Here is a 57,671-nt window from a genome sequence, read left to right as displayed (position 1 = left end):
TTAGCGGCGATGGTCCATGACACGTCTGCTCTACGCCATGATGTCTTGACGCTCAAAGAGGGCATCGTCGAGGTCATCGCCCGATCCGTGACAACCTGTCGGGTCGGGGGAACGACGAGACGAGCCGCTCGAACGTATCTCGCCTAGACGGAGCCGAGGCGCCGGACGTCGTCGATCGTGTCCGCCTCGGCGGCGCTCTTGTCGTCGCGGTAGCGCAGGACGCGGGCGAACCGCAGCGCGACCCCGCCCGGGTAGCGGGACGACCGCTGCACCCCGTCGAAGGCGATCTCGACGACCTGCTCCGGCCGCACCTTGACGACGTACCCGTCCGTGGGCCCGTCGGCGAGCTCGAGGAACCGTTCGGTCTGCCACGTCAGCATCGCATCCGTCATGCCCTTGAAGGTCTTGCCGAGCATGACGAACCCACCGTCCGGGGCGCGCGCCCCGAGGTGGATGTTCGAGAGCCAGCCCGCGCGTCGTCCTGACCCGCGCTCGACGGCCAGCACCACCAGGTCGAGCGTGTGCCGCGGCTTGACCTTGACCCATCCGGCGCCGCGCCGACCCGCCGCGTAGGGGGCGTCGAGCGACTTCACGACGACGCCCTCCTGCCCGGCCGCGACGGCGTCGGCGAAGAAGGTCGCGGCAGCGTCGGCGTCGGTGGTCACCAGCCTGCGGACGGACACCGGGCTGTCGTCCGGGACGATCCCGCGCAGCGCGGCGAGCCGGTCGCGCAGCGGCTCGTCGAGCAGGTCGCGGCCGTCGAGGTGCAGCACGTCGAAGAAGAACGGGGTGACCGAGGCGTCGGCGCCGACGACGGCCGTGGTGTCCGCCCCCGCGTCCGACGGGTGGGTCGCGGAGCGCGCCGCCGTCTCCTGGAACGGGCGTGGCATCCCGTCCGGCCCGACGACGAGCGCCTCCCCGTCGAGCACGAACGACCGCGCGGGCAGGGCGAGCGCCGCGGCGACGACGCCGGGGACGCGGGGCGTCACGTCGTCGAGCGACCGCGAGAACACGCGGACGGTGTCGCCCGCGCGGTGCACCTGGATGCGGATGCCGTCGAGCTTGGTGTCGACCGCGACCTCGCCGGGCGGCGCGCCGACCTTCGTGAGCGCGTCGGCCACGTCGGAGGCGGACTGCGCGAGCATCGGCCGCACCGGACGTCCGACCTGGAGGCCGACGCGGGCGAGCGCGTCGGCGGCGGCCACGGGATCGGCGGCGGTGAGCGCGAGCAGGGCGACGGCCCCGGTGTCCCCGGTGAGCATGACGGCCCGGCGGGCCGCGTCGGCGGGCACGCCGGCAGCCGCGGCGACCGCGTCGACGACGACGGAGTCGAGCGCGCCCTGCCGCAGCTCGCCCGCGACGAGTCCCCGCAGGAGGTGCTGCTCGCGCTCGGTGGCGGCGCCGAAGAGCGACTCGGCGAGCGTGCCGCGCGCGGTGTCGGAGCCCGGGCCGACCAGGGCGGCCATCTCGTCGAACGTCGCGTCGACGTCCTCGACGGTGAGCGTCGCGGTCGCCGCGGGCGGCGGCAGACGACGCAGACCCGCCCACCCCAGCCCGGTGCGTCGCTGCCGGAGCTCCCCGGCGGCGTACGACGCGACGACGGGGAGGTCGGAGGGTGACGTGTCCGCGGTGCGGCGGAGCAGCTCGGCGAGCGTCGCGCGCTTGGTGAGGCGGGACCGCGTCGACGCGACGGCCTCGGAGGCGGCGGCGACGTCGTCGAGGAGCACGCCCCATCGTCACCCGGACGCGCGGTCCCCGCCGGACGGGTGTGTCCGACCCGCTGAGGTCGACGCTGTCGAACAGGCGGCTACCCCGCGCCGAGCAGGCGACTGTCCACTCGAGATGACATGAAAAGGTGGACAACAGCCTGCTCGGCGCGGGGGTCAGGCGGTGGCCGAGGCGCCGTCCGACGACACCGCCGCCCGGCCCGCCTCGAGGCGTGCGATCGGCACGCGGAACGGCGAGCACGACACGTAGTCGAGCCCCACCTCGTGGAAGAAGTGGATCGACTCGGGGTCGCCGCCGTGCTCGCCGCACACCCCGAGGCCGAGCGACGGCTTGGTGCGCCGCCCCTCCTCGGCGCCGATGCGCACGAGCCGACCCACACCGTCGGCGTCGATCGTCTCGAACGGGGAGATGGTGAACACGCCGTTCTCGAGGTACTTGATGAACAGGGACCGTTCGACGTCGTCGCGCGAGAATCCCCACGTCGTCTGGGTGAGGTCGTTGGTGCCGAACGAGAAGAAGTCGGCGGCCTCGGCGATGCGGTGCGCGGTGAGCGCGGCGCGGGGGAGCTCGATCATCGTGCCGATCGGGACGTCCAGCGTGACGCCCGCGGCAGCGGTCAGGTCGGCGACGATGCGCTCGGCCTCGTCGCGCACCAGGTGGAGCTCCTGCACGGACCCGACGAGCGGCACCATGATCTCCAGGTGCGGGTCCTTGCCGTCCTGGAGCTGCGCGATCGCGGCCTCTGTCGCCGCCCGGACCTGGAGCGCGAACAGCCCGGGCACGAGCAGCCCGAGTCGCACCCCGCGCAGGCCCAGCATCGGGTTGGTCTCGTGGAGGCGCTCCACGGCTGCGAGCCGCTTGAGGTCGGCCGGGTCCGGCTCGTCGTCGCCCACGTCGGCGAGCGCGACCTTGACGGACAGCTCCGTGAGGTCGGGCAGGAACTCGTGCAGGGGAGGGTCGAGCAGCCGGATCGTCACGGGCAGCCCGTCCATGACGTCGAGCAGCCCGCGGAAGTCCTCGCGCTGCAGCGGGACGAGCTCGTCCATCGAGGCCGAGCGCTCGTCCGGGCCGTCGGCGAGGATCACGCGCTCGATGAGGGCGCGGCGCTCGCCGAGGAACATGTGCTCGGTGCGGCACAGACCGATGCCCTCCGCGCCGAGGCTGCGCGCGCGGGCGGCGTCGTCCGGGGTGTCGGCATTCGCCTCGACCCGCAGACGCCGGCGCGCGTCGGCGTGCCGCAGCAGGCGGTCGACGGCGCGCAGCAGGTCGGCGGTGTCGTCGTCGACGCCCTGCTCCCCGGACTGCTCCTCGGCCCGCCCGTCGTCGCCGCCGAGCGCGGCGTCGAGTCCCTCCTCGATGTAGCGCTGCGCGGCCGACGGGACGACCGGCACCCGTCCGAGGAACACCTCGCCCGTCGTGCCGTCGATGCTCAGGGAGTCGCCTTCGTGCACCACGACGTCGCCGCACGTGATCGTCCGGGCGACCGGGTCGACCTCGAGCGCCTCCGCGCCGACGACGCACGTCTTGCCCATGCCGCGCGCCACGACGGCGGCATGGCTCGTCTTCCCCCCGCGGGCCGTGAGCACGCCGACCGCGGCGATCATGCCGCCGAGGTCGTCCGGGTTGGTCTCGCGCCGGACGAGCACGACGTCCTCCCCGCGCGCGGCGGCCGCCTGCGCCTCCGCGGAGTCGAACGCGACCGTGCCGACGGCGGCGCCGGGCGACGCGGCCATGGCCCGTGTCAGCAGCGTGCGCTCGGACGACCGGTCGAGCTGCGGGAACATCAGGTGCGCGAGCTGGGCGCCGGTGACGCGCTCGAGGGCCTCGTCCTCGGTGATGAGCCGTTCGTCGACGAGGTGCGACGCGATGCGGAACGCAGCCCCCGCGGTGCGCTTGCCGACACGCGTCTGGAGCATCCACAGGTGCCCGCGCTCGACCGTGAACTCGATGTCGCACAGGTCCCGGTAGTGGGTCTCGAGGCGCCGCATCGCCTTCATGAGCTGCTTGTGGGACAGCGGGTCGAGGTGCTTGAGGTCGTCCAGGCTGAGCGTGTTGCGGATCCCGGAGACGACGTCCTCGCCCTGCGCGTTGGGGAGGTAGTCGCCGTACGCGCCGGGCTTGCCGGTCGCGGGGTCGCGCGTGAACGCGACCCCCGTGCCCGACGTGTCGCCGAGGTTCCCGAACACCATGGTGACGACGTTGACGGCCGTCCCGAGGTCCTGCGGGATGCGCTCGCGGCGGCGGTACAGCCGGGCGCGGTCGGTGTTCCAGGAGTCGAAGACGGCGCGGATCGCGAGGTCGAGCTGCTCGCGCGGGTGCTGGGGGAACTCCGCTCCTGTACGTTCGAGGACGATCGACTTGTACGTGGCGACGAGGGTGCGCAGGTCGTCGGTGGTGAGGTCGACGTCGGTCGCACGCCTCGCGGCCTTCTTGGCGTCGTCGAGCGCCGTCGCGAACTCGGCGGCGGGCACGTCCAGGACCGTCGCGCCGAACATCTGGATCAGGCGCCGGTACGAGTCCCACGCGAAGCGCTCGTCGCCCGACTCCTCCGCCAGGCCCTTGACGCTCGCGTCGTTGAGGCCGACGTTGAGGACCGTCTCCATCATCCCGGGCATCGAGAACTTCGCGCCCGAGCGGACGGACACCAGCAGCGGGTCGTGCCGGTCGCCGAGCTGGCGTCCGACAGCGTCCTCGAGGTGCCGCAGCGCCATCGTGACCTGGACCCGCAGCTCACCGGGCTCGGTGCCGAGGGAGAGGTACTCGCGGCACGCCTCGGTGGTGATGGTGAAGCCCGGCGGGACCGGGAGCCCGAGCCGCGTCATCTCGGCCAGGTTCGCGCCCTTGCCGCCGAGCAGGTCCTTCATGTCCATGTCGCCCTGCGAGAAGTCGTACACGTACTGCACCATCAGGACCTCCAGCGTCGTCGCCGGCGACGCGGAGAACGCCGCTCAGGTCGTGTGCGATCCCTGGTCGCGGTCGCCCGCGCAGTGACCTGGACACCATTCTCCGGTCACGATCCGGAACCGTCCTGCGGAGGTCGCCCGACCGTGGTCACAAGGTCACGCGGGCGCACCCGCGCCGCGGTCACGCCGTCCGGTCGTGCACCGCCCACGCCGTCCCAGCCGCGACGGCCGTGACCGTGAACACCGACGGCCACGCCCCGAGCTTCTTCGCCAGCGGGTGCGACCCGCCGAACGCCACGAGGTACACCCCGGTCAGCACTGCGGTCGTGGGCGCGCCCGAGTCGCGCAGCCAGCGTCGTCCGGCGGCGAACCCCGCCGCGGCGAGCACGACGCCCCCGAGCGCCCGGACCTTCGTGGCGCGGGCGGCGGCGAACCCGCCGACGAGACCCGCGGCGACGAGGGCAGCCGTCGGGACGGTGTCGGGGACCTGGGGGACACGGGAGAGGGTGTCGGTCGTCATGGCTCGACGGTACCCGGGGCGCGTGGAACCGCCACGAGCACTTGACGCCATGGAAAGTCGGGGCAACACTTTCCGACATGGAAAACGGAACCGACCCGTCCGGTCACCACGAGCCCACCGACGCGCCCCATCGGTCGGCCGCGGCCTCCGCGCTCGCCGAGGTCGCCGCCGGGCGCGCGACGCTCGCCCAGCAGATGCGTCGCACCCCACCCTGGTACGACGCCGTGTACGGGCTGGGATGCGGTCTCTACGTCGCAGCGTTCGCCCTCCCGTTCCCGTGGATGGCCGCCGGGATGGTCGTCGCGGTCGTCGTGTTCTCGGCGCTGATCGGCGTGTTCCGCGCCCGGACCGGCATCGTGCTCACCCTCTCCGTGCACGAGCGCGCGCTCGTCGCCCTGCTCGTCGCGGTCGGCGCCGTCCTCGTGCTCGCCGCCGTGGCGTCGTTCGTCGGGGGACGCCACGGCGCGTGGTGGCTCGTCGTCCTGGCTGCGGTCGTCGCCGGCGCGGCCGCGGCGACGCTCTCGCGCCGCTACACGCGCGTCGCGATCGCGTTGCTCGGGTCCGAGGCCGCGTGAGCGTCGAGCCCCGGTTCGACGAGCTGGTGCACGCGCCCCAGCGGCTGCGGATCGTCGCGATGCTCGACCCCGTCGGCGGCCTCGACTTCGGGGTGCTCCGCGACGCGCTCGACGTGTCCGACTCCGTCCTGAGCAAGCACCTCAAGGTGCTCCAGGACGCCGGGTACGCGACCGTCGCGAAGGTCCGTCGGGCGGGGCACGTGTGGACGACCGTCGCGCTCACCCGCGACGGCCGGCGCGCGTACGCCGGGCACGTCGCGGCGCTGCGCGAGATCGTCGCGACCCCCGACCCGGAGCCCCCGGACGCCTAGCCCCCCGACCCCAGCCCGCCGAACGGGTGGTCGTGCACCTGGGATCGCGGTCTCGGGTGGACAGGAGCCCGCTCGACCGGGGACGACCACCCGGTCGCGATGAGTCCGCGGACCGGCGAAGGTCGACACCGACGAGGTCGCACGGCGCGGCCCGGCCAAGGAGGACCGTCATGGGCAAGGCAGCAGGCAAGGCAGCACTCGGACTCTGGTACGACACCCAGGCGCTGGAGGCGGCGGAGCTGTACGTGTCGCTCTTCCCGAACTCGAAGATCCTCGACGTCACCCGGCACGACAGCGCGGTCCCGGTCAACGGGCCGGACTCGCCGGCCGAGCTCGGCACCCCCTTCCTCGTCGACTTCGAGATCGACGGGCTGCGCGTCCAGGCCATCAACGCCGGGCCGATCTTCCAGTTCAACGAGGCGGCGTCGATCATCATCGACTGCGAGGACCAGGACGAGGTCGACCGCTACTGGGACGCGCTCACCGCCGACGGCGGCCAGCCGTCGCAGTGCGGATGGCTGAAGGACCGGTTCGGGCTGAGCTGGCAGATCGTGCCGAAGCAGCTCGGGGAGCTCATGTCGAGCCCGGACCGTGACGCCGCCGGCCGCGTGTTCGCGGCGATGATGCAGATGACCAAGCTGGACGTCGCCGGCCTGGAGGCCGCGGCCCGCGGCTGACGACCAGGCGCCTGTTCGGCGGTCGGTGGTGGTGGCAGGCGACGGAGCGGGGAGACAGGCGTCAGCGGGACGTCGAGCGGCGGTACTGCGCGTTGGCGAGCGGCACGAACACGGCCAGGATCACCACCGACCACGCGAGCGTGTAGAGCGCGGCGTGCTGGAGCGGCCACGACGTCGGGTCGGGCGTCCCCGCAGGGATGTTGCCGAACAGCTCGCGCGACGCCTGCGCCGCGGACGACACCGGGTTCCACTCGGCGATGGTCTGCAGGGGACCCGGCAGCGTGTCGAGCGGCACGAACGTCACGGCGATGAACGTCAGCGGGAAGATGATGACGAAGCTCGCGTTGTTCACCACCTCGGGCGACGGGACGAGCATCCCGACCCACGCCATGATCCACGAGATCGCGTACGCGAACACGAGCAGCAGGGCGTAGGCGCCCAGGGCCTCCAGCACGGACGACCGGATGCGCCACCCGACGAGCAGCCCCGTGAGCGACATGACCACGAGCACGATGACGTTGTTCGCGACGTCCGCGACGGTGCGCCCGGTGAGCACCGCCGACGGGGCCATCGGGAGCGAGCGGAACCGGTCGATGACGCCCTTCTTGAGGTCCTCGGCGAGCGCGGCGCCCGTGATGGTCGCCCCGAAGATGACGGTCTGCGTGAAGATCCCCGCCATGAGGAACTCGCGGTACTCCTGCGCGTTCCCGCCCTGCCCGATCGCGCCGCCGAACACGTAGGCGAACAGCAGCACGAACATGATGGGCGACAGCGTGGTGAAGACCAGCAGGTCGGGCACCCGCTTGATCTTGACGATGTTGCGCCACGCGACGACGTACGCGTCGCTCACGGCGGTCCGGGTGCTCATCGTGCGTCCTCCTTCTCGGTGGCCTTCTCGGCCGCGTGCCCGGTGAGCGACAGGAACACGTCGTCGAGGGTGGGGCGCCGCAGCCCGACGTCGTCGAGGGCGACGCCCTGGTCGTCGAGGAGCCGGACCGCGGCGGTGAGCGCCTGGACCCCCGTGTCGACAGGGACGGCGACGGTGCGGGTGTCGCGGTCGACGCGCGGCACGCCGGACCCGACGTCGGCGAGCGCCCGCTCGACGTCCCCGAGGCGGGCCTCGTCCCGCGCCACGACCTCGAGCCGCACGCCGCCGACCTCGGCCTTGAGCTCGTCGGCGGTGCCGTGCGCGATGATCCGGCCCTTGTCGATGACGACGATGTCGTCGGCGAGCAGGTCGGCCTCCTCGAGGTACTGGGTGGTGAGCAGCAGGGTGGTGCCGCGCGCGACGAGCGACCGGATGACGTCCCACATGTCGGTGCGCCCGCGCGGGTCGAGGCCGGTGGTGGGCTCGTCGAGGAACAGGACGGGGGCGTCGGCGACGAGCGCGCCCGCGAGGTCGAGGCGGCGGCGCATCCCGCCGGAGTAGGTGCGCGTGGGCCGGTCGGCTGCCTCGTCGAGCCGGAAGTCGGCGAGCAGCTCGCGGGCCCGTTCCTCGCTCCGCTTCTTGCCGAGGTGGTAGAGCCGTCCGATCATCACGAGGTTCTCGAACCCGGTGAGGTACTCGTCGACGGCGGCGTACTGGCCCGACAGGCCGATGTTGCGGCGGACGCCTGCGGGATCCCGGCGGACGTCGACGCCCGCGACCTCAGCGGTGCCGGAGTCGGCGCGCAGGAGCGTGGTGAGGATCCGGACGGTCGTCGTCTTGCCGGCGCCGTTGGGCCCCAGGAGGGCGAGCACGGTCCCGCGCGGCACGTCGAGGTCGATGCCGTCGAGCGCGACGACGTCCCCGTACTTCTTGACGAGCCCGCGGGCCCGCACTCCGAGCGTGGACTCCACGTCCGCCTCCTCCGGTGGGTGGTTCCGACGGTACGTTCCGACTCCGACACCCGCCCGGACTCATCGGGTGCGCGGGGGAACGCGGTCGCACGGCGGCCGGTCCGCGTTGCGGTACCGCGCCGCGTCGGTTCCCATGGAGGCAGCACGGCGCACGACGACGCGCGCCCCCGGGGCCCGGGGCCGGCCTGGGGGCACGGCCCGCTCACCAGGACGCGACGGGTCACGCGCACGGCTCGGTCGGGGGTTGAGGGGCGGTACCGATGCGCGGTCGCGAGCGTCGTCGTCCGGTTCGGACGCACGGGACGTCCGTCGCGGCCGCGCGCTCGCGGACGCTGCACGGGACGGTCGCGTCCGCTCTCGTGGCGGCGTCCGCGCTCGTCGCGATCCCGGTGACGGTCGTGGCGGTCGACACGGCCACGGCACCCGAGGCCGCTGCCGCGCCCGGGAACCCGGGCGTCATGGACATGCCCCAGCTCATCCACGTCGAGAACTTCGAGAACTTCGGCACACCGACCGCGGCGACGAACGTCGACAGCGACTGGTCGGACCTGCCGAACGGGTACGTCCAGACACTGACGGAGTACCCGTACGGTGCGACGTCCGGCACGGCGGGCTACCAGCCGGGCTACGTGAGCGCCGACGGGACGACCTACACCGCCGACCAGCAGTGGGCTGCGACGAACGACTGCAACGGCATCGTCATCAAGGCGGGAGCGTCCGTACCGGCCCGCAACGGCACGGGGGAGCTGACGACCGGGGCGAACCTGCTCCCCGTGACCGCGCGCCCCGGCTGCAACCGTGGCTCGACGGCGCAGCCCTGGTTGATCTGGTTCAACGCGGAGCGTCTCCTCGCGAACGACATGGGGACGTACGCGGCGGCGGCCACCTATCCGTACGCGGCGATCCGCGACCAGCTGGGCATCCCGGCGAACCCCGCCGACAACCACATCGTGACGTCGTACACGAACGACCCGGGGTCGTCGATCGCGGCGGGCACGATGATGCAGACCCGGACGCCGTTGGCCGCGACGGCCGGGAACTACTACCAGTTCTCCGTCGACATCGGGTCGCACAGCTGCTTCGGCAGCGGGGTCGGGGCAACGCCGCAGTTCCTCGTGACGCAGGCCGGCGGGGGGTCGACCAACGCGTTCTCGAGCGCCATCAACACGTGCGCGCGCCCCGTCGCGGGCCAGCAGACGTACGGTCCGGGTGCGTCGGCCCCCAACGGGTCGCGGCAGCAGCAGCGCACCGCCCTCGTCGCGACGTACGTCGGCGACGTGGCGGTGCGGGCGACGGGCAGCACCCTGGGCCTCCAGGTCCGCAACAACCAGACGGCCGTGGGCGGCAACGACACCGCGTTCGACAACGTCGTCATGCTGGACAGCACGCCGAAGCTCGACAAGCAGTTCTCGGCCGGCCCGCTCACGGGTGGCGCCTACGGCACGAGCGCCCCCGGCACCCTCACGTGGACGGTCACCAACACCTACGACCCGACGAACCCGAGCGTGGACTCCGGCCCGAAGAACGGGTGGTCGTTCACGGACGCGCTGCCGTCGGGTCTGCGGGTCGTGAACCCGTCGTCGTACACGACGACGTGCAGCGCGGGCACGCTGAGCGTCACGGGCAGCCGGGTGACGGCCGGCGGGAACCTCGCGGGCGGCGTCGGGTCCGCCACGGAGAAGTCGTGCACCTTCACCGTCCAGGTCACCTCGGACACCGCAGGGACGTTCACGAACGGCCCGTCGGACGTCACGACGAGCGGGCTCCTCGCGCCCGGCAGCACGAGCATCACGTTCGTCCAGCAGCCGCCGGTCCAGTGCACCGGGGACGCGCTGCTGTTCCAGCAGCAGCCGACGGTGCAGTACACGTTGGACCTGGTGACCGGCCAGGCCGCCCAGGTCCCCGGCTTCACCTACTCGCCGTCGGTGAACTCGGTCGGGGTCAACGCGCTCGACGGGTTCGTGTACGGGTTCGACAACAGCACGCAGAGCGTGGTGCGGATCGCGGGGGACGGGACGACGGCGAACCTCGGGAAGCCGGGCGCCTTCCCGACGACGGGCCCGGTGGCCACGACGGACCAGTGGAACGCGGGCGACGTCGACCCGCAGGGACACCTGTGGATCGCCGCCGGCAACACGGGCACGACCACGGCGTACTGGATGGAGATCGACCTCGCGCCGGGCTCGCCCACCTTCATGCAGGTGCTGGGGTCGGGGTCCGTCACCAAGCCCGTGAACCTGGGGCAGCTCTCCGACTGGTCGTACTACGGCGGGTCCCTCTACACCGTCGGCACCCTCGCCGGCGGGGCGGCGAACACGTGGGCGCTCGCCCGGTTCGACCTGACGACCCACACCTTCACGAACCTCGGCAACGTCCCCGCGCTCGTCGCCCCGGACGGAGCAGGGTCGGGAGCGACGACGGGCGCCAAGGCGTTCGGCGCGACCTACACCGACTCCGCGGGCCACCTGTTCGCGTCGAGCAACACCAGCGGGCAGATCTGGCGGTTCGACCTCACGGCAGCGACTCCCCGGTTGACCGGCACGTTCTTCGCCTACGGTCCGGCGTCGTCCGCGAACGACGGGGCCCGCTGCCTCGCGCCGCCGGTCACCGTCGACCTGGGCGACGCCCCCGCGTCCTACGGGACGACGCTGGCCTCGGACGGCGCGCGGCACGGCATCGTCGGGTACGACGCCACGACGCACACCGCGCCGCTGATGATCGGCTCCACCGTCGACGCCGAGGACGACGGCGCGCCGTCGACCGGTGCCGACGGGGACGACACGACCGGCGTCGACGACGAGGACGGCACGACGAGCCCGATCTCGGCCGTCGCCGGCCGCGCGCTGCCCGTCACGCTGACGGCCACCAACACGTCGTCGAGCCCGGCGACCCTCGTCGGCTGGGTCGACCTGAACCGCAACGGGACGTTCGACGCGGGCGAGCGCCAGCAGGTGGCGGTTCCCGCGGGCTCGGGCACGGCGAGCTACACGCTGACGTTCGGCACCGCGTCCGCGGGCGCGCAGACCTCCGCACGGTTCCGTCTCTTCCCGGGCTCGGTCACCGGGTCGTCGCCGACCGGTGCCGTGGACGGCGGCGAGGTCGAGGACTACCCGGTCGTCGTCGGGGTGCCCGGTCTGCAGATCACCAAGACGTCCGACGCGGGCGCGAGCGTCGTCCCGGGGCAGAAGGTCACGTACACGGTCACGGTGCGGAACACGGGCACCGTGGCCTACACGGCGAGCCTCCCCGCGACGTTCACGGACAGCCTGTCGGGCGTGACCGACGACGCGGACTACGGCGACGACGCCGCCTCGGACGCGGGCGGGACGTTCACGACGACGCCCACCGGGGGCGGGCCGGCCACGACGTCGCTGGCCTGGTCCGGGGCGCTCGCCGTCGGCGCGACCGCGACCGTCACGTACTCCGTCACGGTCCACGACCCGGTCGACGGCGACGGCACGTTGACGAACGCCGTCACGGGGCCGCCCGAGTCGACCTGCGCCACCCCGACCTCGGCGGGCTGCACGACGTCGACCCCGGTCAGGGCCCTCCACCTCACGAAGACGGCGTCCCCGACGTCCGGCGTCGGTCCCGGCGACACCCTCACCTACACGCTGACGATCGCGAACACCGGCCAGGTCGCGTACACCGCCGGCGCCCCCGCGGTCGTGACGGACGACCTGACGGACGTGCTCGCGCACGGCACCGTCGGCACGCCCACGGTGTCGCCCGCCAGCGGGACGGCGACGGTCGCGGGCACCACGATGACGTACAGCGGGCCGATCCCCGTCGGTGGCAGCGTCACGGTGACCTACGTCCTGACGCTCGCCGACCCGCTCACGGGTGACGACGTCGTCGACAACGCCGTCACCGGGCCGCCCGAGTCGAACTGCGACGACGGCACCGAGGACGGGTGCCGGACCGACACGCCGATCCTGAACCCGGGCCTCACCGTCACCAAGACGTCCGACGCGGGCGCGAGCGTGGTCCCCGGCCAGAAGGTCACGTACACGGTGACCGTCGAGAACACGGGCGAGACCGCCTACACGGCGAACCGCCCGGCGAGCTTCACCGACGACCTCACGGACGTCACCGACGACGCCGCGTTCGACGCCGACCAGGCGTCCGACGCGGGAGGCACCTTCACCGTGACCGGCACCGACCCGGTCACCGCGCTCACGTGGAGCGGGGCGCTCGCGGTGGGCGGCACGGCGACGATCACCTACTCCGTCACCGTGGACGACCCGCCGGACGGCGACGGCACGCTGACCAACGCCGTGACGGCGCCGGAGTCGGCGTGCGCCGACGGCACGGAGCCGGGCTGCTCGACGTCCGTCCCCGTGCGGGCGCTCACGATCGCCAAGTCCTCCACGCCCGGGACGGTGGACGCGGGCGGCACCGTGACCTACACGGTGACCGTCACCAACTCGGGGCAGGTCCCGTACACGGACGACGACCCGGCGACGTTCACCGACGACCTCACGGGCGTGACGGACGACGCCGACTACGCGGACGACGCGGCGTCCGACGCGGGTGGCACGTTCACGACGACCGGCAACGACCCCGTCACGGCCCTGACCTGGTCCGGGGCGCTCGACGTCGGGGCGACGGCGACCATCACCTACTCGGTCACGGTGCACAGCCCGCTGGACGGCGACGGCACGCTGACGAACGCGGTGACCGGTCCGCCGGAGTCGAGCTGCGACCTCGGGGCGGAGCCGGGCTGCACCACGTCGACCCCGGTGCGCGGCCTCCAGGTCGCCAAGACGTCGCCGGACCTGTCGACCGCACGGGTCGGTGACGTCGTGTCGTACACGGTGAGCGTGACCAACACCGGCACCGCGGGGTACACGGCCGACGACCCCGCGACCTTGGTGGACGACCTGACGGACGTCCGGGACGACGCGACGTGGGACGGCGACGCGACCGCGAGCCCCGACGTCGGGACGCTGACGTACGCGGCGCCGCGGCTCGTCTGGACGGGCCCGCTCGAGGCCGGCGCGACGGTCACCCTCGCGTACTCCGTCACCGTCACGGGTGCCGGTGACACGACGCTCACGAACACGGCGTTCCAGCCGCCGCCGGACTCCGGGTGCACGGCGGCCGACACCGGCGCCTGTGACGACGTCACGCCTCCCGCGACCTGCGCGGGCGGTATCGACCCCGTCACGAACCTCCCCTGCGACACCGTCACGGGCGACCTGCCGCGGCTCGCGATCGACAAGACGAGCCCGGACCTCGCGGGGGCCCAGGTCGGCGACACCGTGACCTACACGGTCACCGCGACGAACACGGGCTCGGGGGACTACACGACGGACGACCCGGCCACGGTCGTCGACGACCTCACGGGCGTCCTCGACGACGCGACCTGGGACGACGCCGCCGCCGATCCCGCGGGTGCGGGCACGCTGACGTACAGCGCGCCGCGGCTTGTCTGGGTGGGGACGCTCGCGGCGGGGGACGCCGTGACGATCACGTACTCGGTCACCGTGACGGGGGCGGGCGACGCGACGCTCGCGAACGTGGCGTTCCAGCCGCCGCCGGACGCCGGGTGCACCGCGGCCGACGCGTGCGACGTCACGCCGCCCACGACCTGCACGGGCGGCGCCGACCCCGACACCGGGCTGCCGTGCGACGGCCTCACCGGCGGGCTCGGCCGGCTCAGCGTCGACAAGTCCAGCCCCGACCTCGCCGGCGCCCGGATCGGCGACACCGTGACGTACGCGGTCACGGTCACCAACACGGGCACCGGCGACTTCACGGACGACGCTCCCGCGACCGCGGTCGACGACCTGACGGGCGTCCTCGACGACGCGAGCTACGACGCCGACGCCGCGGTCACACCTCCCGGCGGCGGGACCGTGACGTTCAGCGACCCGCGGCTGGTGTGGTCGGGCCCGCTCGCGGCGGGCGACGCGGTGACGTTCACCTACTCCGTGACGCTCACGGGGGCGGGCGACCTGACCGTCGAGAACGTGGCGTTCCAGCCGCCGCCGGACTCGGGCTGCACGGCGGCCGACGACTGCGACGTGACACCGCCGGCGACCTGCACCGACGGCACGGACCCCGACACGGGCCTGCCGTGCGACACCGTGACGCAGGACCTGCCCGCCCTGACGATCGTCAAGACGAGCCCCGACCTCACGGGCGCGCAGCCGGGCGACGTCGTGCACTACAGCGTGACGTTCACGAACAGCGGCCCGGGGGACTTCACGGACGACAGCCCCGCGGTCGGCGTGGACGACCTGACGGGCGTCCTGGACGACGCGACGTACGGGGACGACGCGACCGTGACCCCGGACGGCGCGGGCACGCTGAGCGACGACGCGCCGCGGCTCGTCTGGTCGGGACCGTTGGCGTCGGGCGACTCCGTCACCGTGGACTACTCGGTGACGATCACGGGAGCGGGCGACGGGTCGGTCCGCAACGTAGCGTTCCAGCCGCCGCCGGACTCGGGGTGCGACGCGGCAGCCGGCGCCGACTCCTGCGACGACGTCACGCCACCCGCGACCTGCACCGACGGGACCGACCCGAGCACCGGCCTGCCGTGCGACGTCGTCGACGCCGACCTGCCGCGCCTGACGATCGACAAGTCGGCGCCCGACCTCGTGTCCGCGCGCATCGGAGACACCGTCACCTACACGGTCACGGCGACGAACGCGGGTCCGGGCGACTTCACGGACGACGACCCGGCGACCGTCGTGGACGACCTGACGGGCGTCCTGGACGACGCGACGTACGGAGACGACGCCGTCGCCACGCCCTCCGACCCGGACGCCGCGGGCGCGCTGACGTACTCGGAGCCCCGGCTCGTCTGGGTCGGGCCGCTCGCGTCCGGCGATGCCGTGACGATCACCTACTCGGTCACGCTCACGGGCGCCGGCGACGCCGAGGTCACGAACGTGGCGTTCCAGCCGCCGCCGGACTCCGGCTGCACCGCGGCGGACGAGTGCGACGTCACGCCGCCCGCGACCTGCACCGACGGGACGGACACCGCCACGGGCCTGCCCTGCGACACCGTCGACGGCGACCTGCCGCGCCTGACGATCGACAAGTCGGCGCCCGACCTGGCGTCCGCGCGCGTCGGCGACACGGTGACGTACACCGTCACGGCGACCAACACCGGGACGGGCGACTACACCGCGGACGACCCGGCGACCGTGGTCGACGACCTCACCGACGTCCTCGACGACGCGACCTACGGCGCGGACGCCACGGCGTCGTCCGCGTCGGGCGACCCGGCCGCCGATGGCGCGGTGACGTACAGCGCGCCGCGGCTCGTCTGGACGGGCGCGCTCGCCGCGGGCGACACGGTGACGATCACCTACACGGTCACGATCACCGGTGCGGGCGACCTGAGCGTGACGAACGTGGCGTTCCAGCCGCCGCCGAGCTCCGGGTGCGTGGCCGCCGACGACAGCGCCTGCGACGACGTGACGCCGCCGGCCTCCTGCACCGACGGCACCGACCCGGACACCGGGCTGCCCTGCGACGAGGTCACCGCCGACCTGCCCGGCCTGACGCTCACCAAGACGAGCCCGGACCTCGCCGGGGCGCGGATCGGCGACACGGTCACCTACACGGTCACGGCGACCAACGACGGCCCGGGCGACTTCACGGACGACGACCCCGCGACCGTCGTCGACGACCTGTCCGGGCTGCTCGAGAACGCGACGTACGGCGATGACGCGGTGGCGACACCAGCCGGCGGGACGCTCGCCTACGCCGCGCCGCGCCTCGTCTGGACGGGCGCGCTCGCGTCGGGCGACAGCGTGTCGATCACGTACACGGTGACGCTCACCGGCGGCGGGACCGTGCGGAACGTGGCGTTCGAGCCGCCGCCGGACGCGGGCTGCACGGCCGACGGCGGGTGCGACGACCTCACGCCGCCGACGACCTGCACCGACGGGACCGACCCCGACACGGGCCTGCCGTGCGTGATCGTCGTGGGCGGCGCGCCCGAGCTCCAGCTGAGCAAGACGAGCCCGGACCTCGCCGGCGCGCGGATCGGCGACACCGTCACGTACACGGTCACGGGGACGAACGTCGGCAGCGAGCCGTTCACGACGGACGCCCCCGCGACGATCGTCGACGACCTGACGGGCGTGCTCGACGACGCCACGTGGGACGACGACGCGGTCGCGAGCCGGACCGCGCCCGTCGGGAACGGCACGCTGACGTACGCGGCGCCGCGGCTCGTGTGGGTCGGGGCGCTCGCGGCCGGCGGGTCGGTCACCGTGACGTACCGCGTGACCGTGACCGGCGAGGGCGACGGCACGCTCGCGAACGTCGCGTTCCAGCCGCCGCCCGACTCCGGGTGCACCGCGGCGGACGACTGCGACGTCACGCCGCCCGCGACGTGCACCGACAGGACCGACCCCGCGACGAGCCTGCCGTGCGACGAGGTGACGCAGGACCTGCCGCGCATGACGATCACCAAGACGAGCGCGGACGTGGCGACGGCTCTGGTCGGCGACATGGTGACGTACACGGTCACGGCCACGAACGTCGGTCCCGGCGACTACACGGCCGCCGATCCGGCGGTCGTGGTCGACTACCTGGGCCGCATGCTCGACGACGCCACGTACGGCGGGGACGCGACGGCGACCGTGACCGGGGGAGCCGGGCAGGGCGTGCTCGGGTACGCCGAGCCGCGGCTCGTGTGGGCGGGTGCGCTGCCGTCGGGCGCGTCGGTCACCCTCACGTACTCGCTGACGCTGACCGGCCAGGGCGACGGGCAGCTCGACAACGTGGCGCACGAGCCGCCGCCCGACAGCGGCTGCCAGGTCGCGTCGCTCTGCACGGTCCCGCCGCCCGAGGTCGGGTCGTGCGTGGACGGGACGGACCCGTCCGGGCTGCCCTGCGGCGAGGTGGACGCGGGCCTGCCGGGCCTCGACGTCGTGAAGTCGAGCCCGGATCTCACGACGGCCCAGGCGGGCGACACCGTCCACTACACCGTGAGGGCGACCAACATCGGCACCGCAGACTTCGACGCGACCCGACCCGCGACCGTTGTCGACGACCTCACGGGCGTGCTCGACGACGCCACCTGGGACGACGACGCCGTCGTCACGACGTCCGACCCGGACGGCACACCCGGCGCCCCGACGTTCTCGGCGCCGCGCCTCGTGTGGACGGGCGACCTCGCGCAGGGCGAGTCCGTGACCCTGACCTACAGCGTCACGGTGACGGGCGCGGGCGACCTCGAGGTCAGCAACGTGGCGTTCCAGCCGCCGTCCGACGCGGGCTGCACCGCCGCGGACGACTGCGACGTCACGCCGCCCGACCAGTGCGTCCCGCCGGACGACCTGCCCGTCGCGGGCGGGGGCGTCGGCCGCCTCGGCGCGTCCGTCCCGGTGCGCCCGTCGAACCGGGTGGCGGCGTTCGTCGGCGGGGTCGGCGACGTCGACCCCGAGACGGGCCTGCCGTGCTCGACCCTCGTGGACGAGCTGCCGCAGCTCACGCTCGCCAAGTCTGCGACCCCGACGGACGGCGTCCGGGTGGGCGACACCGTGACGTTCACCGTCACCGCGACGAACGTCGGTCCCGGCGACTACACGGCCGCGCGGCCCGCGACCGTGGTCGACGACCTCACCGACGTGCTCGACGACGCGACCTACGGCGACGACGCCGAGACGTCGCTCAGCAGCGGCGAGCTCGTGTACACGGCGCCGCGCCTCGTGTGGACGGGCACGCTCGGGTCGGGCGACGTCCTCGAGATCACGTACAGCGTCACCACGCACGACGGCGGCGACGGCACCGCGACGAACATCGCGTTCCAGCCGCCGCCCGACACGGGCTGCACCGCCCAGGAGGACGGCGACTGCGACGTCGATCCGCCGACGGAGTGCACGGACGGCGTCGATCCGGCAACGGGGCTGCCGTGCGCGGAGGTCGAGGTCCCCGTCGTGCCGCCGTCCAGCCCGACGCCGACCCCGACGACTCCTGCCCCGACGAGCGGTCCGGTGAGCAGCCCGACGAGCAGCCCGACGAGCACCGAGGCGACGCCGCCGCTCGCGCGCACCGGTGCGTCGCCGTGGGCGCTCGGCGCGTCCGGCCTGGTCGCGCTGCTGGTCGGCGGGGTCCTCGTCGCCGCGGGGTGGCGGCGCCGGCAGGGGTGAGATTCCCGACGGCGCGCACCGCAGGGGGGTGCGCGCCGCGGGCTCAGAGCTGTCCGAGCAGCCGTTCCGTCGCCGCGTTGCGGAAGACGCCGTCCGGGTCGCGCCGGGCGAGCAGCTCGCGGGCGTCGTCGAAACGGGGGTAGAGCGGCGCGAGCCGGGCCGCGTCGAACAGGTGGACCTTGCCCCAGTGCGGACGGGCGCCGAAAGGTTCGAGGGCGGCCTCGACGAGGGGGAGGACGGCGGCGACCGCGGCCGCGTCGCGGTGCCACGTGAAGTGGATCGCGAGCGAGTCACGGCCCGCGGCCATGCTGAGCCAGAGGTCGTCCGCTGCGACGGTCCGCAGCTCGGTGATCGCGAGGACCGGCGCGATCCGGTCGGCGAGCGCACGGACTGCGCGGAGGGCCGGGACCGCGTCGGCGCGGTCGACGAAGTACTCGGACTGGATCTCGTCGCCCACGCTCGGCGTGGCGTCGAACCGGAAGTGCGGGAGGCGGGCGTTCCACGGGCCGGGCGTGAGGTGGACGGTCGTGTTCACCTCGTCGGACGGGACGATGAGCGGCCGCGCGACCCCGGAGGGCCGGACGCCGAGGAGGTCGGGAGCGTCCTCGGATGCTGCGTCGGCGGCGCCCGGGTCGCGAGCGCCTCGGTCGAGAAGGGCGGTGACCCGCCGCTTGACCCAGACCTGCTCGATCCTGTCGGCCGCCCAGTCGGTGAACACGCTCACGCTGTACCCGGCGCCGGTCACGGCAGGGACGTCCTCGAGGAACGCGTCCCACGGCAGGTCGCGGTAGGAGTCCTGGCGGACGGCGAACGTGGGCTCGACGGCGAGGGTCACGCGCGTCACGACGCCCAGGGCGCCGAGGGCGACGACGCTGCCGGCGAGCTCGGGGTCGTCCGCGGCGATCGTTCGTAGGTCGCCGCCCGGGCCGACGAGCTCGAGCCCGCGGACGGCCGTCGAGAGCGAGCCGTTGGCGTCGCCGGAGCCGTGGGTGCCGGTCGCGGTGGCCCCCGCGACGGAGATGTGGGGGAGCGAGCCGAGGTTGTGCAGCGCCCAGCCGCGCGCGTCGAGCCAGGCGGCGAGGTCGCCGTACCGTGTGCCGCCGCCGACGGTGACGGTGCGGGCGTCCTCGTCGAGCACGGGGTCGGCGGCGATCCCGGTGACGGACACGAGCGTGCCGGCGGTGTCGGGGAGGTCGTTGAACGCGTGCCGCGTGCCGAGCGCGCGGACATGGCGGCTGCTCGCGACGACGGCCCGGGCCTCCTCGACGCTGCGCGCCTCGACGAGACGGTCGGCGGTGATGGTGTGGTTCCCGGCCCAGTTGATGACGTCCATCGAACTATCCGATCACATCGGGGTCGTGGCCCCATGGTGTGGCACCGCCTCGTCCTCGCGCCACCGCCCCTACGGTGTGCCGGTGACCACTTCCGCAGAGGGCCCGACGAGCACCCCGACCACGAACCGCGCGGGCCGCCCCGTCTCCGGGACCGTGACGCGGGCGGTGGTCGTCGCCGTCCTGAGCTTCGCCCTCGGCGCCCTGACGTCGTACACCCAGGGACTCCTTCCGGACGCGCTGGCGTCGTTCGCCAACTCGGCCAGCGGCTGGACGCTCCTCACGGCGCTCCTCGTGTACGGGTCGCGGGTGCGCGGCGTCGGCGGTGCGGTCCTCGGGGCGGTGAGCTTCGTCCTCCTCGTCCTCGGGTACACGGCGGCGTCCGACCTGCGGGGCCTGCACTACGACCCGCTGCTGTTCGGCGTCGTCGGGGTCGTCGTCGGGCCCTTCGTGGGCCTCGCGGCGACATGGCTGCACGCTCGCGACCTGCCCGCGGCGCTGGGCACGGCCCTCCTCGCCGGCGTCGGGATCGGCGAGGCCGCCTACGGGCTCACCGTGGTCCGCGACACGACCAGCCCGGTCTACTGGATCGTGATCGCCGCCGTCGGTGTCACGCTCCTCGTCGGCACGCTCGTCCGGCGCGTCCGGGGTGCGTTGCCCGTCGCCGTGGCGGTCCTCGGTACGGTCGTGGTGGCTGCGGTGTTCCTGCTCGCCTACCGGACGCTCGGCGCCGGCCTCGGGTAGCGATCACCCCTCTCGCAGCGCCGCATCTCGGCGAGCACCCTGTCCCGGCTCGAGTCGGGCGGCCGCCGCGCGACCATCGAGCTGCTCGTCCCGCTCGCCCGCGCCTACGGGTTCGCGCTGGACGACCTGGTCGGCGCCCCCGCGACGGGTGACCCGCGCATCCGGCCCCGACCCGTGCGTCGGCACGGTCGGGTGTACCTGCCGCTGACGCCGCACGCCGAGGGGCCCGAGAGCGTCTCGGTGCGGGTCAGCTCGTCGCCGGGGTCCGTCGCGGCGAGGCGCTCCTGGATGCGACGCAGGTGCGACACCGTCGTGACCGGCCCGAGGTCGTGCCAGTACAGGGTCACCTGCAGCGCGACGGCGGCGTTCTCGCCCGGCAGCGCGAGGTACGCCATGACCTGCCCGCCCGCGCCCGCGGCGCGCGACGCGGCGTCCTCCAGGTCGAGCAGCGCCCAGTGGTCCGGCAGGTTGAGCTCCAGCCCGACGCCGCGCGAGCCCCCCGGCTCGTCGACCGACGCGAGCGCCTCCCGGCCCTCCGGGCTGATGCCGGCACCGGTGGCGTCGAACAGGCCGGTCGGGTCGTCCTCGGCGGGTGCGGTCTCCAGGGCGGCGAGGGCCTCTGCGACGGTGAACGCCATCGCGCCCGGCGAGCCGGGGTCCACCACCACTCGGGAGAGGGCTGCGCCGTGGCGGCGCAGGAACGGCGCGAGCGAGTCGCGCCGCCGCAGGCTGAACTCGCGGCCCGGGTCGTCGCCGAGGAATTCCTCGAGCGTCGCCGCGCTCGAGAACACGCACAGGTCGAACGTGCTGCCTCCCTCGTCGGCGGGCGCGTACGTACCGGTAGCGTCCGCCCGCGCCTCCCGCAGCGGTGTCGCCGCCGGGAACACCCGTACCTGCGGTGTGCCGTCGTCCCGGGTCAGGTGCGGCACGACCACCGGGCCGTCGCGCAGCGCGCGCAGCACGGCCGCGCCCGGGGTGTCCGGAGCCGTCATGGTGAACCTCTCGGTGGTCTCGTCAGGCATGGGGGGTCTCGTGGGGGCAGGCGTCGTCCGGCGCCGGACGACGTGCCGAGCCAGTCACGGGGTGCGCCCATCGGCGGCGGTCTCGAAGAAGGCCTCCATCGCTCCGGTCAGCTCGTCGAGGTCGTATCCCGTGCGCAGCCGACACTCCACCGGGCCCAGGATGTCAAGGACCTCACGGAGCGCCACCCGCCAGATCTCATACCGGGTCGCGCCGCCGCTCGACATCGGCCCGTCTGGAAAACACAATCCGGACTCTGCCTGGCCGGGGAAGAGCATGCGACCTGACGCAGCGAGATGGACCGCCCACACGTCGCTCTCCGGGCACCCGATCGTCTCTGACAGTCGGAGGGTGTAGTTGGCGAGCTCGCGCGTGAGGGCGCGTACCTCGTGGCTGCCGTCGGTGGTGCCATGTGAGGTCATTGAGGTACGCCTCTCCGGAGTGGTCGTCCCCCCCGGTAGTCCTCGATGGTCCGTACGGTGCACCCAGAACGTGCACTCGAGCTCGGTGGACGAAAGCTCGCCGACGCGCAGCGCAGTCGTTGGTGAGCAGAGCCGGTCGTCGTCGGCCGTCCCTCATTCGGGGGCGTAGGGCAGATCGTCAGTGAGGCCCTCGATGAAGTCCGTCGCCCATCGGAAGCCCCAGTCCCTGCTGGCGACGACGCGAGCGATGACGTCGCGAGGTACGAGCCCGAACGATGAGAGCTCGGAGAGGGCGTTGAGCTGGGAGTTAAGGGCTGTCTCGTCCTCCTCGAGCGCCATCACCACTTCGAGCACGCGGGCGAGCGACCCGGCGAGCTCTCCGTCGAGCGATTCGGAGATCATGTCGGACACCTTGCTCGCTGCGAGGTCCCGGTCGCGTGCGTCCGCTGCAGCGAGCTCGACCGTCAGGCTGCGGATGTCACGGGTTGCGAGTGTCACTGGTGTCGTCCTAGCTCCAGGGTAGGGGTACGTCGGCTGGCCACGGCATGTGGGTAGCGTTCGCGTGGTCTGGGTTGTAGTTCGGGCTGTTCGGGTTGGTGCACTGCGGGTGCGCAAAGTCCCCGTCCTGCATCCGGTACTTGTTTCCCACCTTGTGGCGGTAGATGGGGCCATGTGACGGGTTCGATCCGGCCGGCGCGGTCCCGTCGACGTCGTGCGCATGGAAGACGTTGGTCTTGCCGTCGCTGTCGGTCCAGCGGAACTTCACCCCGCGCTGCGCACCCTCACCCGAATGGGACCAGAAGGGAAGCATCTCGGCATCGTCCGGGACGACGTGCAGCGGGCTATTCTCAGCCTGACGCGCCGTGATCACGCGCTCTGGCCAGTTCTGCGGCCCGTGGGTCCCCATGTTGTGGACGAGGACGGGGGTGTCGCCGGCGAGGACGTAGTAGGTGTGGTGGGCGTGGACGTGGATGTTGTAGACGGTCTCGTCGCGGTGCTCGATGGCAAGGGCGTCGAGGTCGACAGTTCCTGAGTCAGTGACAAGCAGGTCGCCCGCGGCACGCTCGCTCGGCGAGTCCGGGGTGTGCTGCTCGTCGTCGTTGCGGTCCTCGGCACGCGCGTGGTGGACGTAGCGTTTCTGCTCGCCTACCGCACGATCGGCGCCGGCCTCGGGTCGTGCCGATCGCGTCTCCCGGCGTACCCTGGTGGCAACGGGTGTTGCGGTAACGGCAAGTCGCCGGTGTCCCGCCGCTGTGCTCGCCAGATTCTCGACGGAGGACCACCATGACGGACGGCACGACCGACGACGTCCAGGCCGTGCTCGACCGCCTCGGCCCCCGCCTGCGCGACGCGCGCACCCGGCGCGGGATGACGCTCGCGCAGGTCTCGGACGCGACGGGCATCTCGACGAGCACCCTGTCCCGGCTCGAGTCGGGCGGCCGCCGCGCGACCATCGAGCTGCTCGTCCCGCTCGCCCGCGCCTACGGGTTCGCGCTGGACGACCTGGTCGGCGCCCCCGCGACGGGTGACCCGCGCATCCGGCCCCGACCCGTGCGTCGGCACGGTCGGGTGTACCTGCCGCTGACGCCGCACGCCGAGGGGCTGCAGGCCTTCAAGGTCATCATCCCGGGGACCGACCCGGACGCACCGGTCACGCTCGGCACCCACGCGGGGTACGAGTGGCTGTACGTGCTCAGCGGGCGGGTCCGGCTCTGCCTCGACGGCACCGAGACGGTGCTCGAGCGCGGGGAGGCCGCCGAGTTCGACACGCGGACCCCGCACGCCGTCCTCAGCGCGGACGACCAACCCGCCGAGGTGCTCAACCTCTTCGGCCCGCAGGGTGAGCAGGTGCACGTCCGCGGACGGTGAACCGCCCGCGGCTCACTCCACCGGGCGGCCTGTGTACGCGGCGACGGTTCGGCCGGCGGCCGCGTGCGCGACGTCGTCCGCGACACCTGACGCGGCGTGCGCGTGACCCCACGCACGACCGGACGCCTCGAGGAAGTCGAGACCGCCCGTCGACTGCACCCACTCGGGTGCGAGGCGTCCGCCGGTGCTCCCGGCGGCGAGGTGCCGGGCGAGCCCGAGCAGTGCCGAGTCCCACCCGATCCCGACGGCCGCCGGACCGAACGACTCCCACTGCGGCGCACGGGGCAGCCGGTGCACGAGCGTCAGACGGGTGCCCGCGTCGCCCACGACGGGCGGGTCGGCGGGACCGACCTCGAGCGGCCCGTCCTCGCCCTCGCGGGCCAGCTCGACCGTGACCCACGTGACCTCGCCCGCGAACTCCCACGTCACCTCGAACCGGTGCGGCGCCCGGCAGTCGAGCACCGTCCCGGACGCGTTGCCCTCCACCGCGTAGCGTCCGCCGTCGACCAGCTCACCCGTGACGGGCAGGAACCACTGCGTGATGCGGTCGGTGCGCGACACCGCCTGCCACACCGTGTCGAGGTCCGCGGCGAACGACTGGGCCAGCACGACCTCGTCCTGGAGCGCGCCGTCGACGGTGCGGACGTCGACCGTGCGGGCCACCGACCCGATCTGCGCGGTGAGGTCGTCGGGCGTGGGGTTCGGCGCGTCGTCGCTCATGACGGCCACGCTATCGGGCGCTGCGCCCCGAGGCCCGCCGCCAGGCGAGCACGGCGCCCGACGACAGCCCGCTGAGCACCGACCCGAACGACCCGAAGGACAGGACGGACAACGCGCTCGCGAACGAGGCGACGGAGGCGATCGACAGGGACGACCCGATCGAGAGGACGGACCCGGACGAGCCGACCGACAGCACGGAACCGGTGGAACCGATCGAGAGGATCGAACCTGACGACCCGATCGACAGGATCGATCCGGACGAACCGTGGGAGCCGAAGGGGCCGTGCGGTTCCGGCGTGGTGCGCGAGGAGGTCATCCTCCGATGGTCGCGCGGGCGGCCCGCCGCCGCGAACCCGGTCCGCGGACGCCGGGTCCCGGAGCGGATCGATCAGCGGCGGACGACCCCGCCGAGCTGCGTGAGCGCGGTCCGCTCGGCTCGCCGCCTGCGGCGGGCGCGTCGTAGTTCGAGCCCGCCGACGATCACGAGGTCCAGCACGACGACGATCCCGACGAGCGGCAGCCAGTGGCTGGCGAGGAAGTGCTTGGTGTCCTCGCGCGGCGCGGTCACGAGGGCGATCAGGATCGCCGCGACGAGCGTCACGAGGAACGTCCGCCACACCACGCGTCCCACGGGGGACGGCGTCGGTGCGAGCAGGCGGCGCACCTCGCGGACGCTGTCGGTCACGAGAGCGTCGCCGGTCGCCGGGTCGGTGAACCCGTAGCGGGTGCCAGTACCTGTGCCCGCTCCCGTGCCGGTGCTGAGCGACGGGACGGTCACCTCGACGTCCACGCGGACGCGCGACCCGGGCAGCGTGACCTTCGCGGTCCCGCGCTCGGGGCTCAGGCGTCCGGTCGCGGCCTTGGCGCCGTACGACCGCAGGTGCGCGCACAGCTCGGCCGTCGCCTGCTTGACGGCGGCCCGGCGGGCAGTCTGCGCGGGGCTGTAGGTCGCGGTGCGCGTGCGGGACATGCCACTCCTTCGTGCGGTGCGTTGGTCCCGCGGGTGACGGACGGGGCGGACCGTGACGGGACGGCCGCCCGGTGCGTGAGGGTCCGTCACCCGCGGGCGGTGCCACCGTAGGGAACGGAACCCGGGACGATCCCCGGAGGAACCTGGGAACCGCCTGTCAGATGCAGAGAACCTGCTGCGGGCGGCCCCGGTGCTCCGGCGCGCACCCGCGGGTCGAACCGATTCGCGCTCGGCGCCGGTGCGGGCGCAGGATGAGCACGCAGCGGGTCCCGGCGCGACACTCGGCATGACGCCCACGTGTCCACCAGCACGACATTCGCACGAAGGAGAGAGCGTTGACGACGACGTCGACGCCGGCCCCCGAGCCGGCGCAGCCCACCCAGCCCACCCTGCCCGAGCCGGGACTGCCCGCGCTCGCGCACCCCGACCTCGTCGGGCGGCTCACGCTCGAGCAGAAGGCGAGCCTGGTCTCGGGTGCGGACGTGTGGCACACGCAGGGCATCGAGGAGCACGGGATCGCCTCGATCATGGTCACGGACGGCCCCCACGGCCTGCGCAAGGCCGGGTCGGGCGACGAGATCGGCATCGGCACGTCCAACCCCGCGACCTGCTTCCCGCCCGCAGTGACGCTCGGTTCCACGTGGAACGTCGACCTGGCCCGCCGGGTCGGCGAGGCCATCGGCGACGAGGCGCGCGCCGAGCAGGTGGGCGTCGTGCTCGGCCCGGGCGTCAACATCAAGCGGTCGCCGCTGTGCGGGCGCAACTTCGAGTACGTCTCCGAGGACCCGCACGTCGCCGGTCGCATCGGAGCGGGGCTCGTCGAGGGCATCCAGTCGCGCGGCATCGGGACGTCCCTCAAGCACTTCGCGGCGAACAACCAGGAGACGGACCGCATGCGCGTCTCCGCGGACGTCGACGAGCGCACCCTGCGCGAGATCTACCTGCCTGCGTTCGAGCACGTGGTCACCACGCAGCAGCCCACCACCGTCATGTGCGCGTACAACGCGGTCAACGGCGTCCCCGCGAGCCAGAACCACTGGCTCCTCACCGAGGTCCTGCGCGGCGACTGGGGCTTCGAGGGCTTGGTCGTCTCCGACTGGGGCGCCGTCTGGGAGCCGGACGCGGCGGTCGCCGCCGGGCTCGAGCTCGAGATGCCGCCGTCGGGCGGGGAGTCCGTGGTGGTCGACGCGGTGCGCGAGGGCCGGCTCGACGAGGCCGTCCTCGACGTCGCCGTCGACCGCGTCCTCACCCTGCTCGACCGGACGCGTGACGCTCTCGCCGCGGACGACCCCGCGCTCGACGACGACGCCTACGCCCGCCACCACGAGATCGCCCGAGAGGCCGCGCGCGAGGGGGCCGTCCTGCTCGAGAACGACGGCGTCCTGCCGCTCGACGCCGCGTCGGCCGAGCGCATCGCCGTCGTCGGGGCGTTCGCGGCCGAGCCGCGCTACCAGGGTGCCGGGTCGTCGCAGGTCGTCCCGACGCGCGTGGACGACGCCCTCACCGCGATCCGTGCCGCCGCGGGCGCGGACCGCGTCACCTACGCCGCCGGGTTCCGCCTCGACGGGCAGCCCGACGCCGCGCTGCACGACGAGGCCGTCGCCGCGGCCCGCGCCGCCGACGTCACCGTCCTGTTCGTCGGGCTCCCGTCGGTCGACGAGTCCGAGGGCTACGACCGCACCCACATCGACCTCGCGGACGTCCAGGTCGACCTCATCGACGCGCTCCAGGGCGTCACCGAGCGGCTCGTGGTCGTCCTGTCGAACGGGTCGGTCGTCGCGGTCGACGCCTGGCGCGACGGGTGCGCCGCGATCCTCGAGGGCTGGCTGCTCGGCCAGGCCGGCGGTTCCGCGACCGCCGACCTGCTCTTCGGCGTCGTCTCGCCGTCCGGCCGCCTCACCGAGACCGTGCCGGTGCGCCTGTCCGACACCCCGTCGTACCTGTCGTTCCCGGGGAGCGACGGGCACGTCGTCTACGGCGAGGGCCTGTACGTCGGCTACCGCTACTTCGACACCCTCGGCAAGCGCGTCTCGTACCCGTTCGGGCACGGCCTGACGTACACGACGTTCGAGTACGGCGAGCCGGTCGCCGTGCCGGCGCCCGACCGCGGCGCCCACGCCTGGGACGTCCACGTGTCGCTGACCAACACCGGGGACGTGCCTGCGTCCGAGGTCGTCCAGGTGTACGTGCACGACGAGGTGGCACGCGTCGCGCGCCCGTCGCACGAGCTGCGCGGGTTCGCGAAGGTGCCCGTCGAGCCGGGGGAGACCGTCGAGGTCGTCGTCCCGCTCGACGAGCGCGCGTTCGCCTTCTGGTCCGTGCGTGACCATCGGTGGGAGGTCGAGGCGGGGCGGTTCGTCATCGAGGTCGGCGCGTCGTCGCACGACATCCGCGGGACCGTCGTCGTCGAGGCCGAGGGGGACGGGTTCCGTCCGCTGCTCACCGACCGGTCCACCATGGGCGAGTGGATCGACGACCCGGTCGGCGCGCAGGTGCTCGGTGCCGCGATGGCGGCGGCCGGAGGCGGCCAGGCCCTGCCCGCCGACGACGACCCCGTGGCGGTGTTCATGCGGCAGATGCCGCTCGCCAAGATCGCGACCTTCGTCCCGGGCGTGACGCGCGAGAACATCGCGCAGCTCGTCGCGGGGTACGCGGCGGCCCGCTGAGCCCGGCGGCGAGCAGGGTCTCGCAGCGGACGGCCCAGCGCCGTCGGGCGCGGGCGGGAGGACGACCCGCCCGCGCCCGACGGTCAGGCGGTGACGTCGGCGAGGACCTCCGGGGACGCCAGGATCCACTCCGTCGCGAACAGGACCTTGTCGGTCAGCCCCAGCATCCGGTCGCGCATCTCGACGTGCGGGGTCGAGAACGCGAGCCGGGCCACGGCCTGCCCGCCGGGCGCCTCGGCCCAGTAGTCGACGAGCAGGAGCGTCGTGCCTGCTCCGCCGACCTCCGCGGCGCCGGCGCGGCGTCGCACGTGCCGCACGAACGGGCCTGACAGGGTCTCGGTGCGGGTCAGGTCGTCGCCGGGGTCGGTCGCGGCGAGCCGCTCCTGGATGCGCCGCAGGTGCGACACCGTCGTGACCGGCCCGAGGTCGTGCCAGTACAGGGTCACCTGCAGCGCGACGGCAGCGTTCTCGCCCGGCAGCGCCAGGTACGCCATGACCTGCCCGCCCGCGCCCGCGGCGCGCTCGGCGGCGTCCGTCAGGTGCGCGCGCAGGTCGCGCCGCAGGGACGCGCCCCGGTCGCCGAGATGGGCGGTCTGCCGCTTCACGACGGCCCGGATCTCGTCGTCGCGCGACGCGGCGTCCTCCAGGTCGAGCAGCGCCCAGTGGTCCGGCAGGTTGAGCTCCAGCCCGACGCCGCGCGAGCCCCCCGGCTCGTCGACCGACGCGAGCGCCTCCCGGCCCTCCGGGCTGATGCCGGCACCGGTGGCGTCGAACAGGCCGGTCGGGTCGTCCTCGGCGGGCGCGGTCTCCAGGGCGGCGAGCACGTCGGCGACGGTGAACGCCATCGCGCCCGGCGAGCCGGGATCGACGACGACCTGGGAGAGGGCTGCGCCGTGGCGCCGCAGGAACGGTGCGAGCGAGTCGCGGCGGCGCAGACTGAACTCGCGGCCCGGGTCGTCACCGAGGAACGCCTCGAGCGTCGCCGCGCTCGAGAACACGCACAGGTCGAACAGGCTGGCTTCCTCGTCGGCGGGCGCGTCCGTACCGGTAGCGTCCGCCCGCGCCTCCCGCAGCGGTGTCGCCGCCGGGAACACCAGGACCTGCGGTGTGCCGTCGTCGCGGGTCAGGTGCGGCACGACCACCGGGCCGTCGCGCAGCGCGCTCAGCGCCGCGGCACGGTCACCCGCGAGGAGCGCGTCGCCCAGCGGACCCTCAGGGGACGGGCCCACTCCGTGGGGTGCTGCAGGACCGGTCGTCGATGGCCCCATCAGTCCAGTCGTCCGGCTGCAGACGGGAAGTCAGGGCCCTGGTCGTCTTTCCGTGGCGGTCGCGGACGTCGCGGGTTCTCGACGGACTCCACGCCGGCCTCCAGCCGGAGAGCCCGATCGACGTTCTCGCCTTGCGACGCCCGCCACACGGCGTCTGCGAGGGCTTCGACCTCCGGGGCCGAGAGACCCGTCCGGATGAAGAACTCGGCGCGCGACACGTTGCCGTAGCCGGCCTCCAAGGCCGCGTACAGCCGACGCATCTCGTCGCTCGAGCTGACGGAGAGGACCAGTCCGTCGTCCGTGGTGGTGAGCCGCATCAGTGTGCCGCCTTCTTGGCGAACTGTTCGGCGGTGACGCTGTACGTGCTCATGGAGACCTCGTTGCGGTAGATGATCATGACGCCCCGTTCGTGGTCGTACCAGCCGACGCCCCCGGACTTGAGGGGAGTACCACCGCCCTTGGCGGCGATGTCGGCATACCCGTCGAGGTAGTCGGCGAGCTCGTCGTCCGTCATCTTGCTCGCCCACGAATGCGACCCTGCGGCCCCCTCCCGGGCGATCTCGTCGCGCACGTGGAGGACGCCCTGGTAGGCGGCGTCCGAGCAGTCTTCGAACGTCCGGGGGATCCGGCCCGCCCCGTGCGTGTTGGCGTTGTGGACGAGGACGGCGGTGTCGCCTGCGAGGACGTAGTAGGTGTGGAAGGCGCGGACGTGGATGTTGTAGACGGGCACGCCGCCGTCGGCGTCGGTCTCGACTGCACTGGCGGGGTCGACGTGTTCGATGTCGATGGCGTCGAGGCGTACGGAGCCGGCGGGTTCCCCGGTGTCGGTGTCTTCGCCCGTGACGAGCTGGTCGCCCGGGCGCAGGTCGCGGGCGGCGATCCAGCCGAGGCCGTGGACCATGAAGGGGTGTTCGTCGGTCGTGGTAACCGGCTGCCCGGCGATGCTCAGGCGGTAGAGGGTCGTGGTGGTGCGGACGAAGGTCTCTTCGACCGTCTCGATGACGTCGACACCGGCGGTGAGGACGTGCGTGTAGACCTTGTCACCGGCCCGGAGGGTCTCGATGGGCCGGTCGCCGTCGGGGGTGCGGATGAGGGTGCCGGCGGTGAAGCAGGTCCCGAACCCGACCTTGCACGCGGCCTTGCGTCCGAAGCCTTCGAGCCCGTTCTTGATCCCGCCCTTCGCCAACCCCTTGAGACCTGCCAACGATTCGCGGGCCCCGGCTTTGAGGGCGACCTTGGAGATCCCGGTCGCTGCCTTCGCCGCGGCACCGAGCCCGATCACGCTGAGGGCGGCGCCGGCGATCGCGATCCCTGCCTCGGTCCAGGATCTCTCGCCGGTGGCGGCGAGGGCGATGTTGGCTAACGCGCTGACGATGGCCGCGACCGCTGCGACGACGAGGAGGACTCCGGCGAGCGCGGTGCCCACGACGGGGATGAACGCGACCACGATCGCGAGGATCCCCAGAGGCGGCGGATGACGTCCCCTCTGTCGGCACCTGTCCGCGATCGCGGCGACGACCTTCGACCCCCAGTCGTCCCACCACGAGTCGTTGAGGTCGTCGTGTGCCGTGATGTCGGTGATCTGGGCGATCGCGTTGTCCGCAGCACGGTCCCGGTCCGCCACCGCGGTGTCGATGTCACCCTTCGCGGCGTTCACCACACCGTGCGCGACGGACACCCGGTCCGATGCCACGTCGGCCTTGTGCTGGTAGACCGTCTTCTCGTGCGGGTCGGTGGTGTCGTCCGCGAGCTGCTGCCAGCGTGACTTCGTCCCGGTCGCGTCCGCCGACTCGTCCAGGGCGTCGATGGCCTTGTTCAACGCCGCCAACGTGTCGGACTGGACCCGGTCCAGCACCCCCGCGTAGTCGACGAGCGCCGAACCTGCTGCCTCGTAGCGCCCGTGCGCCTTGCGGATGTCCGCGATGACGTCCTCTTTGCGGTCCATCACCGCATCCATCGCCGCCGACACCGTCCCGTCGACCGACAACCTTTCCAGAGCCGACGCTGCATCATCGATCGCGGTCGCGACGTCCAGGTAGTCCCGGCCACCCGCCAGCACCAGCACCGGATCACCCGGCGTCGGATCGATGTCCAGACCCACCGGCGACCAATCAGCAGGACGACTCACTGCGCAGGTACCGGCGCGTGCGTGGGCGACGGCGCCGGCGTGGACGAGCCGTCGTCGGTCAGCGCCTTCGCGAGCTCGCCGTCCGTGTCGGTGAAGGCCTGCGCAACGTTGGTCGCGGCGTCGGCGAGCGCCTTGAGGTTGTCGGTCATCTTGCCGCGCGTGTCGTCCCACTTGTGGGCGAAGTCGCGCACGGTGTCGGCCAGGTGGCCGTGCCCGACGGCACCGGCGATCCGGTCCGAGTGCGCGTTCGCGCCGTCGAACTCGCCCGCGACCTTGGTCAGCGACGACCCCAGCGACGTCACGGCGTCCAGGTCGATCTTCAGGTCAGCCATGTGACCACCCCCCTCGACCAGGAAGGATAGCCAGACCGACCCACCCGGTGTCGATGGGGACCGCTCCCCATGTGGACGACCCGCGTCCCGTTCAGGCGCGTGCGACGGCGGCGCGGCACCGTGCGGCCGCCTGGACGAGGTGGTCGCGCTCGGCGACGTCCGTGGCGCGGCGTGCGGCCTCGGCGTAGCAGTCGGCCGCCGCGACGAGGTCGCCGTCCAGCTCGTACAGGTGCCCGCGGACGGCGTGCCACCGGTGCCGGTCGCCGAGGATCCCCCGGACCCGCTCCGTCTCTCGCAACCCCTCGGTCGGGCCGACCGCGTGCCCGACGGCGACCGCGCGCCCGAGCACCGCGGCCGGGTCCTGCCGCGCCGGGTCGTCGCTCAGGGCGACCAGGTCGTCGTACCAGGCGACGACCTGCGGCCAGTCCGTCTCGGCGTAGGTCGCGGCGTCGTCGTGGAGGGCCGCGATCGCGGCCTCGACCTGGTAGCGCCCGAGTCGTTCGAGCACCAGGGCGGACTGCAGCACCCGCACTCCCTCGGCCACGGCACGGCGGTCCCACAACGACCGGTCCTGCCGGTCGAGGGTGACGACGCGTCCGTCCCCGTCGCGACGCGCGGCGGCGCGCGCGTGGTCCAGCAGCATGAGGGCGAGCAGCCCGCGCGCCTCCGGCTCGTCGGTCGCGAGCGTGAGCTGCCGCGCGAGCCGGATGGCCTCGTCCGCCAGGTCGACGCGCCCCGCGTGACCCGTCGTGAACACGAGGTACAGCACCCGCAGGACGACGGCCAGGTCGCCGGGACGGTCGAGCGCACGTCCCTGCAGCGTCCGCTTCGCCCGGCTGATGCGTTGCGCCATCGTCGCCTCCGGGACGAAGAACGCGTCCGCGATCTCGCGGGTCGTCAGGCCCCCGACGGCCCGCAGCGTGAGAGCCACCTGAGACGCGGGGCTGAGGTCGGGGTGGCAGCAGCAGAACAGCAGGAACAGCGTGTCGTCGCCCTGCTCCGCGGGTCCGGGGGGCGGTTCGGCGTCCACCGCGTCCTCGCGCCGACGCCGGGACGCGGCGCTGCGCCGCGCGTCCACCAGCCGCCGGACGGCGACCGTCGTGAGCCATGCCCGCGGGTCGCGCGGAGGGCTCTCGGGCCACACACGCAGCGCCTCGACGAGCGCCTCCTGGAGCGCGTCCTCCGCCGCGTCGAAGTCCTCGCCGCGGCGCACCAGCCCCGCGAGCACGCGCGGGACGAGGGCGCGCAGGGCGCCCTCGTCCAGGGGCGGCGGCCCCTCGGTCACGGGCCCGTCGGTCACGCGCGTCAGGCGGGCTCGTCCGCGGACGGCCCGTCCGACATGATCTCCCGGACGTCGATCCACTCGTACAGCGGCTTCCCGCCCTGCCCGGGCTCCGACGACACGTACGCCGCGATCTCGAGGGCCCGCTCGTACGAGTCCACGTCGACCATGTACCAGCCGGCGACGAGGTCGGACGTCTCGGGGTGCGGCCCGTCCGTCGTCACGGGCGCGGCGCCCGGACCGCCGTAGCGCACCCACGTCTGCTGCGGGGTGAGGGCCTGGGAGTCCACGTACTCGCCGCTCTCCCGCAGCATCTCGCCCACGTGGCCGAGGAACGCCATGTGCGCCTCGACGTCCTCGGGCGCCCACTGGTCGAGCGGCGGCGAGGGGCGGTATTGCTCGGGGCCACCGCGGTAGTGCTTGAGGAGCAGGTACTTCGGCATGGTGTCTCCTGGACGCAAGGGGGTCACGCTCATCGTGGCCCGTCACCTGGTGAGCGGAGCCGGTCGACGGTTCTCGACACCATGCGCGCGGCGGGGTTCGAGGTCGCCCGGCGGCCTGCGTCAGGCCGCCGGCGCCGACGACTCCGCGGCCCGCAGCACCTGGTCGCCGCGGTCGGTCGCGAGGGCGTCGAGCGGCGTGTCCCCGTCGAGGTCGTCGCGCGCGGTGAGGAACCACTGGCGCGCGGCGTCCTCGTCGTGCGTGGCGGACAGCGCCTCCCAGGTCTTGTAGGCGATGCGCAGGCGCAGCTCGGACTCGTGGGCGGGGCGGGGGCCGTCGTCGTCGGCCCACTCGACGGCGTCGTCGCGCTCGGGTGTCCCGGCGAGGGACGCGACGAGGGTCGGCCCGAGGACTGTGTCGAGCGCGGCGGTCAGGTCGTGGATGTCCATGCGGTGATTCTTCCGGACCGCGGGAGTGCACGCCCGGCCCGGGTCACCCGAGGCGGAGCGTCGTGATCTTCACCAGCCCGCGCACGCCGCCCACGGACACGTCGCGCCAGTCGCCGATCACCGCGTAGACCGTCGTGATCCTGGTGCCGGCGGCCACCTTGCGCACGGTCGCGTACTGCAGCCCGGGGCCCTTGCGCAGGAAGGTCGTCTGCCGGGTGACGTAGGTCGGGTGCCACGACGTCGACGTCGGCGACACGTACGAGGCGCTCACCCACCCGTGGGTCGAGCCCACGGTGACGGGCACGAAACCGTTCGTCTTCTTCCCGGGCTGCGAACGCATCGCGGTGCCCTGCGCGACGGTCCGGACGACGCGTGCCGTGCTGGACGCCGCGGAACGCACGTTGAGCCGGGCCGTCGCGTAGTACGTGCAGGTCGCGGGGATGCGGACCCCCTGGTCGAAGATGCGTGCGGCGCCGAGGCTCACACCGTGCCCGACGAAGAAGGTGACGGGGTTGACGGCCGTCGCGCCCCAGCCGCCCTTCCACACCTCGAGGTGCAGGTGCGGGCTGGTCGCGGGCCCGGACGACCCGACGAGCGCGATGCGCTGGCCGGCCGCGACCTTCTGCCCGGCGTGCACGTACCGGGTCGCGTCCTCCATGTGCAGGTAGACGGTGTCGTACCGGATCCCGTTGATCGTGTGCCGGATCATGACGTACCCGGCCTCGCCGCCCGTCGGGTCGACGGCGTGGGTCACGGTGCCCGCGGCGACGGCGTAGATCGGGGCACCGTACTGCGCCTCGAGGTCGACGCCGAGGTGCCAGGCGCTCGCGTCCGCGACGGGCAGGCACCGTGGACCGTACATCGACGACGTGGAGAACGTCTCGGCCCGCAGCGGCAGGACGACCCGCGTCGCCCCCTCGGCCGGCGGGGCGACGAGCGTCCCGACGAGCGCGAGGAGACCGGCGGCGGCCGCGGCCAGCGCGGCGAGCAGCGCGGGCGCTGTCCGGGGTGTCGTGCGGGCGCTCGGGGTCTGGGGCTCCACGGCCGTCTCCTTCGTCGTGCCGTCCGGGTCCGGCGAGTGTAGGCACGGGGTGCGCGCCCCCGCCCGGCCCGCTACGCGTGCAGGAGGCCGTGCGCCCGCAGGTACGCGGCGACGATCCCGGCGACCCCGGTCATGCCGGCGGCGTTGGGGTGGTAGGCCGCCGAGTCGGAGGTCGACGTGGCCCCGGTGATCCAGGCGTCGTCGCCGGCGCACGCGTCGTGCCCCTTCGACGCGGTGTAGGTGTCGGCGTACGACGCACCGGTGGTCGACGCGGCGTCGCGCAGCGCACTGTTGAGCTCGCGCTCCCACTGGTCGACGTACCCGTAGTCGCCCTCTGCGAAGGGCAGCACCTGGGGGCACGTGCTGCCGTCCGCGGGGACGATCCGTGGGTACCCCACGAGGACGACGTCCGCGCCCGGCGCCTTCGCCCGGACGGCCCGGACGGCGTCCTCGACCTGGGTCTGCGTCGTGCGGAGCTTGTCGGCGACGGTGTCGTCCTCGCCGACGACGAACCGGTCCCGGCAGGGCGACCCGCCGGGGTCGCTCGCGGCGACCTCGACGCACCCCTGGATCAGGCCGGAGAACACGTTCTGGTCGTTCGCGCCGAGCCCGATCGTCACGAGCTCGGTGTCGGCGGCGACGGCGTCGACCTGCGGCGCGAACGTCTGGGTGCCGATGGACTGCGGCAGCGTCACGTTGGCGGGCGACGCCCCCGAGCAGCTCGTGTCGGTGAGGCTGTGCGCGTCGATCGCGGCGGCGAGCAGGTGCGGGTAGTCGTTCGTCGAGCGTTGGCAGGCGCCGGCGGCCGCGATCTGGTCGGGGATCAGGGGACCGGCCGTGTAGGAGTCGCCGAGGGCGACGTACCGCGGGCCGGAGCCGGGGCGGTCGTGCACGGCGACCGTCCCGGCCACGGCGAGCGCGAGCGCGGTGCCGACGCTCAGCCCGACGACGAGGCGGGTGCGGCGCGGGCCGGGCGTGCGTGCGGGGGCCGGCGTGGGGGTCGGTGCGGGTCCAGGGGTCACCAGGGAGCTCCGTCGTGGTCGGTCGGTCGGGGGCCGTGACGACGGCGTCACCGCCGACGCTAGCGAACCGGGGGCACCCGGGGACAGTCGGGGGACGTCCGGGGTCGTCTCGGGGGACATCCCGATGCCGCCCGACGAGTTCGCGCACCCAGGATGGTCGTGTCGTATCAGGGACGCCCGCCGGGCCGTCCCTCAGAAGCACCGGTGCGCTCGGGGGAGCGCACGAGGCCGACGCAAGGACTCGGGGGAGTCAGTCATGTCACGTGTCACGGGGTGGGTCACGCATCGCTGGGTGAAGTGGGGGGTGCTGGCGTTCTGGGTCGCGGTGCTCGCGGTCCTGGGGCCGCTCGCCGGGAAGCTGTCGGGGGTCGAGTCGAACGAGGCGAAGAGCTGGTTGCCGGCTCAGGCCGAGTCGACGCAGGTGCTCGACGTCGCGGAGAAGTTCTCCGACCCGGACACCATCCCGGCGGTCGTGCTGTACGTGCGGGACGGCGGTCTGACGCAGGCGGACATGGCCGCGATCCAGCAGGACGTCGCCACGTACTCGCAGCGCACCGACCTCGACGGGAAGGTCGTGGGCCCGGTGCCGTCGGAGGACGGTGAGGCGGCCCAGGTCGTCGTCCCGGTGAACCGCGGGCCGAACGGCTGGGAGGAGATGTCGGGAGTCGTCGACGACCTCCGGGGGACCGCGCAGGACGGCGCGGCCGGCATGTCGGTGTACGTCACCGGGCCGGCGGGGAACGCGGCGGACTCGTCGGACGCGTTCGCGGGCATCGACTCGACGCTGCTGCTCGTCGCGGGCGGCGTGGTGATCCTCATCCTGCTCCTGACGTACCGCAGCCCGGTGCTGTGGATCTTCCCGCTGGTGTCGGCGGGCGTGGCGCTCACGGTGTCGCAGGGCGTCATCTACCTGCTCGCGGAGCACGCGGGTCTCACGGTGAACGCGCAGTCCGCGGGCATCCTCACCGTGCTGGTGTTCGGGGCGGGGACGGACTACGCCCTGCTGCTGGTGGCCCGGTACCGCGAGGAGCTGCGACGGCACCAGGACCGGCACCAGGCGATGGCGATCGCGCTGCACCGCGCCGGCCCGGCGATCGTGGCGTCCGGCGCGACGGTCGTGCTGGGCATGCTGTGCCTCCTGCTGGCGCAGATGAGCTCGACGGCGGGCCTCGGCCCGGTCGCCGCGATCGGCATCGCGAGCGGCCTGCTGGTCATGCTGACGCTGCTGCCCGCCCTGCTCGTGGTGTTCGGACGCTGGGTGTTCTGGCCGCGCGTCCCGCACCAGGGTGACGCCGAGCCGTCCGTGCACGGCGTGTGGGCGCGCATCGGCGCCAGGATCGCGCGGGCGCCGCGGCGCACGTGGGCGGTCACGTCGCTCGTGCTGGTCTTCCTGTCGCTCGGCATGACGCAGCTCGACGCGACCGGTCTGTCGAACGCGGAGTCGTTCCGTGGCACGCAGCCGTCGATCGTCGGCGAGCAGGAGCTCACGAAGCACTTCCCGGGCGGGGCGGGCACGCCGGTCGTCGTGATCGCGGACGGCGGTGACGCGCAGACCGTGGACGCGGTCCGGACCGCGTTCGCCGGGACCGACGGGATCGACGGTGACTCGGTGACGAAGCCGGTGGTCCAGGGCGATGTCGCGTACATGGAGGGCACGCTGACGTCCGCGCCGGACTCCCAGGCGGCGAAGGACACCGTCGACCGCGTGCGCGACGCGGTGCACGCCGTGCCGGGTGCGGACGCGAAGGTCGGCGGCATGACGGCCGTCAACCTCGACGTGCTGCGCGCGTCGTGGGACGACACGGTGCTGATCATCCCGGTGGTGCTGCTCGTCGTGTTCCTCGTGCTGATGGTGCTGCTGCGGGCGCTGACCGCGCCCCTCGTCCTCATCGGGACCGTCGTGCTGTCGTTCGCGGCGGCGCTCGGCGCGAGCGCGCTGGCGTTCAAGTACCTGTTCGGGTTCGCGGGCACGGACCCGTCGTTCCCGCTGTTCGTGTTCGTCTTCCTGGTCGCGCTGGGGATCGACTACAACATCTTCCTCATGACGCGGGTTCGCGAGGAGGCGGCGCACGTCGGCACGAGACGCGGAGCCCTCATCGGGCTCCGGGCGACGGGCGGTGTCATCACGTCCGCCGGGCTGGTGCTCGCCGGGACGTTCATGGCCCTGTTCACGCTGCCGCTCGTGGCGTTCGCCGAGATGGGCTTCGCGGTGGCGCTGGGCGTCCTGCTCGACACGCTGATCGTGCGGTCGGTGCTCGTGACGGCGCTCAACCTCGACATCGGGCGGACGATGTGGTGGCCGAGCCGGCTCGCGCGCCAGGACGACGTGTCGCGCGCGGAGGTCGCGAGCCTGGCGGACCACCTGCCCGCCGACGACGAGAGCGCGGACGGCGCCGAGCAGGACCGGGAGCGGGCGGGGGTCGGCGCCTGACGGGCACACTTGCTCCATGCGCATCACGTCCAAGATCGACTACGCCGTCCGCCTCGCGGCGGAGCTGGCCGCGGCGTACCCGTCGGGGGACTGGGTCAAGGCGGACGACCTGGCCCGGGCGCAGGACGTGCCGGCGCAGTACGTGCTCGGGCTCGTGAACACGCTCAAGCAGGCGGGGCTCGTCGTGACCCACCGGGGGGCGGGCGGGGGTGCCAAGCTGGCGCTCCCGCCCGACCGCGTGCCCGTGGCGGACGTGATCCGGGCGATCGACGGGCCGCTGGCGAGCGTCGGCGGGACGCACGTCGAGGACGTCGAGTACCGCGGGTCCGCGGTGGCGGTGCGTGACGTGTGGGTGGGGCTGCGGGCAGCGATGCGGTCGGTGCTGGACACGGTCTCGCTCGCGGACGTGGTGGCGGGCGAGCTCCCGCCGTCCGTGGCCGGCCTCATCGCGGACGACGACGCGTGGCGCACGCGACCGAACCGGCGGGACACGCGCCCGCGCGGCGCCTCGAGCGACAGCGTGACCTCCGCCTGACGCCTGAGCCGAGCAGGGTGGCCGCCGTAACGCGCGCGGACACATCGGTCCGTCCCTCGGGACGCTTCTTGAGCACGGCGCTCAGGTTTATCTACCGTCGACGCATGACGACCACGACCACCACCTGGCACCCGGACCCCGCCGACCGAGCCGAGCCGCCCCGCGCGGTCGTCCTCGTCGGGAACCCGAGGCCCGGATCGCGCACCCGAGCGGTCGCGGAAGCCGTCGCGCGCGGCGTCCTCGGCCGCTGGGACGTCGACCCGACCCACCACGTGATCGAGCTGGCCGACCACGGCGCCGACGTCCTCGAGCCCGACGCCTCTGCGGTCGCGGACGACCTCGCCCGCGTGGCCGGCGCGACACTGCTCGTCGTCGCGACCCCCGTCTACAAGGGCTCGTACACGGGCCTCCTCAAGGCGTTCCTCGACCGGTTCGGGCACCGACCGCTCGACGGGGTGGTCGCCGTCCCCGTCGTCGTGTCCGCCGCGCCCGCCCACGCCGCCGCCGGGGACGACCACCTCCGACCGCTGCTCGTCGAGCTCGGCGCGACCGTCCCCGAGCGGTCGTTCGCCGTGACGGAGGCGGCGCTCGCGGGCGACGGCGGGACCGCCGGCGCGCCCCTCGACACCGTCGCGGACGCCCTCGTCGCCGCGTGGCTCGACGACCTCGGCCCGGACCGGCTGCCGGCGGTGCCGGCCGCGCTCCTGGCTCCTGTCGCGGCGGTGGCGTCGTGACCGCGGTCGCGCAGCCCGTGTCGGTACCGGTGACCGCCCCGGCAACGTCGCCTGTGCCCGACGGTCCCGCACGGCTCAGCCCCGACGCGTTCCGCAGCGTGTTCCGCGGCCACCCGGCCGGCGTCGCGGTCGTCGCCCTGCGGCACCAGGGCCGACCGGTCGGGTTCACGGCGACTTCGGTGATCTCGGTGTCCGCCGACCCGCCGCTGCTCGCGTTCTCGCTCGCCGCGAGCTCGTCGTCGTGGCCGGCCGTCGAGCGGGCCGACACGCTCACGGTGAGCTTCCTCGGCGCGGAGCAGGCGGACGTGTCCGCGCGGTTCGCGACCAGCGGGATCGACCGGTTCGCCGCGGGCGGCTGGCACGCCCTCGCGACCGGGGAGCCCGTGGTCGACGGGGCGTCCGCGTGGGTGCGGGCACGTGTCGTGCAGCGTCACGTCGCCGGGTCGAGCTGGATCGTCGTGGTCGAGGCGCTCAGCCACCACGTCGCGACGGATGTCGACCCGCTCGTCTTCCGGGACCGCCGCTACCACCGGCTCGGGAGCGCCGCGGTCTGACACGTCGCGTCGCAGGCCGCGGGCACACGACGACCCCGGCGCCGAGGGAGTGCGGTGCCGGGGTCGTCGTCGGTGCGAGCGGTGTGCCGCCGGCTCAGATGCCGGTGACGGTCTCGTTCGACTCGGCGGGCGTGGCGATCGTGATGACCTCGTCCTCGCGGTCCGACTCGAGGGCCTCGTCGGCGGCGTGCTGCTCCTCGGGGGTGCGGCGCTGCGCCTTGGACGGGCGGATCGCGGGGACGTCTCCGACGATCGGGACGGGCTTGGTCCGCCGCACGACGCCGTACCGGGTCGCGAGCCCCGCCATCGTCGCCATGCGGTTGCGGGCGCCGAGCAGGCTGCCGATGTGGACGAACAACCACACCGCCCACGCGGGGTACCGGGTGAGCTCGACGGTCTTCTCGGCGCCGGGCAGGCTGCCGAGCGCGGGCACCTTGTGCAGCCCGGGCAGGTTCGCGAGGCCGGGGAGCTCGCCGACGGCCGAGCGGCGCCCGATGACGGCGAGCTGGCCCTTGTCGTAGTACTCGAACTTCTCCGTCTCCTCGCCTGCGATCAGGCGCAGCACCTGGCGGGCGAAGTGCTGGCCCCCCTGGATCGCGGCCTGGGCGAGCTGCGGGAGGTCCTGCGGGGCGATCGCGACGTCGCCCGCGGCGAACACGCCCGGCAGCCCCTCGACCTGGAGGTCCTCGCCGACCTTGATGCGGTTCCCCTTGTCGAGCGGGAGGTCCCAGCAGGTGACCTCCTCGTGCGGGGACACGCCCGTCGCCCACACGGTCAGGTCGGACCGGACCTTCGTGCCGTCGGTCAGCACGACCGCATCCTCCTCGACGGCCGCGACGCCCTGGCCGAGCCGCAGCTCGACGCCGCGATGACGCAGCTGGTCGGCGGCGTACTTCCGCAGCTTGGGCGTGAACGGCTTGAGCAGCTCGGCGCCGCGCTGGACGACCGTGATGTTGAAGGCGTCGCCGTCGATCTCCGGGTAGGCGGGCCGCAGGCCCTGGTCGCGCAGCTCGGCGAGCGCGCCGGCCATCTCGACGCCCGTGGGTCCGCCGCCGACGACGACGACGCGCAGGCCATCCGTCGTCTCCGGGGTCTGCGCCGCCTTCTCGAGCCGGGTGAAGAGGGTGTCGCGGATGCGGATCGCCTGAGAGCGCGAGTACATCGCGAACGCGTGCTCCTTCGCGCCGGGCGTCCCGAAGTAGTTCGTCGTCACACCGGTCGCGACGAGCAGGTAGTCGTAGTCGAGGTAGCTGCCGTCGAGCAGGCGGACGCGCTTGCCGGGGGTGTCGATCTCCATGAGGTGCTCGTGCACCACGTCGACGTTGCGCTGGCGCACCCGCAGGCTGCGCAGAAAGTGGGTCACGTCGCCGGGGTTCAGGCCGCCGGTCGCCACCTGGTACAGCAGGGGCTGGAAGGTGTTGTAGACCCGGCGGTCGATGAGGGTCACCCGGACCGGGGCCTTGGCGAGCGCCTTCACGGCGTTCACCCCGGCGAACCCGCCGCCGACGATCACGACATGGGGAAGGTCTTTCGACGCCTTGCGCGCGTTGTCCGTCACGTTGCCACGCTACCGGCGTCCGCGGACCCGATGCCACGCAGCGGGCCCTGAACGGTCGTGTCCTTGGCCACGGTCGGGCCACGATCGGCCACGATCACTCGTCGTCGCCGGGGACCGGGGCGCCCGCGGGCATCCCCGTCGCCGTGTACGCCGCGAAGTGCGCACGCCACCGGTCACGGGCGCCCTCGGCGTGCAGGCCGTCGTGGCCGTCCCCGTCGAGGTGCGCGGCGAGCGCGTCGAGGCAGATCTCCCAGCCGGCCGCGTTCCGGGCCGCCTCGTCGCGCAGGGCCAGCCGGTCGGTCAGGCCCAGACGCGCGCCGGACGGGCCGCCGTCGGTGACCTCGAACCACAGCTCCTCGTCGTCGCCCCAGGTGAACGCGAACCGGCGCGGCGGGTCCCAGGCGAGCACCTCGCCGCTCGTCGGCGGCAGCAGCGGATCGTCCGCGAAGTCGATGCGGCCACCGACGCGGGGCCGGTACGACAGCGCCTGCGGGAACCAGGCCGCGAGCTCGGCGGGGTCGCTCACCGCAGCCCACAAGCGCTCGGCGTCGGCCGCGACGTCCACCTCGAAGCGCAGCGTGGGGCGCCCGTCGTCCTCGTCGAACGTGCCGTGCCGCATGGCGCACCGCCTCCTCGCTCCCGCGAGCGGTCTGCCCGCTGCCTCCACGCTAGCCCGATGCGTCGACGTCGACCCGGCGAGCGCTCCGGCGGGCGACCTGTCAGCCGGCGCGGCGGACGAGCTCGTGCAGCAGCGCCATGGGGTCGGACGTCGCGACGGCGTACCAGCTCCCGTCGCGCAGCCGTACGAGGAGCGCGCGGGTGCGAAACGTCGGCGACCACGCTCCCGCGGCCGGTCGCGGACGGGGGACGGGCGTCCCGTCAGGCCCCTGCTCGCCGGCGCGCAGCGGCCGTCCGAGCACGACCTGGGCGTGCAGAACCGCAGGGTCGAGCTCGACGAGGGGGTAGGCGTGGCGCCCGACGTACAGGGTGGTCGCGGTGAGTCGCAGGTGCCCGTATCCGCGGGCGCTGAGGGACGTGACGAGCAGGACGCCGGCGACGAAGGCTCCGGTCCACGCGACCGCGCCCGCTCCCGTGGCGTCACCGGAGAGACCGCGGACGGAGGTCACGACGACCGTGAGCACCAGCGCGACGGTGGCGGGGAGCCACCACCGCGTCGGGGTGTCGGTCCAGTCGGCCGCGTCGCTCACGCGTGCATCGTCCCGACGCGGGGTCCCGGCCGCCACCGGAGCGGGACGGTCGCCCAACGGGTCCTGACCCCTTGCCGAACGGGCGGTCGTCCACCGGATGACTGCTCATGCGGTGGACGACCGCCCGTTCGGCGGGGTCGGACAGGTGCTACTTGCGGACGATCGTGAACGTGGACGTCGTGTTGTTGATGTCCTGCGCGTTGTTCGCGAGCGTCAGACCGGTGAAGGTCGCGGAGCCGACGGCCGGGCCCTGACCCGCCTCGGGCTGGGCGTTCGCCCAGATACCGAAGCCGGACTTGGCGTCGAACGCGTCACCGCTCTTCTTCGCCCCCGTGATCGACACGTTGGTGAACGTCGTGTCGGTGACCGCGTTCTGCGGGTTCGAGCCGACGTAGTTCGTCTGGAACATGATCCCGGAGTACGTCGGGTCGATGATGTCGACGTTGCTGAACCGGATCCCCGCGAACTTCTGCGACGCGGAGAAGATCCAGATCGCGGGGAACGTCTGGGAGCCCCAGAAGTGCCCGCCGTCGCGCACCAGGGTGATGCCGTCGAAGGTCGTCAGCCCGGGCCCGAAGTCCTCCATCGAGTACCCGAAGTTGAGCGACGACACCGTGATGCCTGCGTAGACGAGCGTGTCCGCGACGTAGATGTTGCGGAACGTGTTGCCCTGCCCGCCGTACACGGCGATGCCGGCGGCTCGCCACGTGAGCTTGACGGTGAGGTTCTCGAGCACGCTGCCCGTCTCGCCCGTACCGCCGTTGTCGGTGGCGGCGAACAGCACGAAGCTGTCGTCGCCCGTGGAGCGTGCCTCGGAGTTCGCGATCCGGTTGTTCGCCGACCCGTTGGTGAGGTTGATGCCGTCCGCGAACGTGTCGCGGATGCGCAGGTTCGTGAACGTCGAGTCGTCGACGTTCGTGCCCCACACGGCGCACACCTGGTGCTCGACCCACAGGTCGTCGACGGTGATGTCCGAGACCTTCGTCAGGTCGAACACCTTGCCCGGCCCGTCGATGCGCGCCACGTAGTTCCCGAACCACGCGAAGTGGTGGAACGCCGAGCCCGCCGCCGTGCTGTCGACCCGGAAGCCCGTGTCGGTGTTCGTCTGCGCCGGGTCGGACCGGAACCGGGTGAACCACACGCCCGCGCCGACGACGTCGACCGGCTTGCCGTACAGCTGGAACTTGTTCGACACCGTGTAGTCGCCCGCCGGCAGGTACACGCCCTTGAGCTTGCCGGTGGTGTCCATGCGGACCTTGTCGAGAGCCGCCTGGACGTCCTGCTGACCGAAGCCGGCCGGCTCGACGTACGCCGTCTTGTCGGGGTTGGCGAGCTGGGTGGCCTGCTCCAGGTCGACGAAGTCGACCGCGATGTTGCCGCCGTTCGCCGCGTCCTTCTGCAGCCTGATGGTCGAGCCCGCCGGGACGGTCGTGCCGAGCAGCACGTTCGCCTCGTCGTAGACGTGCCGCGGCGCGCCCGAGCCCGACGTGTTGGACGGGTTGGTCTCGTCCCCGTACAGCCACGCGTACGCCGACGTGAGCGGGAGCGCCTTGAGGAACGTCCCGTTGACGTACACGTTCACGGACGACGTCGTGCCGTCCGGGATCGAGAAGCGCGCCACCAGGGTGTTGGTCGCGGCTTTCGTCGTCCACTGGACGTACGCCCCCGACTGGTTCAGCGTCACGGCCTGGCGGCCCGACGCCTCGCCGGCGAGGTCGCCGACCGTGCGGTTCGGTGCCAGGACGACGGCGCCGCCGCCCACCTGGCCGTTCTCCGCCTCGTACGTGTCGTACGGCATGTTCGCGCCGCGGCCCACGAAGAACGACGTGCTCTGCGTGTTGTTCGCCTGCTTGGCGCTGATCTCGGCGGAGTCCGCCGCGACCGTCGTCGTGACCGTGAACTTGCCGTTCGCGGCCGTCCACGAGCCGACGTTCACCGTCGTGCTGCCGCCGGCGGCGATCGCGCCCGCGGTGCCCGTGAGCGTCTTGACCGTCGCGCCGGACGCGTCCTTGAGCGTCACCGTGACGGCGTGCGTGCCCGACGCCGCGACGTTGCCCTGGTTGGCGACGACCACGGAGAACGCGGTCGCGTCGCCCGCCGCCGGCGTCGTCGGCGCCCACGAGGTCGCCGGGACCAGGTCGGACGACGGCACCGCCGTCACGACGAGCGCCGTCGGGCTCGTGAACGCGTTGTTGGTCTCGACCTGCTCCGCGACGACGCCGGCGGAGTCCGCGGTGGCGCCGATCCGGTAGGAGCCGGCGACCTGCGCGCCGACGTTCGCCGTGACCGTCGTCGACGAGCCGGCGGCGATCGCCGGGACCGCCTTCGTGGCGACCGTCGTGCCGTTCACCTGGAACGACACGCTGCTCGCCGCGGCGTCACGGTTGCCCTGGTTCTTCACGACGGCGCTGAGGGTCACGGCGTCCGTCTCGACCGGGGTGCTCGGCGACGCCGTCACGCCCGTGACGACGAGGTCCGGGTTGGGCGCCGGGGTGCCGTACGCCTCGAGCTCGGCGACCTGGCCGTTCGACGACCCCGTGTTCGCCGTGAACTGCAGGCGGACGTCCGACGCGGTCGCGCTCAGCGGGACGGTCACCGTGTTGCCCGTCGCCGGGTCGAACCCGTACGCGGCCGACGCCTTGATCGTCGTCCACGTCGAGCTGCCCAGCGCGTGGCCGAGGACCGCGAACGTCTGGGTGCGAGGGCCCCACGCAGCCGCCGGCGGCAGCTTGACGACGAGGGACGTCAGGCTGGTGTCCGCGCCGAGCGCCAGGTCCAGCGTGCTCGGGTACGAGCCTGCCGCGCCCTCCCAGTAGGTGGCCGTGTTCGCGTCGTTCGCGTTCGCGGCGACGAACGTCCACGCGACCGACGACGCCGTGAGCGTCTTGCCGACGGCGAGGTTGGTGCCGGTGGGCGGGTTGGTGGGCGTCTGGGTGGGTGTCGGTGTCGGTGTCGGTGTCGGTGTCGGCGTGGGAGTGGGAGTGGGAGTGGGAGTGGGCGTCGGCGTCGGGGTGGGCGTCGGCGTCGGCGTGCCGCCGCCGCCCGCGGTCCCGATCACCTGCAGCGACGAGAGCTGCGCAGCGTTCCAGCCGGTGTTCGCGGTGACCGTGACGCGCACGTAGCGGGCCGTCGTCGACGCGAACGTGATCGGGACGGTGTTCCCGGAGGCCGGGTCGAACGTGTACGTCGCGCTGTTCTTGACGGTCGCGAAGGACGAGCCGTCGGTGCTCGTCGCGACGGAGAGGGTCTGCGTGCGCGTCTCCCAGCCCGACGGGAGCTGTAGCGTCACGCCCGTGACCGTGGACGACGCGCCGAGGTCGACCTGCGCCCAGCTCGGGAAGACCCCGTTCGTGGCCTCCCAGTAGCTGCCGGCGCTGGAGTCGGTGAGGTTCGACGCGACGTAGGGCGCGCTGCTCGTCGAGACGGTCGCGGTCTTTCCGGCGGCCAGATCGGTACCGCTGGTGCCTCCTCCCGAGCCGCCCGAGCCGCCGGACGTCCCGTGGACCTCGAGCTCGGAGAGCTGGCCGGCGGGCCAGGCGGTGTTGGCGCTGACGAGCACCCGGACGTACCGGGTGTCGGCGTCGGGGACGTCGACGGCGACCTTGTTGCCGGACGCCGGGTCGAACGAGTACGCGGCGGAGGCGGCCAGGGTGGTGAACGAGCTGCCGTTGGTCGAGCCCTGGAACGTGACCGTCTCGGTACGGGCGCCCCACCCGGTGGGGAGCGACATGACGAGGTCGGTGACGTGCTGCGTGCTGCCGAGGTCGACCTGGACCCACTGCGGCAGCGTGTTGTTGGGCGACTCCCAGTAGGTGCCCTGGTTGCCGTCCGTGATGTTGGCCGAGCCGTAGACGTCGGCGTGGCCGCTCTCGGCGGTGGCCTTCCCTGCGGCGAGGTTCGTGGCCGTCGCGGCGCCCGCGCTGAGGACGGCGCCGAGTGGTACGAGGAGCGCAGCGGCCGTGCCGGCCGCGAGCGCCGTGGTGAGGTGGCGTCTCATGATCGTCGTCGATCTCCTGTGTTCGGTCGGACCGGGGGCTCGACGGGTCCTCAGGGGCACGGTCCGACCGCCGGTTCCGGTGCGACCGTGCGCCGGGACCGTGTGCCGGGTCCGTGCCTCCGCTCCAGGCAGGACCTCGCCGGGTGCACGTCGTTGCGCGTGCCTCCGGATCGTGCGTCATGCAAGCCGCTTGCGTTGTTTCGTACGTCGATGTGCGATCCACGAGCGACTTCTTGCATCTCCTCCGTGCCCGACACTACGAACGATCGGGTGAAACGGTCAAGCCCCTCGTCGCGCTCCCCGCGCCGCCGAACGGGCGGTTGTGCCCCCTCTGAGCGCTCATGCGGTGGACGAGTCCCCGTTGGAGGGTCGCCAACCGCCCGTTCGGCGGGTGGGGCGTGCGCACGGTGCCCGAGGGCGTGCCCGCGGGTGGGGTTCGATGCGCGCGGGGCGGCGGGGGTTCGTCAGGCGGGGGTCGTGAGGCGGACGGCGGCGATGCGGGTCGCGAGGTCGAGCGCGCCCAGCACTGCGGCGCGCCGGGCGAGCCGGGCTTCCCGCAGGACGGCCCCGCCGGTGGTGTGCTCGGCGAACGTCGCCCGGAGTGCCGTCGTCAGCGTGCCGCTCGCGCTCCCGAGACGACCGTCGAGCACGATCGTGTGCGCCCCGGTCCTCGTCGCCTCCCGGGCGAGCGCGATGCCGAGAGCGACCCCGGCGCGCCGCAGGTCGTGGCGAGTCGCATCGGGGCCGGCGGCACGGCGGACGTGGTCCTCGCACGCGGGGAGCGTCTCGGTCGCCCGGCCCGACTCGGCCTCGGCCCCGGTCAGGCGCCGGGGGACGGCGCCGTGCCCGGGTGCGCCCGAGGCCGACGGGCAGGCGGCGCGGTCGGGGTCGAGAAGGAGGGTCGTCTCGACGCCGTGGTCGATGTCGACGTGCAGCACGGGGTGGTGGCCCGACGACCGGTCGGCGGACGCACCCCATGCCGCGTCCGTCGCGCTCGCGGCGCGGTGCTCAGCCTGCGCCGCGAGGTCGACGGCTCGCACGACGACAGCTGCGGGCGCGCCGGGGACGCGCAGGAGGGTCGTTGCGACGATTCGTGCGGCGTCGGCGGCGCGGTCACGCCGGGCGACGACGACGGCTGCCACGTCGTCCAGGGTCACCACGTCGCCGCCCGTGATGTGGCCGTCGATGCTGCTGTGTCGACCCGTACCTGCGCGGTCCCGGACGAGCGCCTCGGCCAGGGCGTGCTGGGCGTGGCGGGCGGCGCCGATCGGGTCGGTGTCGACCGGGAACCGGGTGGAGCGGTCGTGGACGACGTGGCCGTCGAGGTCCCCCAGCAGCACCCGGACGTGCCGCGCTCCGAGCTCGACGGCGACGCATCGTGTGGCCCCGGCGGGGGCGGCCAAGGAGTACCGGGCGGGCGCGTCGGTCGACGGCTGGGTCACGGGCGTCATCTCCTTCGATGCGGGACCGGCGGCGTGGTGATGCAGCGAGTCGCCGCGACTGCTTGGGTTCACAAGATGAACTCAAGCAGTGCCACGAGTCTCTGGGCTGCACCGACGTCTGGCAAGCCCCGACGGCAACGTTTCCGCATCGATCCCCTGCGCCCTTCCGTCCCCCGTCCCGCAACCCCTCCGCGCCGACCAGGAGGTTGCCTGCCAAGTGAGCGTTCACACCTGCGTCCAACCCCCTGCTGGGCAGCGGAGAAGCGCCTGCTCGGCGCGCGGCGCCGTCGCACCCCGCGGGTTGCACGTCGCACCCCGCGGGGTGCACGTCGCACGTCACACACCCGGTTGCCGCCGTCCGGGAACAGTCGCCCTGGGCGAGCGGTTGTCCCTGACGTGACCACGACACCTGCCGCCAGCACCCCCGACGTCCTCGAGCCCGCAGCGAGCGGCGCCACGAACCCCGTGAAGATCGACGTCTGGTCGGACATCGCGTGCCCGTGGTGCTACGTCGGCAAGCGGCGCCTCGAGACCGCGCTGTCGCAGCCGGGCGCCCCCGACGTCGAGATCGAGTACCACTCGTTCGAGCTGTCGCCCGACACCCCGGTCGACTTCGAGGGCACGGCCGCCGACTTCCTGTCGGCGCACAAGGGCATGCCGCTGCCGCAGGTCGAGCAGATGCTCGAGCAGATGACGCAGCTCGCCGCGGCGGAGGGCCTCGACTACCACTTCGACGACGTCCACCAGACGAAGACGCTCGCCGCGCACGAGCTCCTGCACCTCGCGAAGGCGCACGGCCTCCAGGCCGAGATGAAGGAGCGCCTGCTGCGCGCGTACTTCGTCGAGGGACAGCACGTCGGACGCGTCGACACGCTCGTCGAGCTGGCCGCCGAGGTCGGGCTGGACGCCGACGAGGTCCGCACCGCGCTCGCCGACCACACGTACGCGGACGCGGTCCAGGCCGACATCGCGCAGGCGCGCGCGTTCGGGATCAACGGCGTCCCGTTCTACGTCGTCGAGGGTCGCTACGGCGTGTCGGGCGCGCAGTCGCCGGAGACGTTCACGCACGTCCTCGAGACGGTCGTGGCCGAGCGCTCGGGCGCCGGCACGACTGCGGACGCGGCGCAGTGACCGCCCCGGTGTCCGCCGAGGTGCCCGCCGCAGGCCCGGTCCCGTCCGCGGACGACGCGACGACGACCGCACCGGCCGGGGCCGACGCCCCGGCCGCCCCTGAGCACGGCGCCGCGGCGAAGACGGTGGGCGTCTTCGCCGCGGCGCCGTTCGTGGTGCTCGACACTCCCGACGCCCCCGTCTGCGTGGACGGGGTGTGTGCACCCGAGGTCTGACGCCTCGCGACCCGGACGGCTCATGTTGTGCGTGGACGACGGTGAGCGCCCCGTCCCAGCTGACACCACGCCCCTCGACGCATCCGGTACGCTTTTCTGTACGGGCTGTCGGAGGAGATCTCGCCATGAGGACCATGAGCTACACCGAGTCGCGGGCGCGCTACGCGGAGGTGCTGGACTCCGTGGTCGACGACCGCGTCGAGGTCATCGTCACCCGGGCCGGTCATGACCCGGTCGTCATCGTCGCGCTCGACGAGTTCGAGTCCCTGCGGGAGACGGCGCACCTCATGCGGTCGCCCGCGAACGCGCGGCGCCTGCTCGATGCGATGGAGCGCCTGGAAGCCGGCTCCGGGAAGTCCCACGACCTGCTCCCCGCTGACTGACCCGTGCGGCTCGTCTGGGATACCAACGCGTGGGACGACTACCTCTGGTGGCAGCTGCAGGACCGCAAGACCCTTCGTCGCGTCAATGCGCTGATCGAGGACGTCGTCCGCAACGGCAACGAAGGCATCGGCAAGCCGGAGCCGCTCAAGCACGACTTCGCGGGGTACTGGTCGCGCCGCATCACGGATGAGCACCGCCTCGTCTACAAGGTCGTCGACGGTGAGGTCCGCATCGCCGCGTGCCGCTACCACTACGGCCGGTGACCTCACCGACGGTGCGCCACCTGCTGCGTCTGACCGACTGGTCCGCCGACGACGTCGACGAGGTGTTCCGCCTCGCCGCCACGTTCGAGGCGGGCGCAGGCCCGCGGGTCGACGGGTGCGCGGTGCTGTTCTTCCCGCCGTCGAGCCTGCGCACCCGGGTGTCGTTCGAGCGCGGCGCGGCGCTCATGGGGCTCCAACCGGTGACGTTCCCGCCCGAGACCCTCGACAAACCGGAGGCGCTCGCGGACGTCGCGGCGTACCTGGCGGCGTGGGCGGACGTCCTCGTGGTGCGCCACCACGACCCGGCCGTGCTCGCGGGGCTCGCGGCCCCCGACGTCCTGCCCGTCGTCAACGCGATGACCGCCGACGACCACCCGTGCGAGGTGCTGTCCGACCTCTACGCGCTGTCCCGGACGGCGGACGTCCGCCGCCTGCGGTTCCTGTTCGTCGGCGGGGACGGGAACGTCGCCCGCGCGTGGCAGGGAGCTGCGCAGCTGCTCGGCCTGGACCTCGTGCAGTGCTGCCCGGCCGACCTCCGGACGCGCGACCTCCCGCCCGGCGTGCGCTGGACGGACGACCTGGCCGACGCGGTCACGCGCGCCGACGTCGTGCTGACCGATGCGCCCGGCGAGCACGCAGCGGTCCTCGCTCCGTCCCAGGTCACCGCGGACCTCCTGGCCCGCGCCCCGGAGGGCGTGCGCCTCGCGCCGTGCCCGCCGTTCGTCCGCGGGCGGGAGGTCTCGTCCGACGCGCTCGCGAGCGCTGCCTTCGTCGGGCACGCGTTCAAGGCGTCGCTGCTGCCCGTGCAGCAGGCGGTGCTCGCGCACTGCCTCACGAGCTGACGGGCAGCCCGACGGTCGGGCGCAGGTCGTCGAGCCCGCTCGGTACGGACGCCCCCAGGTCGCGCAGGAGGACGCGCACCTGGAACCGGAGCGCGGGGTCGGCGGCGAGGCGCGGCATGACGCTGCGCGGCACGGTCACCTGGTGCAGCCCGAGGCCGGTCTCGCGGCTGACGAGCTCGCGGACCTCGACCGGCCACGCGGCGAGCGCGTCGGACTGCGCCCCGAAGCCGACGGGCACGCCGTCGCGCGCGAGCACGCCCGCGTCGGTGTCGTAGAGCCGCGCGGCCCCGCGCCGGTCCTGCCAGGGGGCGCCGTGGACGGTGAGCATGCCGGTCGCGTCGCGCACCGTGACCCGGACCTTCGTCGCGACGACGGCGGCGAGCTGGCCGCGGCTCAGGAGCGCGACGACGACGCCGAGCCGCTCGCCGGGCGCGCGGCGGACGGCCTCGGGCACGTAGCCGAGCGGGTGGACGCCCGCGACGAACGCCGAGGCGCACCCGTCGAGCACGCCGAGCAGCATCGGGACGACGGGCTCGCGGCCCGCCGCGACGAGCTTCTCGCGCAGCCGGTCGGGGTCGGCGTCCGCGCCCACGAGCACGAGCGGGAACCGTCCCGTCACGGGGGTGCGGCGCTGCTCGGCGAGGACGTCCGCGAGCGTGCGCCCGCCGAAGGGGCCGCCCTGGCTGAGCCGGGTCCGGGCGACGTCGTCCGTGTCGATGCCCGCGAACGTCCGGAAGCCGTCGCGGGTGAGGAGTCCCGGCACGGTCGTGGCGCGGCCGGGGTAGTTCCAGGGGCTGTCCTCGAGCAGCGTCATGCCTCGACCCTTCCACAGGGGTGCCTGCCCGTGCACGGTCACCCGCGTCCGTGCGGGCTGGTCGTCCGGACGGTGGAGTTCGCCTTCCCGAAGGATTCCGCCGGCCGTCCCCGGGACACTGGACGGGTGACGAACAGGACACCGGACCGTCGGACGCTCGCGCGCTGGCGCGGCTACCTCGCGGACGAGCGGGCGGAGGCCGCGGTCTACCGCGACCTGGCGAGCCGGCGCACCGGCGAGGAGCGCGACATCCTGCTGGCGCTCGCGGACGCGGAGGGTCGGCACGAGCAGCACTGGCTGGACCTGCTGGGCGACCAGGTCGGCCCGCCGCGCCGGGGTGACTGGCGCACACGGTTCCTGGGGGTCATGGCCCGTCGCTTCGGCGGGGTGTTCGTGCTCGCGCTCGCGCAGCGCGCGGAGTCGCGCTCGGAGTACGCGACGGACGCCGACGCGACGCCCCAGATGGCCGCGGACGAGCGCATCCACGAGGAGGTCGTGCGCGGGCTCGCGGAGCGGGGGCGCAACCGGCTCTCGGGGTCGTTCCGGGCGGCGGTCTTCGGGGCGAACGACGGCCTGGTGTCGAACCTCGCGCTCGTGCTGGGCGTGGGCGCGAGCGGTGTGGACCGGCAGGTCGTGCTGCTCACAGGCCTGTCGGGTCTGCTCGCGGGCGCCTTCTCGATGGGCGCGGGGGAGTACGTGTCGGTGCGCTCGCAGCGGGAGCTGCTCGAGGCGTCGACGCCGAGCGTGGAGGCCGCCGCCTCGCTCCCGGACCTGGACGTCGACCGCAACGAGCTCGCGCTGGTGTACCGGGCGCGGGGCATGAGCGCCGAGGACGCCGACGCCCACGCCGCCGAGATGATCGGCACGTGGACGGACCGCACCGTCCTGGCGCCCGCGCCCGTCGACGACGACCTCGAGACGCACGGGACCGCCTGGGGGGCCGCCGTGTCGAGCTTCTGCTTCTTCGCGTCCGGGGCGGTGATCCCGGTGCTGCCGTATCTGTTCGGCATGGGTGGTCTGGGTGCCGTCGTGCTCGCCTCGGCGCTCGTCGGGATCGCGCTGCTGGGCACGGGCGCGGTCGTCGGCCTGCTGTCGGGGACGTCCCCGCTGACCCGCGGGCTGCGTCAGCTCGTGATCGGGTTCGCGGCGGGCGCGGTCACGTACGTGCTGGGGGCGGTCTTCGGAGCAGCGGTCGGCTGACGCGGTCCGGCGGCGCGGGGCGCGTCACGGCGTGGGCGCTCCGCCGGGGGTCCGCAGGCACGTCGTGTACCGAGGGTCGTCAGGATCCCAGGTGGGGTGCTCGAACCGTGCGCGGAACTGCGAGCCGTCGAGGTCGGCGACCAGCCCGCTGCGGACCATGCAGCCGGCGATGAGGTCGTCGAGCGCCTGCGCGTCCACGCGGCCGGGGTTCTGCCGGACGCTGGTGTAGAGCGTCTCCGCAGGCCCGAGGGTGCGGGCACGACACTGCGTCATCGCGTCCTCGGCCTTCGCTCCGTCGGCGTCGTCCGTGAAGCCGCTGAGCGTGAACTGCTCGTCGTCGACGTACTCCACCCGGTACCCGGCCGCGTCGACGCACCGGACGAACTCCGCCTTGAGCCGGTCGAACTCGTCGGTCGTGACGCGGTCGTCGGCCAGGACTGCGCGCTGCTCGACGGTCGTGGCGGGGTCCGTCCGTGCGGCAGCGAAGTCTGCGGCCCACGGGTCGGCGGGCGGCGCGGAGCCGCTGCACGCCGCGAGCGCGGTGGCGAGGACGAACGTCACGCCCAGCGCGAGCGCGGGACGGCTAAGGGAGCGGCGGACGCACGGGCGTCGGGTGGCGGGCATCATGGTGGCGCTCCTCCTGGTGCGAGGGGTGAGGTCCGCCGCGGGCCTGCGACGCCCGCGGCGGACCTCGTGGGGCGGTGCGCTCAGCTGGTGCTGACGGAGACGAAGCTGCCGTTGATGCTGTCCGAACCGCCGCGCGCGTGGTGCCCGGTGACGGTCACGAACGAGCCGGGGGACTTCGCCGACTGCGGTCCGGACCCGTAGGCGCTGTACACGTAGCCCACGCTGCCGGCGGCGGTGCGGTAGGTGAGACGAGCTTCGACCTTGGGGCACTGGTACGGGTAGACGTACGTCCCGCTGCCGTCCGCAGCTGCGGCGAGGGTGCAGATCTTGGTGCTCCCGTAGTACTGGTTGTAGTAGTGCAGCGAACCGGCCTCGGCGCCGGCGGGGATCGCCACGGTGAGGCCGACGGCGGCCGCCGCGACGGCGAGGCGGATCAGGGTGCGCTTCATGGAGTGCTCCTGGGTGCGAGAGGGGCGACACCCGACGGGGCGCCGCACGAGGACCCCGACCGATCGCCGGTGATGCGGAGATCCGTTTGTTCGCGGCCCTGCGATAAACCGACGTTAGCGGTGAGCCCGCTGTGAGAACAAGGGGAGGATTCGAGGTTCTTCGTCCGATTGCGTCGGTCGGTCACCTGTGCCTGTCACGCGAACCGCGCACGAATCGGTTCGATCGCCCGCGTACCCTTGTCCGAGTGCCACGCCTGCTCGCCGACCTGACCCCGCTCCGACTCAGCCCGGCGTACCGGCGGCTCTGGGCCGGTCTGGGTGTCTCCAACCTCGGAAGCCAGCTCACGGTCGTCGCGGTCGGCCTCCAGGTGTACGCGCTCACGAGCTCGACGTTCGCGGTCGGCGTCCTGGGCATCGCGGCCTTCGTCCCGCTGGTGCTCCTCGGCCTCTACGGCGGCGCGCTCGTCGACGCGTTCGACCGCCGCAAGGTCGCGCTCATCGCGTCGTCGGCGCTGTGGGTGCTGACCGGGCTGATCCTGCTGCAGGCGGTCCTGCACCTCGACCAGGTCTGGGTGCTGTACGTCCTCGTGGCGTTCCAGTCGGCCGCGTTCGCGATCAACAACCCGGCGCGCACCGCGATCATCCCGAGGCTCGTCCCGGCGACCTCGCTCGCCGCGGCCAACGCGCTCCAGACCCTCTCGATGAGCATCGCCCTGACCGTCGGACCGCTCGCGGGAGCGTTCCTCGTCGCCGCGAAGGGCTTTGCCTGGGCGTACGCGATCGACTTCGTGCTGTTCACCGTCGCGCTCTGGGCGCTGTGGCGGCTGCCCGCTCTGCCGCCCGTCGTCGCCTCGGGCGTCGCGACCGGCGGTGACGCCCCCGACCCGCGGTCCGTGACCGCCGGGAGGCGCAAGGTCGTCGGGCTCGCGTCCGTCCTGGAAGGGCTGCGCTACCTCGGTACCCGGCCCAACGTCCGCATGACGTTCCTGCTCGACCTCGCCGCGATGATCCTCGCCATGCCGCGCGTCGTGTGGCCCGCCGTCGGCGTCCTCTACATCGGCGGCGGCTCGACGACGACGGGGTGGCTCAACGCGGCGTTCGCCATCGGGTCCGTCCTCGCGAGCCTGCTCTCCGGTGGCCTGTCGCAGGTGCACCGACAGGGCCGCGCCGTCGTCGTCGCCGTGCTGAGCTTCGCGTGCTCGACCCTGCTGTTCGGGCTCGTGCTCGTCGGCATCGGGAACACCGCACCAGACCACCTCGTCGTCTGGGGGCTGCTCGCTGCCGGCGTCGCGCTGGCGCTCGCGGGCGCGTCCGACGGGGTGAGCGCGATCTTCCGCCAGACGATCCTGCAGTCCGCGACGCCGGACGACATGCGCGGGCGCCTGCAGGGCGTCTTCATCGTCGTGGTGGCGGGCGGACCGCGCCTGGGCGACCTCGTGACGGGCGGCAACGCGTCCTGGTTGGGGGAGGCCTGGGCCGTCGTGGTCGGGTCGATCCTGTGCCTCGTGGTGGTCGGGCTGCTCGTGCGCTCGAGCCCGCGGTTCCTCGCGTACGACGCGCGGCACCCGGAGCCCTGAGCGGGTCCGCCCCGGGCGGCGCGGCGCGTGCTCGCCTCGAGTGGTCCAGACCACTAGGCTGGGCGCGACATCTGCGGGCGGGCGCGACAGACTCGTGCCCGAACCCGTCCGGCAGCGCAGCTGAAGGAGACACCATGGAGCGCACCGTCGTCGTCAAGATCGAGGAGGGCCTCCACGCCCGCCCCGCCGCCCTCTTCGTCCAGGCCGCCGGCGCGCAGCCCGTCGACGTCACGATCCGCAAGGCCGGCGACTCGGAGCCGCTCGAGGCCGACTCGATCCTGTCCGTCATGACGCTCGGCGCCGGCCCCGGCACCGAGGTCGTCCTCGCGACCGAGGGCGACGGCGACGACGACAAGGCCGCGCTCGACGCGCTCGAGGAGTTCCTCTCGCAGACCGTCATCGCCTGACCGCCGATCCGTGCACCACCGGGTGTGATCCATGGGAACTTCTGCCCATGGACACCCGGATCGCGCTGGCTATCCTTCTGGCAAAGGGGGTGTGCCATGAGTCGTCCGTCTGACTGGTCGCCGGTGGGTCTGGACATCGATCCGACGCCGGGTGATCCGGTGCTGGTGCTGGCGGGTGGTCGGGACTACCTGGACGTCGCGACGGCGATCGATGATGCGGCGTCGGCGTTGGACCGGTTGTCGGTGGACGGGACGGTCTCTCAAGCGGTGGATGCGGTGATGGACCGCAAGGAAGACGTCATCGCGGACATCCGCAAAGCCCATGGTCGCTACGAGGCCGCGGGGAACGCGCTCGTCACCTATGCGGGGGTGCTCGACCGGGTCCAGTCGGACACGCTCGCGGCCCTGAACAAGGCGATCTCCGCCCTGGACGAGTCGGCGGACGCGACCGGGATCAAGTCCCGGTGGCAGCAGCTCGCGGACGACGCGTCCGATCCGCACGAGAAGACGGTCTACCAGCACAAGGCTGATGCGGCGGGTGACCAGGTCACTGCGGCCCATGGTGTGGTGAACGCCGCGAAGGGTGACATCGACACCGCGGTCGCCGACCGGGACCGGGCTGCGGACAACGCGATCGCGCAGATCACCGACATCACGTCACACGATGATCTGAACGACTCGTGGTGGGACGACTGGGGGTCGAAGGTCGTCGCCGCCATCGCGGACATCGCCGATGTGATCTCCACGATCGCGGGGATCTTGGCGATCGTGGTCGCGTTCATCCCGGTGGTCGGGACCGCGCTCGCCGGGGTGTTGTTGGTCGTGGCTGCGGTGGCCGCGATAGTCAGCGCTCTAGCGAACATCGCCCTCGCGGCGACCGGGGAACGGTCGTGGCTCGATGCCGGGATCGCGATCGCCGGCGC

The 57,671-nt window shown here is 73.2% G+C and carries 52 protein-coding genes and 1 pseudogene (1 of these 53 running past the window's edge); 23 read left to right on the top strand and 30 right to left on the bottom strand.

The window, feature by feature from the left end:
• On the top strand, window positions 1-147 hold the 3' end of the coding sequence (locus tag CLV34_RS10925; RefSeq protein ID WP_100350349.1) for a hypothetical protein. Its footprint begins 282 nt before the window's first position; only the last 147 of its 429 coding nucleotides appear in the window; its start codon lies beyond the left edge, outside the window; the stop codon is at window positions 145-147.
• Here the strand turns inward: CLV34_RS10925 and CLV34_RS10920 are convergent.
• The 3 genes from CLV34_RS10920 to CLV34_RS10910 form a co-directional block, all read right to left on the bottom strand.
• The gene (locus tag CLV34_RS10920) at window positions 144-1,727 is read right to left on the bottom strand and encodes an ATP-dependent DNA ligase (RefSeq protein ID WP_100350348.1); all 1,584 of its coding nucleotides are present in this window, start codon (window positions 1,725-1,727) and stop codon (window positions 144-146) included. The two genes, CLV34_RS10925 and CLV34_RS10920, sit on opposite strands and share 4 nt — an antisense overlap.
• A 156-nt stretch (window positions 1,728-1,883) precedes the next feature.
• Window positions 1,884-4,634, bottom strand: coding sequence for a pyruvate, phosphate dikinase (gene ppdK / locus CLV34_RS10915; protein ID WP_100350347.1), 2,751 nt, complete (start codon window positions 4,632-4,634; stop codon window positions 1,884-1,886).
• 178 nt (window positions 4,635-4,812) lie between these two features.
• Window positions 4,813-5,151 (bottom strand): hypothetical protein, encoded by a 339-nt coding sequence (locus tag CLV34_RS10910; RefSeq protein WP_100350346.1) that lies wholly within the window; start codon window positions 5,149-5,151, stop codon window positions 4,813-4,815.
• A 77-nt stretch (window positions 5,152-5,228) separates the two neighbouring features.
• Here CLV34_RS10910 and CLV34_RS17000 point away from each other — a divergent pair, with 77 nt between their 5' ends.
• The 3 genes from CLV34_RS17000 to CLV34_RS10900 all read left to right on the top strand — a co-directional run bounded on the left by CLV34_RS17000 (window position 5,229) and on the right by CLV34_RS10900 (window position 6,714).
• Entirely contained in the window at window positions 5,229-5,726 is a 498-nt protein-coding gene (locus CLV34_RS17000) for a hypothetical protein (RefSeq protein WP_157803810.1), read from the top strand.
• Window positions 5,723-6,037: a transcriptional regulator gene (locus tag CLV34_RS16995; RefSeq protein ID WP_245859184.1), complete on the top strand. Its 315-nt coding sequence runs from the start codon at window positions 5,723-5,725 to the stop codon at window positions 6,035-6,037. The genes CLV34_RS17000 and CLV34_RS16995 overlap by 4 nt, the downstream gene beginning before the upstream one ends.
• A 170-nt stretch (window positions 6,038-6,207) precedes the next feature.
• Window positions 6,208-6,714, top strand: a complete 507-nt coding sequence (locus CLV34_RS10900; RefSeq protein ID WP_100350344.1) for a VOC family protein — start codon at window positions 6,208-6,210, stop codon at window positions 6,712-6,714.
• A gap of 61 nt (window positions 6,715-6,775) precedes the next feature.
• On the opposite strand, the gene CLV34_RS10895 is transcribed toward CLV34_RS10900, so the two are convergent.
• Window positions 6,776-7,582 carry an ABC transporter permease gene (locus tag CLV34_RS10895; protein WP_100350343.1) on the bottom strand — a complete coding sequence of 269 codons (807 nt, stop codon included), beginning with the start codon at window positions 7,580-7,582 and terminating at the stop codon, window positions 6,776-6,778.
• A complete protein-coding gene (locus CLV34_RS10890; RefSeq protein WP_100350342.1) occupies window positions 7,579-8,553 on the bottom strand; it encodes an ATP-binding cassette domain-containing protein in 975 nt (324 codons plus the stop codon). The genes CLV34_RS10895 and CLV34_RS10890 overlap by 4 nt, the downstream gene beginning before the upstream one ends.
• Before the next feature lie 260 nt (window positions 8,554-8,813).
• Here CLV34_RS10890 and CLV34_RS10885 point away from each other — a divergent pair, with 260 nt between their 5' ends.
• A complete protein-coding gene (locus tag CLV34_RS10885; RefSeq protein ID WP_100350341.1) occupies window positions 8,814-18,674 on the top strand; it encodes a DUF7927 domain-containing protein in 9,861 nt (3,286 codons plus the stop codon).
• 43 nt (window positions 18,675-18,717) lie between these two features.
• Here CLV34_RS10885 and CLV34_RS10880 read toward each other — a convergent pair whose 3' ends face one another.
• A complete protein-coding gene (locus tag CLV34_RS10880; RefSeq protein ID WP_100350340.1) occupies window positions 18,718-20,007 on the bottom strand; it encodes a D-arabinono-1,4-lactone oxidase in 1,290 nt (429 codons plus the stop codon).
• A gap of 82 nt (window positions 20,008-20,089) precedes the next feature.
• Here CLV34_RS10880 and CLV34_RS10875 point away from each other — a divergent pair, with 82 nt between their 5' ends.
• On the top strand, window positions 20,090-20,749 hold the full coding sequence (locus tag CLV34_RS10875) for a DUF6518 family protein (protein WP_245859183.1): 660 nt from the start codon (window positions 20,090-20,092) through the stop codon (window positions 20,747-20,749).
• Between the two features lie 24 nt (window positions 20,750-20,773).
• Window positions 20,774-20,830: pseudogene (locus tag CLV34_RS17340) on the top strand (hypothetical protein); the annotation flags it as partial.
• 23 nt (window positions 20,831-20,853) lie between these two features.
• Here the strand turns inward: CLV34_RS17340 and CLV34_RS17270 are convergent.
• From CLV34_RS17270 to CLV34_RS17335, 4 genes are all read right to left on the bottom strand, one after another.
• On the bottom strand, window positions 20,854-21,771 hold the full coding sequence (locus CLV34_RS17270) for a hypothetical protein (RefSeq protein WP_157803809.1): 918 nt from the start codon (window positions 21,769-21,771) through the stop codon (window positions 20,854-20,856).
• Window positions 21,772-21,825: 54 nt separating this feature from the next.
• On the bottom strand, window positions 21,826-22,191 hold the full coding sequence (locus CLV34_RS10865; RefSeq protein ID WP_100350339.1) for a hypothetical protein: 366 nt from the start codon (window positions 22,189-22,191) through the stop codon (window positions 21,826-21,828).
• 153 nt (window positions 22,192-22,344) lie between these two features.
• Window positions 22,345-22,689 carry a hypothetical protein gene (locus CLV34_RS10860; protein ID WP_100350338.1) on the bottom strand — a complete coding sequence of 115 codons (345 nt, stop codon included), beginning with the start codon at window positions 22,687-22,689 and terminating at the stop codon, window positions 22,345-22,347.
• 10 nt (window positions 22,690-22,699) lie between these two features.
• The gene (locus tag CLV34_RS17335) at window positions 22,700-23,002 is read right to left on the bottom strand and encodes a polymorphic toxin type 30 domain-containing protein (RefSeq protein ID WP_425436237.1); all 303 of its coding nucleotides are present in this window, start codon (window positions 23,000-23,002) and stop codon (window positions 22,700-22,702) included.
• Between CLV34_RS17335 and CLV34_RS16985 the strand changes: the two genes are divergently transcribed.
• Both CLV34_RS16985 and CLV34_RS10850 read left to right on the top strand, forming a co-directional pair.
• Window positions 22,904-23,224: a hypothetical protein gene (locus CLV34_RS16985; protein ID WP_245859182.1), complete on the top strand. Its 321-nt coding sequence runs from the start codon at window positions 22,904-22,906 to the stop codon at window positions 23,222-23,224. The genes CLV34_RS17335 and CLV34_RS16985 overlap by 99 nt on opposite strands.
• 251 nt (window positions 23,225-23,475) lie before the next feature.
• Entirely contained in the window at window positions 23,476-24,060 is a 585-nt protein-coding gene (locus CLV34_RS10850) for a helix-turn-helix domain-containing protein (RefSeq protein ID WP_100350336.1), read from the top strand.
• Between the two features lie 12 nt (window positions 24,061-24,072).
• On the opposite strand, the gene CLV34_RS10845 is transcribed toward CLV34_RS10850, so the two are convergent.
• From CLV34_RS10845 to CLV34_RS10835, 3 genes are all read right to left on the bottom strand, one after another.
• Complete coding sequence (locus tag CLV34_RS10845) at window positions 24,073-24,780, bottom strand: SRPBCC domain-containing protein (RefSeq protein ID WP_157803808.1); 708 nt, start codon at window positions 24,778-24,780, stop codon at window positions 24,073-24,075.
• Window positions 24,781-24,790: 10 nt separating this feature from the next.
• Entirely contained in the window at window positions 24,791-25,096 is a 306-nt protein-coding gene (locus tag CLV34_RS10840; RefSeq protein WP_211289422.1) for a hypothetical protein, read from the bottom strand.
• A gap of 72 nt (window positions 25,097-25,168) precedes the next feature.
• A complete protein-coding gene (locus CLV34_RS10835; protein WP_100350334.1) occupies window positions 25,169-25,750 on the bottom strand; it encodes a hypothetical protein in 582 nt (193 codons plus the stop codon).
• A 335-nt stretch (window positions 25,751-26,085) separates the two neighbouring features.
• On the opposite strand from CLV34_RS10835, the gene CLV34_RS10830 reads away from it, so the two are divergent.
• Complete coding sequence (locus CLV34_RS10830; protein WP_245859181.1) at window positions 26,086-28,416, top strand: glycoside hydrolase family 3 C-terminal domain-containing protein; 2,331 nt, start codon at window positions 26,086-26,088, stop codon at window positions 28,414-28,416.
• An 83-nt stretch (window positions 28,417-28,499) separates the two neighbouring features.
• On the opposite strand, the gene CLV34_RS10825 is transcribed toward CLV34_RS10830, so the two are convergent.
• The 9 genes from CLV34_RS10825 to CLV34_RS10785 form a co-directional block, all read right to left on the bottom strand.
• Window positions 28,500-29,645 (bottom strand): hypothetical protein, encoded by a 1,146-nt coding sequence (locus CLV34_RS10825; RefSeq protein ID WP_100350333.1) that lies wholly within the window; start codon window positions 29,643-29,645, stop codon window positions 28,500-28,502.
• A gap of 38 nt (window positions 29,646-29,683) precedes the next feature.
• The gene (locus CLV34_RS10820; protein WP_100350332.1) at window positions 29,684-30,001 is read right to left on the bottom strand and encodes a hypothetical protein; all 318 of its coding nucleotides are present in this window, start codon (window positions 29,999-30,001) and stop codon (window positions 29,684-29,686) included.
• A complete protein-coding gene (locus CLV34_RS10815; protein ID WP_100350331.1) occupies window positions 30,001-31,785 on the bottom strand; it encodes a polymorphic toxin-type HINT domain-containing protein in 1,785 nt (594 codons plus the stop codon). The genes CLV34_RS10820 and CLV34_RS10815 overlap by 1 nt, the downstream gene beginning before the upstream one ends.
• A gap of 23 nt (window positions 31,786-31,808) precedes the next feature.
• A complete protein-coding gene (locus tag CLV34_RS10810) occupies window positions 31,809-32,144 on the bottom strand; it encodes a hypothetical protein (protein ID WP_100350330.1) in 336 nt (111 codons plus the stop codon).
• Window positions 32,145-32,235: 91 nt separating this feature from the next.
• The gene (locus CLV34_RS10805; protein WP_245859180.1) at window positions 32,236-33,444 is read right to left on the bottom strand and encodes an RNA polymerase sigma factor; all 1,209 of its coding nucleotides are present in this window, start codon (window positions 33,442-33,444) and stop codon (window positions 32,236-32,238) included.
• A gap of 5 nt (window positions 33,445-33,449) precedes the next feature.
• The gene (locus CLV34_RS10800) at window positions 33,450-33,869 is read right to left on the bottom strand and encodes a YciI family protein (protein ID WP_100350329.1); all 420 of its coding nucleotides are present in this window, start codon (window positions 33,867-33,869) and stop codon (window positions 33,450-33,452) included.
• 120 nt (window positions 33,870-33,989) lie between these two features.
• Window positions 33,990-34,316 carry an Rv2175c family DNA-binding protein gene (locus CLV34_RS10795; RefSeq protein ID WP_100350328.1) on the bottom strand — a complete coding sequence of 109 codons (327 nt, stop codon included), beginning with the start codon at window positions 34,314-34,316 and terminating at the stop codon, window positions 33,990-33,992.
• Window positions 34,317-34,359: 43 nt separating this feature from the next.
• Window positions 34,360-35,358, bottom strand: coding sequence for a peptidoglycan DD-metalloendopeptidase family protein (locus tag CLV34_RS10790; RefSeq protein ID WP_100350327.1), 999 nt, complete (start codon window positions 35,356-35,358; stop codon window positions 34,360-34,362).
• 71 nt (window positions 35,359-35,429) lie between these two features.
• Window positions 35,430-36,380 (bottom strand): SGNH/GDSL hydrolase family protein, encoded by a 951-nt coding sequence (locus tag CLV34_RS10785; RefSeq protein WP_157803807.1) that lies wholly within the window; start codon window positions 36,378-36,380, stop codon window positions 35,430-35,432.
• Window positions 36,381-36,636: 256 nt separating this feature from the next.
• Here CLV34_RS10785 and CLV34_RS10780 point away from each other — a divergent pair, with 256 nt between their 5' ends.
• From CLV34_RS10780 to CLV34_RS10765, 4 genes are all read left to right on the top strand, one after another.
• Complete coding sequence (locus tag CLV34_RS10780; RefSeq protein WP_100350325.1) at window positions 36,637-38,811, top strand: MMPL family transporter; 2,175 nt, start codon at window positions 36,637-36,639, stop codon at window positions 38,809-38,811.
• Window positions 38,812-38,827: 16 nt separating this feature from the next.
• Complete coding sequence (locus tag CLV34_RS10775; RefSeq protein WP_100350324.1) at window positions 38,828-39,346, top strand: RrF2 family transcriptional regulator; 519 nt, start codon at window positions 38,828-38,830, stop codon at window positions 39,344-39,346.
• A 104-nt stretch (window positions 39,347-39,450) separates the two neighbouring features.
• Window positions 39,451-40,080, top strand: a complete 630-nt coding sequence (locus tag CLV34_RS10770) for an NADPH-dependent FMN reductase (protein ID WP_100350323.1) — start codon at window positions 39,451-39,453, stop codon at window positions 40,078-40,080.
• 53 nt (window positions 40,081-40,133) lie between these two features.
• Window positions 40,134-40,634: a flavin reductase family protein gene (locus CLV34_RS10765; protein WP_245859179.1), complete on the top strand. Its 501-nt coding sequence runs from the start codon at window positions 40,134-40,136 to the stop codon at window positions 40,632-40,634.
• Window positions 40,635-40,728: 94 nt separating this feature from the next.
• Here CLV34_RS10765 and CLV34_RS10760 read toward each other — a convergent pair whose 3' ends face one another.
• The 5 genes from CLV34_RS10760 to CLV34_RS10740 all read right to left on the bottom strand — a co-directional run bounded on the left by CLV34_RS10760 (window position 40,729) and on the right by CLV34_RS10740 (window position 48,839).
• A complete protein-coding gene (locus CLV34_RS10760) occupies window positions 40,729-42,192 on the bottom strand; it encodes an NAD(P)/FAD-dependent oxidoreductase (RefSeq protein WP_100350322.1) in 1,464 nt (487 codons plus the stop codon).
• Window positions 42,193-42,286: 94 nt separating this feature from the next.
• On the bottom strand, window positions 42,287-42,811 hold the full coding sequence (locus CLV34_RS10755) for an SRPBCC domain-containing protein (protein WP_100350321.1): 525 nt from the start codon (window positions 42,809-42,811) through the stop codon (window positions 42,287-42,289).
• A gap of 100 nt (window positions 42,812-42,911) precedes the next feature.
• Window positions 42,912-43,400, bottom strand: coding sequence for a hypothetical protein (locus CLV34_RS10750; protein WP_100350320.1), 489 nt, complete (start codon window positions 43,398-43,400; stop codon window positions 42,912-42,914).
• A gap of 148 nt (window positions 43,401-43,548) precedes the next feature.
• Window positions 43,549-47,397 (bottom strand): discoidin domain-containing protein, encoded by a 3,849-nt coding sequence (locus CLV34_RS10745; protein WP_100350319.1) that lies wholly within the window; start codon window positions 47,395-47,397, stop codon window positions 43,549-43,551.
• 464 nt (window positions 47,398-47,861) lie between these two features.
• Entirely contained in the window at window positions 47,862-48,839 is a 978-nt protein-coding gene (locus CLV34_RS10740; protein WP_157803806.1) for a hypothetical protein, read from the bottom strand.
• A gap of 396 nt (window positions 48,840-49,235) precedes the next feature.
• Here CLV34_RS10740 and CLV34_RS16980 point away from each other — a divergent pair, with 396 nt between their 5' ends.
• The 5 genes from CLV34_RS16980 to CLV34_RS10715 all read left to right on the top strand — a co-directional run bounded on the left by CLV34_RS16980 (window position 49,236) and on the right by CLV34_RS10715 (window position 51,674).
• Complete coding sequence (locus tag CLV34_RS16980; protein WP_425436230.1) at window positions 49,236-49,970, top strand: DsbA family oxidoreductase; 735 nt, start codon at window positions 49,236-49,238, stop codon at window positions 49,968-49,970.
• Entirely contained in the window at window positions 49,967-50,185 is a 219-nt protein-coding gene (locus tag CLV34_RS10730) for a hypothetical protein (protein WP_100350316.1), read from the top strand. The genes CLV34_RS16980 and CLV34_RS10730 overlap by 4 nt, the downstream gene beginning before the upstream one ends.
• Window positions 50,186-50,310: 125 nt before the next feature.
• A complete protein-coding gene (locus tag CLV34_RS10725) occupies window positions 50,311-50,568 on the top strand; it encodes a type II toxin-antitoxin system Phd/YefM family antitoxin (RefSeq protein WP_100350315.1) in 258 nt (85 codons plus the stop codon).
• Between the two features lie 3 nt (window positions 50,569-50,571).
• Window positions 50,572-50,832, top strand: a complete 261-nt coding sequence (locus CLV34_RS10720; RefSeq protein WP_100350314.1) for a Txe/YoeB family addiction module toxin — start codon at window positions 50,572-50,574, stop codon at window positions 50,830-50,832.
• Window positions 50,829-51,674 (top strand): ornithine carbamoyltransferase, encoded by an 846-nt coding sequence (locus CLV34_RS10715; protein ID WP_245859178.1) that lies wholly within the window; start codon window positions 50,829-50,831, stop codon window positions 51,672-51,674. The genes CLV34_RS10720 and CLV34_RS10715 overlap by 4 nt, the downstream gene beginning before the upstream one ends.
• On the opposite strand, the gene CLV34_RS10710 is transcribed toward CLV34_RS10715, so the two are convergent.
• Window positions 51,664-52,488: a hypothetical protein gene (locus CLV34_RS10710; RefSeq protein ID WP_157803805.1), complete on the bottom strand. Its 825-nt coding sequence runs from the start codon at window positions 52,486-52,488 to the stop codon at window positions 51,664-51,666. The genes CLV34_RS10715 and CLV34_RS10710 overlap by 11 nt on opposite strands.
• 126 nt (window positions 52,489-52,614) lie before the next feature.
• Between CLV34_RS10710 and CLV34_RS10705 the strand changes: the two genes are divergently transcribed.
• The gene (locus CLV34_RS10705; RefSeq protein WP_100350312.1) at window positions 52,615-53,688 is read left to right on the top strand and encodes a VIT1/CCC1 transporter family protein; all 1,074 of its coding nucleotides are present in this window, start codon (window positions 52,615-52,617) and stop codon (window positions 53,686-53,688) included.
• A 24-nt stretch (window positions 53,689-53,712) separates the two neighbouring features.
• Here the strand turns inward: CLV34_RS10705 and CLV34_RS10700 are convergent, their stop codons facing one another.
• The gene (locus CLV34_RS10700) at window positions 53,713-54,315 is read right to left on the bottom strand and encodes a hypothetical protein (protein ID WP_157803804.1); all 603 of its coding nucleotides are present in this window, start codon (window positions 54,313-54,315) and stop codon (window positions 53,713-53,715) included.
• Window positions 54,316-54,395: 80 nt separating this feature from the next.
• Window positions 54,396-54,764 (bottom strand): hypothetical protein, encoded by a 369-nt coding sequence (locus CLV34_RS10695; protein WP_100350310.1) that lies wholly within the window; start codon window positions 54,762-54,764, stop codon window positions 54,396-54,398.
• Window positions 54,765-55,009: 245 nt separating this feature from the next.
• Between CLV34_RS10695 and CLV34_RS10690 the strand changes: the two genes are divergently transcribed.
• From CLV34_RS10690 to CLV34_RS10680, 3 genes are all read left to right on the top strand, one after another.
• Window positions 55,010-56,341, top strand: a complete 1,332-nt coding sequence (locus CLV34_RS10690) for an MFS transporter (RefSeq protein WP_100350309.1) — start codon at window positions 55,010-55,012, stop codon at window positions 56,339-56,341.
• A gap of 134 nt (window positions 56,342-56,475) precedes the next feature.
• Window positions 56,476-56,748: an HPr family phosphocarrier protein gene (locus CLV34_RS10685; protein WP_100350308.1), complete on the top strand. Its 273-nt coding sequence runs from the start codon at window positions 56,476-56,478 to the stop codon at window positions 56,746-56,748.
• Between the two features lie 24 nt (window positions 56,749-56,772).
• On the top strand, window positions 56,773-57,671 hold an 899-nt coding region (locus CLV34_RS10680), incomplete at its 3' end, for a hypothetical protein (RefSeq protein ID WP_211289421.1).

Origin of the sequence: Luteimicrobium subarcticum (genome assembly GCF_002798015.1) — a bacterium.
Taxonomy (GTDB): domain Bacteria; phylum Actinomycetota; class Actinomycetes; order Actinomycetales; family Cellulomonadaceae; genus Luteimicrobium; species Luteimicrobium subarcticum.
Note: the sequence above shows the minus strand (reverse complement) of the source record. Positions and strands in the feature narration are given on the sequence as shown.

Coding starts and splice junctions, on each gene's coding strand:
- ppdK (WP_100350347.1), bottom strand. CDS start 4,634: ATGGTGCAGTACGTGTACGACTTCTCGCAGGGCGACATGGACATGAAG.
- CLV34_RS10910 (WP_100350346.1), bottom strand. CDS start 5,151: ATGACGACCGACACCCTCTCCCGTGTCCCCCAGGTCCCCGACACCGTC.
- CLV34_RS17000 (WP_157803810.1), top strand. CDS start 5,229: ATGGAAAACGGAACCGACCCGTCCGGTCACCACGAGCCCACCGACGCG.
- CLV34_RS10900 (WP_100350344.1), top strand. CDS start 6,208: ATGGGCAAGGCAGCAGGCAAGGCAGCACTCGGACTCTGGTACGACACC.
- CLV34_RS10895 (WP_100350343.1), bottom strand. CDS start 7,582: ATGAGCACCCGGACCGCCGTGAGCGACGCGTACGTCGTCGCGTGGCGC.
- CLV34_RS10885 (WP_100350341.1), top strand. CDS start 8,814: ATGCGCGGTCGCGAGCGTCGTCGTCCGGTTCGGACGCACGGGACGTCC.
- CLV34_RS10880 (WP_100350340.1), bottom strand. CDS start 20,007: ATGGACGTCATCAACTGGGCCGGGAACCACACCATCACCGCCGACCGT.
- CLV34_RS17270 (WP_157803809.1), bottom strand. CDS start 21,771: ATGCCTGACGAGACCACCGAGAGGTTCACCATGACGGCTCCGGACACC.
- CLV34_RS10865 (WP_100350339.1), bottom strand. CDS start 22,191: ATGACCTCACATGGCACCACCGACGGCAGCCACGAGGTACGCGCCCTC.
- CLV34_RS17335 (WP_425436237.1), bottom strand. CDS start 23,002: ATGCTTCCCTTCTGGTCCCATTCGGGTGAGGGTGCGCAGCGCGGGGTG.
- CLV34_RS10850 (WP_100350336.1), top strand. CDS start 23,476: ATGACGGACGGCACGACCGACGACGTCCAGGCCGTGCTCGACCGCCTC.
- CLV34_RS10845 (WP_157803808.1), bottom strand. CDS start 24,780: ATGAGCGACGACGCGCCGAACCCCACGCCCGACGACCTCACCGCGCAG.
- CLV34_RS10840 (WP_211289422.1), bottom strand. CDS start 25,096: ATGACCTCCTCGCGCACCACGCCGGAACCGCACGGCCCCTTCGGCTCC.
- CLV34_RS10835 (WP_100350334.1), bottom strand. CDS start 25,750: ATGTCCCGCACGCGCACCGCGACCTACAGCCCCGCGCAGACTGCCCGC.
- CLV34_RS10820 (WP_100350332.1), bottom strand. CDS start 30,001: ATGCGGCTCACCACCACGGACGACGGACTGGTCCTCTCCGTCAGCTCG.
- CLV34_RS10810 (WP_100350330.1), bottom strand. CDS start 32,144: ATGGCTGACCTGAAGATCGACCTGGACGCCGTGACGTCGCTGGGGTCG.
- CLV34_RS10800 (WP_100350329.1), bottom strand. CDS start 33,869: ATGCCGAAGTACCTGCTCCTCAAGCACTACCGCGGTGGCCCCGAGCAA.
- CLV34_RS10795 (WP_100350328.1), bottom strand. CDS start 34,316: ATGGACATCCACGACCTGACCGCCGCGCTCGACACAGTCCTCGGGCCG.
- CLV34_RS10780 (WP_100350325.1), top strand. CDS start 36,637: ATGTCACGTGTCACGGGGTGGGTCACGCATCGCTGGGTGAAGTGGGGG.
- CLV34_RS10775 (WP_100350324.1), top strand. CDS start 38,828: ATGCGCATCACGTCCAAGATCGACTACGCCGTCCGCCTCGCGGCGGAG.
- CLV34_RS10770 (WP_100350323.1), top strand. CDS start 39,451: ATGACGACCACGACCACCACCTGGCACCCGGACCCCGCCGACCGAGCC.
- CLV34_RS10755 (WP_100350321.1), bottom strand. CDS start 42,811: ATGCGGCACGGCACGTTCGACGAGGACGACGGGCGCCCCACGCTGCGC.
- CLV34_RS10745 (WP_100350319.1), bottom strand. CDS start 47,397: ATGAGACGCCACCTCACCACGGCGCTCGCGGCCGGCACGGCCGCTGCG.
- CLV34_RS10725 (WP_100350315.1), top strand. CDS start 50,311: ATGAGGACCATGAGCTACACCGAGTCGCGGGCGCGCTACGCGGAGGTG.
- CLV34_RS10710 (WP_157803805.1), bottom strand. CDS start 52,488: ATGACGCTGCTCGAGGACAGCCCCTGGAACTACCCCGGCCGCGCCACG.
- CLV34_RS10700 (WP_157803804.1), bottom strand. CDS start 54,315: ATGATGCCCGCCACCCGACGCCCGTGCGTCCGCCGCTCCCTTAGCCGT.
- CLV34_RS10695 (WP_100350310.1), bottom strand. CDS start 54,764: ATGAAGCGCACCCTGATCCGCCTCGCCGTCGCGGCGGCCGCCGTCGGC.
- CLV34_RS10685 (WP_100350308.1), top strand. CDS start 56,476: ATGGAGCGCACCGTCGTCGTCAAGATCGAGGAGGGCCTCCACGCCCGC.